This is a genomic window from Myxococcus sp. NMCA1 (assembly GCF_026810205.1).
GTDB classification, from domain to species: domain Bacteria; phylum Myxococcota; class Myxococcia; order Myxococcales; family Myxococcaceae; genus Myxococcus; species Myxococcus xanthus_A.
In genome coordinates, this window is sequence record NZ_CP113950.1 from 1027583 (window position 1) to 1083901 (window position 56319).

At 70.4% G+C, this 56319-nt stretch carries 48 protein-coding genes (1 of these 48 running past the window's edge); 22 read left to right on the top strand and 26 right to left on the bottom strand.

The window, feature by feature from the left end; all coding sequences use genetic code 11:
* Nucleotides 1-8: 8 nt before the first annotated feature.
* The 4 genes from OZ403_RS04525 to OZ403_RS04540 all read right to left on the bottom strand — a co-directional run bounded on the left by OZ403_RS04525 (nt 9) and on the right by OZ403_RS04540 (nt 3873).
* Nucleotides 9-833 carry a glycosyltransferase family 2 protein gene (locus OZ403_RS04525; protein WP_268783557.1) on the bottom strand — a complete coding sequence of 275 codons (825 nt, stop codon included), beginning with the start codon at nt 831-833 and terminating at the stop codon, nt 9-11.
* Nucleotides 830-1429 carry an HAD family hydrolase gene (locus OZ403_RS04530; protein ID WP_140787597.1) on the bottom strand — a complete coding sequence of 200 codons (600 nt, stop codon included), beginning with the start codon at nt 1427-1429 and terminating at the stop codon, nt 830-832. Before OZ403_RS04530 ends, OZ403_RS04525 begins: the two co-directional genes overlap by 4 nt.
* Before the next feature lie 10 nt (nt 1430-1439).
* Nucleotides 1440-3335, bottom strand: coding sequence for a methyl-accepting chemotaxis protein (locus tag OZ403_RS04535; RefSeq protein WP_268783558.1), 1896 nt, complete (start codon nt 3333-3335; stop codon nt 1440-1442).
* A 97-nt stretch (nt 3336-3432) separates the two neighbouring features.
* The gene (locus OZ403_RS04540) at nt 3433-3873 is read right to left on the bottom strand and encodes a host attachment protein (protein ID WP_140787601.1); all 441 of its coding nucleotides are present in this window, start codon (nt 3871-3873) and stop codon (nt 3433-3435) included.
* A gap of 195 nt (nt 3874-4068) precedes the next feature.
* Here OZ403_RS04540 and OZ403_RS04545 point away from each other — a divergent pair, with 195 nt between their 5' ends.
* From OZ403_RS04545 to OZ403_RS04555, 3 genes are all read left to right on the top strand, one after another.
* Complete coding sequence (locus OZ403_RS04545) at nt 4069-5277, top strand: hypothetical protein (RefSeq protein ID WP_268783559.1); 1209 nt, start codon at nt 4069-4071, stop codon at nt 5275-5277.
* A gap of 5 nt (nt 5278-5282) precedes the next feature.
* Entirely contained in the window at nt 5283-6074 is a 792-nt protein-coding gene (locus OZ403_RS04550; protein WP_140853085.1) for a MopE-related protein, read from the top strand.
* Between the two features lie 126 nt (nt 6075-6200).
* On the top strand, nt 6201-7715 hold the full coding sequence (locus OZ403_RS04555) for a serine/threonine-protein kinase (RefSeq protein ID WP_268783560.1): 1515 nt from the start codon (nt 6201-6203) through the stop codon (nt 7713-7715).
* A gap of 43 nt (nt 7716-7758) precedes the next feature.
* On the opposite strand, the gene OZ403_RS04560 is transcribed toward OZ403_RS04555, so the two are convergent.
* On the bottom strand, nt 7759-8295 hold the full coding sequence (locus OZ403_RS04560) for an FHA domain-containing protein (RefSeq protein WP_140853087.1): 537 nt from the start codon (nt 8293-8295) through the stop codon (nt 7759-7761).
* A 184-nt stretch (nt 8296-8479) separates the two neighbouring features.
* On the opposite strand from OZ403_RS04560, the gene OZ403_RS04565 reads away from it, so the two are divergent.
* Nucleotides 8480-9904 carry an alpha/beta hydrolase gene (locus tag OZ403_RS04565; protein WP_268783561.1) on the top strand — a complete coding sequence of 475 codons (1425 nt, stop codon included), beginning with the start codon at nt 8480-8482 and terminating at the stop codon, nt 9902-9904.
* Nucleotides 9905-9911: 7 nt separating this feature from the next.
* On the opposite strand, the gene OZ403_RS04570 is transcribed toward OZ403_RS04565, so the two are convergent.
* Entirely contained in the window at nt 9912-10763 is an 852-nt protein-coding gene (locus tag OZ403_RS04570) for an ATP-grasp domain-containing protein (protein WP_268783562.1), read from the bottom strand.
* A 294-nt stretch (nt 10764-11057) separates the two neighbouring features.
* Between OZ403_RS04570 and OZ403_RS04575 the strand changes: the two genes are divergently transcribed.
* Nucleotides 11058-15560, top strand: a complete 4503-nt coding sequence (locus OZ403_RS04575; protein ID WP_268783563.1) for a lamin tail domain-containing protein — start codon at nt 11058-11060, stop codon at nt 15558-15560.
* Between the two features lie 158 nt (nt 15561-15718).
* On the opposite strand, the gene OZ403_RS04580 is transcribed toward OZ403_RS04575, so the two are convergent.
* Together OZ403_RS04580 and OZ403_RS04585 are read right to left on the bottom strand one after the other, a co-directional pair.
* Nucleotides 15719-16381, bottom strand: coding sequence for a TetR/AcrR family transcriptional regulator (locus tag OZ403_RS04580; protein ID WP_140873278.1), 663 nt, complete (start codon nt 16379-16381; stop codon nt 15719-15721).
* 18 nt (nt 16382-16399) lie between these two features.
* Nucleotides 16400-17872 carry a metallophosphoesterase gene (locus OZ403_RS04585; RefSeq protein WP_268783564.1) on the bottom strand — a complete coding sequence of 491 codons (1473 nt, stop codon included), beginning with the start codon at nt 17870-17872 and terminating at the stop codon, nt 16400-16402.
* 311 nt (nt 17873-18183) lie between these two features.
* On the opposite strand from OZ403_RS04585, the gene OZ403_RS04590 reads away from it, so the two are divergent.
* Entirely contained in the window at nt 18184-22557 is a 4374-nt protein-coding gene (locus tag OZ403_RS04590; protein ID WP_268783565.1) for an RCC1 domain-containing protein, read from the top strand.
* 204 nt (nt 22558-22761) lie between these two features.
* Here OZ403_RS04590 and OZ403_RS04595 read toward each other — a convergent pair whose 3' ends face one another.
* The 4 genes from OZ403_RS04595 to OZ403_RS04610 form a co-directional block, all read right to left on the bottom strand.
* Nucleotides 22762-23361 carry a hypothetical protein gene (locus OZ403_RS04595; protein ID WP_140787640.1) on the bottom strand — a complete coding sequence of 200 codons (600 nt, stop codon included), beginning with the start codon at nt 23359-23361 and terminating at the stop codon, nt 22762-22764.
* Between the two features lie 141 nt (nt 23362-23502).
* Nucleotides 23503-24588 carry an alpha/beta hydrolase-fold protein gene (locus tag OZ403_RS04600; RefSeq protein ID WP_268783566.1) on the bottom strand — a complete coding sequence of 362 codons (1086 nt, stop codon included), beginning with the start codon at nt 24586-24588 and terminating at the stop codon, nt 23503-23505.
* A gap of 9 nt (nt 24589-24597) precedes the next feature.
* Nucleotides 24598-25500, bottom strand: coding sequence for a TIGR01777 family oxidoreductase (locus tag OZ403_RS04605; protein WP_268783567.1), 903 nt, complete (start codon nt 25498-25500; stop codon nt 24598-24600).
* The gene (locus tag OZ403_RS04610; RefSeq protein ID WP_174258647.1) at nt 25497-26060 is read right to left on the bottom strand and encodes a peroxiredoxin family protein; all 564 of its coding nucleotides are present in this window, start codon (nt 26058-26060) and stop codon (nt 25497-25499) included. Before OZ403_RS04610 ends, OZ403_RS04605 begins: the two co-directional genes overlap by 4 nt.
* 114 nt (nt 26061-26174) lie before the next feature.
* Here OZ403_RS04610 and OZ403_RS04615 point away from each other — a divergent pair, with 114 nt between their 5' ends.
* From OZ403_RS04615 to OZ403_RS04665, 11 genes are read left to right on the top strand one after another with little or no spacing between them, the layout of a single operon-like run.
* Nucleotides 26175-27260: a polyprenyl synthetase family protein gene (locus OZ403_RS04615; protein WP_140787648.1), complete on the top strand. Its 1086-nt coding sequence runs from the start codon at nt 26175-26177 to the stop codon at nt 27258-27260.
* Nucleotides 27261-27267: 7 nt separating this feature from the next.
* Complete coding sequence (locus OZ403_RS04620) at nt 27268-28821, top strand: phytoene desaturase family protein (RefSeq protein ID WP_268783568.1); 1554 nt, start codon at nt 27268-27270, stop codon at nt 28819-28821.
* On the top strand, nt 28818-29828 hold the full coding sequence (locus OZ403_RS04625; RefSeq protein ID WP_268783569.1) for a phytoene/squalene synthase family protein: 1011 nt from the start codon (nt 28818-28820) through the stop codon (nt 29826-29828). Before OZ403_RS04620 ends, OZ403_RS04625 begins: the two co-directional genes overlap by 4 nt.
* A gap of 60 nt (nt 29829-29888) precedes the next feature.
* Entirely contained in the window at nt 29889-31346 is a 1458-nt protein-coding gene (locus OZ403_RS04630; protein WP_268783570.1) for a phytoene desaturase family protein, read from the top strand.
* Entirely contained in the window at nt 31343-32269 is a 927-nt protein-coding gene (locus OZ403_RS04635; protein ID WP_268783571.1) for a carotenoid 1,2-hydratase, read from the top strand. The genes OZ403_RS04630 and OZ403_RS04635 overlap by 4 nt, the downstream gene beginning before the upstream one ends.
* Nucleotides 32266-33390 carry a glycosyltransferase gene (locus tag OZ403_RS04640; protein ID WP_268783572.1) on the top strand — a complete coding sequence of 375 codons (1125 nt, stop codon included), beginning with the start codon at nt 32266-32268 and terminating at the stop codon, nt 33388-33390. The genes OZ403_RS04635 and OZ403_RS04640 overlap by 4 nt, the downstream gene beginning before the upstream one ends.
* Nucleotides 33387-33773, top strand: a complete 387-nt coding sequence (locus tag OZ403_RS04645) for a lycopene cyclase domain-containing protein (protein ID WP_268783573.1) — start codon at nt 33387-33389, stop codon at nt 33771-33773. The genes OZ403_RS04640 and OZ403_RS04645 overlap by 4 nt, the downstream gene beginning before the upstream one ends.
* The gene (locus OZ403_RS04650; protein ID WP_140853098.1) at nt 33770-34120 is read left to right on the top strand and encodes a lycopene cyclase domain-containing protein; all 351 of its coding nucleotides are present in this window, start codon (nt 33770-33772) and stop codon (nt 34118-34120) included. The genes OZ403_RS04645 and OZ403_RS04650 overlap by 4 nt, the downstream gene beginning before the upstream one ends.
* Nucleotides 34117-34794 carry a lysophospholipid acyltransferase family protein gene (locus tag OZ403_RS04655; RefSeq protein WP_268783574.1) on the top strand — a complete coding sequence of 226 codons (678 nt, stop codon included), beginning with the start codon at nt 34117-34119 and terminating at the stop codon, nt 34792-34794. Before OZ403_RS04650 ends, OZ403_RS04655 begins: the two co-directional genes overlap by 4 nt.
* Nucleotides 34791-35657, top strand: a complete 867-nt coding sequence (locus tag OZ403_RS04660) for a MerR family transcriptional regulator (protein WP_268783575.1) — start codon at nt 34791-34793, stop codon at nt 35655-35657. The genes OZ403_RS04655 and OZ403_RS04660 overlap by 4 nt, the downstream gene beginning before the upstream one ends.
* A gap of 15 nt (nt 35658-35672) precedes the next feature.
* Nucleotides 35673-36572, top strand: coding sequence for a MerR family transcriptional regulator (locus tag OZ403_RS04665; protein ID WP_268783576.1), 900 nt, complete (start codon nt 35673-35675; stop codon nt 36570-36572).
* Nucleotides 36573-36881: 309 nt separating this feature from the next.
* Here the strand turns inward: OZ403_RS04665 and OZ403_RS04670 are convergent, their stop codons facing one another.
* Nucleotides 36882-38405: a hypothetical protein gene (locus OZ403_RS04670; protein WP_268783577.1), complete on the bottom strand. Its 1524-nt coding sequence runs from the start codon at nt 38403-38405 to the stop codon at nt 36882-36884.
* Nucleotides 38406-38586: 181 nt separating this feature from the next.
* Between OZ403_RS04670 and OZ403_RS04675 the strand changes: the two genes are divergently transcribed.
* A complete protein-coding gene (locus tag OZ403_RS04675; RefSeq protein WP_328285538.1) occupies nt 38587-39864 on the top strand; it encodes an APC family permease in 1278 nt (425 codons plus the stop codon).
* 74 nt (nt 39865-39938) lie between these two features.
* Here the strand turns inward: OZ403_RS04675 and OZ403_RS04680 are convergent, their stop codons facing one another.
* Nucleotides 39939-41378 carry a glutamine synthetase family protein gene (locus OZ403_RS04680; protein WP_140787674.1) on the bottom strand — a complete coding sequence of 480 codons (1440 nt, stop codon included), beginning with the start codon at nt 41376-41378 and terminating at the stop codon, nt 39939-39941.
* Nucleotides 41379-41735: 357 nt separating this feature from the next.
* Here OZ403_RS04680 and OZ403_RS04685 point away from each other — a divergent pair, with 357 nt between their 5' ends.
* Nucleotides 41736-42542: an alpha/beta hydrolase family protein gene (locus tag OZ403_RS04685; RefSeq protein WP_140787676.1), complete on the top strand. Its 807-nt coding sequence runs from the start codon at nt 41736-41738 to the stop codon at nt 42540-42542.
* A 31-nt stretch (nt 42543-42573) separates the two neighbouring features.
* Here the strand turns inward: OZ403_RS04685 and OZ403_RS04690 are convergent, their stop codons facing one another.
* The 8 genes from OZ403_RS04690 to OZ403_RS04725 all read right to left on the bottom strand — a co-directional run bounded on the left by OZ403_RS04690 (nt 42574) and on the right by OZ403_RS04725 (nt 49996).
* Nucleotides 42574-43311, bottom strand: a complete 738-nt coding sequence (locus OZ403_RS04690; protein WP_140787678.1) for an SDR family oxidoreductase — start codon at nt 43309-43311, stop codon at nt 42574-42576.
* Nucleotides 43289-44683, bottom strand: coding sequence for an FAD-dependent oxidoreductase (locus OZ403_RS04695; RefSeq protein ID WP_140787680.1), 1395 nt, complete (start codon nt 44681-44683; stop codon nt 43289-43291). Before OZ403_RS04695 ends, OZ403_RS04690 begins: the two co-directional genes overlap by 23 nt.
* Entirely contained in the window at nt 44676-45956 is a 1281-nt protein-coding gene (gene kynU, locus OZ403_RS04700; protein ID WP_268783579.1) for a kynureninase, read from the bottom strand. The genes OZ403_RS04695 and kynU overlap by 8 nt, the downstream gene beginning before the upstream one ends.
* The gene (locus OZ403_RS04705) at nt 45953-46969 is read right to left on the bottom strand and encodes an amidohydrolase family protein (RefSeq protein WP_268783580.1); all 1017 of its coding nucleotides are present in this window, start codon (nt 46967-46969) and stop codon (nt 45953-45955) included. The genes kynU and OZ403_RS04705 overlap by 4 nt, the downstream gene beginning before the upstream one ends.
* Nucleotides 46966-47490, bottom strand: a complete 525-nt coding sequence (nbaC, locus tag OZ403_RS04710; RefSeq protein ID WP_268783581.1) for a 3-hydroxyanthranilate 3,4-dioxygenase — start codon at nt 47488-47490, stop codon at nt 46966-46968. The genes OZ403_RS04705 and nbaC overlap by 4 nt, the downstream gene beginning before the upstream one ends.
* Nucleotides 47491-47922 (bottom strand): RidA family protein, encoded by a 432-nt coding sequence (locus OZ403_RS04715; RefSeq protein ID WP_140873312.1) that lies wholly within the window; start codon nt 47920-47922, stop codon nt 47491-47493.
* Between the two features lie 29 nt (nt 47923-47951).
* Nucleotides 47952-49394: an aldehyde dehydrogenase gene (locus OZ403_RS04720; RefSeq protein ID WP_268783582.1), complete on the bottom strand. Its 1443-nt coding sequence runs from the start codon at nt 49392-49394 to the stop codon at nt 47952-47954.
* A gap of 344 nt (nt 49395-49738) precedes the next feature.
* Nucleotides 49739-49996, bottom strand: a complete 258-nt coding sequence (locus OZ403_RS04725) for a hypothetical protein (protein WP_268783583.1) — start codon at nt 49994-49996, stop codon at nt 49739-49741.
* Between the two features lie 179 nt (nt 49997-50175).
* Between OZ403_RS04725 and OZ403_RS04730 the strand changes: the two genes are divergently transcribed.
* On the top strand, nt 50176-50958 hold the full coding sequence (locus tag OZ403_RS04730) for an SDR family NAD(P)-dependent oxidoreductase (RefSeq protein ID WP_140787694.1): 783 nt from the start codon (nt 50176-50178) through the stop codon (nt 50956-50958).
* Between the two features lie 24 nt (nt 50959-50982).
* On the opposite strand, the gene OZ403_RS04735 is transcribed toward OZ403_RS04730, so the two are convergent.
* On the bottom strand, nt 50983-51591 hold the full coding sequence (locus tag OZ403_RS04735) for an outer membrane beta-barrel protein (RefSeq protein ID WP_237078049.1): 609 nt from the start codon (nt 51589-51591) through the stop codon (nt 50983-50985).
* Nucleotides 51592-51792: 201 nt separating this feature from the next.
* Between OZ403_RS04735 and OZ403_RS04740 the strand changes: the two genes are divergently transcribed.
* Nucleotides 51793-52578, top strand: coding sequence for a 2-keto-4-pentenoate hydratase (locus OZ403_RS04740; protein WP_268783584.1), 786 nt, complete (start codon nt 51793-51795; stop codon nt 52576-52578).
* Between the two features lie 9 nt (nt 52579-52587).
* Here OZ403_RS04740 and OZ403_RS04745 read toward each other — a convergent pair whose 3' ends face one another.
* Nucleotides 52588-54102, bottom strand: a complete 1515-nt coding sequence (locus OZ403_RS04745) for an FAD/NAD(P)-binding protein (RefSeq protein WP_268783585.1) — start codon at nt 54100-54102, stop codon at nt 52588-52590.
* A 146-nt stretch (nt 54103-54248) separates the two neighbouring features.
* Between OZ403_RS04745 and OZ403_RS04750 the strand changes: the two genes are divergently transcribed.
* Nucleotides 54249-54836 (top strand): cysteine dioxygenase, encoded by a 588-nt coding sequence (locus OZ403_RS04750; protein WP_268783586.1) that lies wholly within the window; start codon nt 54249-54251, stop codon nt 54834-54836.
* Here OZ403_RS04750 and OZ403_RS04755 read toward each other — a convergent pair.
* Both OZ403_RS04755 and OZ403_RS04760 read right to left on the bottom strand, forming a co-directional pair.
* Nucleotides 54766-55767, bottom strand: coding sequence for a sensor histidine kinase (locus tag OZ403_RS04755; RefSeq protein WP_140787704.1), 1002 nt, complete (start codon nt 55765-55767; stop codon nt 54766-54768). The genes OZ403_RS04750 and OZ403_RS04755 overlap by 71 nt on opposite strands.
* 165 nt (nt 55768-55932) lie before the next feature.
* Nucleotides 55933-56319, bottom strand: partial view of a hypothetical protein gene (locus OZ403_RS04760; protein WP_140797299.1) — the 3' end only. It continues 645 nt past the right edge of the window; 387 of the gene's 1032 nt are visible here — the last part of the coding sequence; its start codon lies off the right edge, out of view — the gene reads right to left on this strand; its stop codon occupies nt 55933-55935.

Here is a 56319-nt window from a genome sequence, read left to right on the forward strand (position 1 = left end):
CATGGCTGTCAGCCCAGCGCGCCGTCGCGCACGCGCGCGAACAGCGCGTCGTAGCGGCCTTCCGCGTAGAGCCGCACCAACTCCGGGTAGCGGCCCTGGCGCAGCTCGCGCAGGTACGCGTACTTCGTGGCGTGGTAACCCGCCACCGCCCATGCCAGGCGGGAGGCCTCCGCGCCGCCGCGCCACAGCGCCCCCTTCAGCAGACAGTCACGCGCCCAGGATGCCAGGCGTTGCACGCCCACGGGCTTGAGGCCGCGCTGCTCGGCATGGGCGCGCAGGGCCCACAGCAGGGCATAACGGTCCTCCTTCTGCGCGCGGTACTCCACCGACGTGGCGAAGCGGTGCTCGATGAAGGCGTGGACGCGTCCGCCCGCCAGCTTCGGCAGGGCCTCGTGGACAATCTGCTCCGGCCGCCACACGGCCTTGTCCCGGCGCACCAGCCGCGCTCGCCACTGCGTCCGGTAGCGGAAGCGGTGCGCTCCCAGCTCGGCCCAGTCGCGGCGGGGCAGCCGGTACACGGCCTCCGTGGGCGAAGAGGCCTTCCACGCTCGCAGTGTCTCCACCGCCTCGGGTCCCAGCAGCTCGTCCGAGTCGAGGAAGAAGACGTAGTCACAGGGCGCCAGGGCGTTCACCGCGGCCTCGCGCGCGGCGCCGTAGCCCCGCCACGTATGGGACACGGAGCGCGCGCCCAGCGAACGCACCAGCTCCGCTGAGCCATCCGTGGCCCCGGAGTCCAGCGCCACCACGTCATCGCAGAGCGCCAGCAGCCCGCGCAGGCACGGCTCCAGCGTGTCCCGGTTGTTCCGGTGCAGGACGTATCCGCTCAGCTTCATAGACCCAGGGCCTTGAGCTGCGCGTCGAAGGCATCGGCGGTGGTGAAGAGCCGGCCTTGAATCCCCACGGCCTCGGCGGCCTGGACGAATTCGGGCAGGTCGTCGAAGAAGACGGCCTCCTCCGGGGCGCAGCCCACGCCCGCCAGCGCGAGCCGGAAGATGTCCGGCTCCGGCTTCACGTGGCCCACCTCGCAGCTCATCACCACGCTGTCGAAGCGCTGGAGCACCGGCAGCAGCGGGCGCAGGTAGGCGACGTGCAGCGCGTTGGTGTTGGACACCAGCCCCACGCGCACCCGGCCCAAGAGCGACTCCACGCGAGGCAACACGGCGTCATGCAGCGTGAAGTGGCTGCTCCACAGCGGGGCGAACTCCGCCATGGGCAGGTCCACGTCCAGCGCGCGGCACACGTCCTGGCGGATGCCCTCCGCGCCCAGCACGCCCCGGTTGGCGTCCGTCCACCCCGCGCCCGTCAGCCGCCGGGCCACCTCCGCGGCCTCCAGGCCCGCGCGGGCACCCAGCCGGGAGAAGAGCAGGGTGTTGTCGTGGAAGACGAGGACGTTGCCCAGGTCCAGCAGCACTGCCTTCACCTGCGCCATGCATGCTCCTTCAGATGCGATAAGCGCGGGCCACGTCCTGCATCTGCTCGGACACATCCTGGAGCAGCTTCGCCGCCCGGGTAGTGGCCGCCAGGCTCTCCTGGGTGTCGTTCATCATGGAGGACAGGTCCGTGACCGCGCTGAAAATCTGGGCGATGCCCGCGTTCTGCTGACTCACCGCGCCGGCAATCTGCCGCACCGCGGTGGCGTTGTCCTGGATGATGGCGGCCAGCTCCTTCAGCCGCTCGCCGGTGCCGCGCACCTGCTCCAGGCCGCTCTCCATATGCGTGTAGCCCTGCTCCGTCATCTTCGCGGTGGAGAGGATGGCGCTGCTCAAATCGCCCAGGATTTCGCGCACCCGGTCCGTGGCCTGGATGGACTGGTCCGCCAGGCTGCGAATCTCGCGCGCCACCACGCCAAAGCCCTTGCCGTGCTCGCCGGAGCGGACGGACTCGATGGCTGCGTTGAGCGCCAGCATGTTGGACTGGTCCGCCAGGTCCTTCACTGTCTGGGTGATTCCGCCAATCTGCTGCGTGCGCTCGTTGAGCTGGGCGATGCGCTCCGTCATCTGCTCGGCCTGGGACAGGATTTCGGAGAAGCCGCCCAGGCTGTCCCGGATGGCCCCTTCGCCCGCGCGTCCCACCTCTTCAGCCATGGAGGCGCGCTTGAGCACGTCCTCCGCCTTCTCCGAGGCCAGCATCGACGTCTGCTTGATTTCCTGCGCCGTCACCTGCGTCTGCTGGAGGGCCGCGGCCTGACGGGCCACGTTGCGCTCCTGCTGCGTCGACGCCGTCTGCAGCTCCGCCACCGTCTCACTGAGCACTCGCGTGCCGGTGTGCAGGCTCTGCGCCGTCTCCCGCAGCTGGAACACCAGCAGGCCGAAGGCGCCGGCCAGCTCGCCCACCTCGTCGTTGCCGGCCTTCACGTCCAGCGTCTGCGTGAGGTCGCCCTCGCTCACCAGCCGCGTCACCGCCGCGCGCAGGGCCAGCACGGGACCGGAGATGCGGTGCGACAGCAGCCACGCGCCCACGACGGCCAGCACGATGAAACCCACCGCCATCAACAGCGCCACCCGGCTCACGCGCACCACCGGGGCGTAGGCCTCCGCCGGGTCCACGCGCGCCACGAAGTGCCAGCCGTCGGCCACGTCGCGCACGTCCGTGCCGTTGACGGCCGTGACGGCCAGCAGCGCGTCATTGCCCTGGGCGTTCGCGCCGCGCGAGTCGTACATCGGCGTGCCGTCCGGCCGCTGGAGGGTAATCGCGAAGCTCTTCAGTGCGCGCTGATGGGCACGGGCCAGCGCCGGTTGCACCAACTGGTCCACGTGCGCCCAGTCGAAGGCGGCCAGCAGCACACCCATCCGGTGCTTGGAGACCGGGTCCAGCACCGGGAAGGCCAGCGACAGCACGTGGCCGGTGAAGATGGGGTGCTCCTCGGTGATGCCCTCGCTGCTGGTGCGCCCCTGCTGGGCCTCCGCGAACCAGGGGCTGCGCCGCACCTCGTCCTGCCGGCGCAGGTATTCGTCGCGCAGGGCGGGGGTATTGGCGGAGATGGCGCGGCCGGTGTCGTCGAAGACGACGATGCCGTTGAGGGTGAGGTAGCGGCTCTGGAGCACGCCGAGCATGGCGTCGGCGGGCGACACGTCACCCCGCAGCGCGGCACGGACCGCGGGGTCCTCGGCCCAGCCGCGGGCGCTCGCCTCCCGTTCGGCCAGCGTCGACTCCAGCAGGTCCTTCACGCCTTCGGCCTCGCTCAGCAGCGACGCGTGAATCTGCTCTTCCATCACCTGCCGCGCGCTACGGGCCTGGAGCCAGGTCAGCGTCAGCAGCGGGACGACCGACAGCAGCGTCGCGTAGAGCGTGAGGCGTCCACGAAGGGACTGGGTTCCAGGAAGAGAAAGGGCCATGTGGCGCGGCGGGCAGCGTGCGGGGGCCTCCCAGAAAGGTCGGCTCCCGTCCTATAGCAGAGCCCCGCGTCTCCAGGGCACCCCCGCGCCTGCCTGCTCAGATGACAGGCACCCGGTTGGGCAGCTCCTTCGCCGGGACGTTGGAGTAGTCCGAGTCCACGTCCAGGAGGACGCGCTGCCGGACCCGGGCGCTCAGCGAGCGGCGAATCCTCCCCAGGAATCCCGGCGGCGCCGCGATGACCAGCTTGTCGAAGTCGTGCCGGTCATGTGCCTTGTCCAGGAACACGGACAGCTCGCGGGCGAAGCGGTCGTGCTCCAACTCCCGTCGCCCATTGGGCTCGTTCTCCGCCGGCGGGCCGTGCAGGGTGCCGGCATTGGGGTTGTCCGCCTGCTCAATCAGCTCTGCCTGACGGGCCCGACTCTCGTCGTGGTGGAACTCCTCCACCAGCCGCCAGTCCTCTTCCGCCTTCGCGTCCGTCGCGAAGAGGCGGGCCCGGCTTGCGTTCCCCACCAGAATCCAGAGCGTCCCATTCGCCATGTCGTGCATCTCCTTGCGCTATAGAGTGGGAGATGCGGACCCCTCGGGGCCAAGGCAAGCTTCCCCAGACGAGCCGCACGCCCGCCGAGCGCAGGGCAGGCAGCCAGACCGCGCGCCATTGACGGGTTTTGCGGGGACTGAGGGCGCCACGGGCGCCTCATTCCGTTGCGCGGAGCGTCGCGATACAAGGGGGCCATGCGTATTCCCGTTGCTCCCGTCACCGCCCTGCTGGCGCTCGCGCTGCTGGCTGCTCCCTCGTGGGCTCAGGAGCAGGGTGGGTTGGGTCTGGACCTCACCTCGGACGCCCCCGCCGAGCAGCAGGGAATGGACATTGGGTTGGACCTGCGTCCCAGCAATCCCAACGCGGACCTGCTGCCTCGCTTCGCGTTGGTGGGGCTCTACGCGACAGAGCGCGCGGGCGCGCAGCAGGCGTCGAGCTGGGTGGAGGCCCTGGCGCGCGGGGCGCTGTCCTCCGCCATGGTGGCGCAGGCGTCGGACCTGGTGGAGACGCGTGAGCGGCTGGCGGAGGGCCACGACGCGGCGGTGCGCTGCGCGGAGGCCGCGTGCTTCGCCGAGCCCGCGGAGTTGCTGGACGCGGACCTGCTGACCACCGCGCGTCTGTCTTTGGAGGACGCGGGCTGGACGTTGCGGACGTGGACCTACGACAGGGACAGCCGCGTGGTGCACGAGGACTTCGTGACGGGGCGCAACCCTCGCGACGAGGACTTCGTGAACGAAGCCGCCGCGATGCTGTCCAAGAGCCTGACGGCGTTGGCCCGTCCTCGCGCGATGCTGACGGTGAACGTCAACGTGCCGCAGGCGGTGGTGAAGGTGGGCGAGCGCATCGTGGGCGTGGGCAGCGTGGAGGTGCGCCAGGCGCCCGGTCCGGTGGTGTTGGAGGTGTCCGCGGACGAGTACGGCACCCACGCGCGCACCCTGGAGCTCAAGCCCGGCGCACGCGAGACGGTGGACGTCATGCTGGAGATTTCCGGCCCGGCGCCGGATGGGCCTCCCGATGATTCCGTGGCTGGCGTGGCGTCTTCCCGGAAGGCGCCTCGCAAGTCCCTGTTCAAGCGGCCCGCCCTCTACACGGCGCTGCTGGGGCTGGCGGCGGTGGGCGCGGGTGTGGTGATGGGCATGGCCGCCAAGGACGTGGAGAAGCGCGGGGGCGACGCGGATGGGGATGGCGTGTTCGACGTCACCCGCAAGGAGCGGCTGGACGCGCAGTCGCAGGCGAACCTGGCCACGGCGCTGCTGGTGGGCGGCGGCGCGGTGACGGCGGGCAGCGTGGCGTGGCTGGTGGTGGTGCCCGCGCGCAGCGCGCCCGCATCGACGTCCGTGGCGCCTGGAAGCAGCGGCGGCGCCTCCACGTCCCTGCACCTCATGGTCGGCGGGAGTTTCTAGAGCCTATGAAGACCTTCGAATCCCGGCTGCGCGTGTGGTGTGGCCTGTTGCTCGTCGCGGGCGCGGTGGGCTGTACGGTGAATTTCCCGGACGACGTGCCCTACACGTGCACGGAGACCGCCGACTGCGGCGGTGACGGCTATGTCTGCACGTCCCTGCCAGACAACGGGCCGCGGTACTGCTGCCTGCCGGACCCCGCGGAAGTCTGCAACGGCCTGGACGACGACTGCGACGGCCTGGTCGATAACCTGGAGACAGCCTGCTACACGGGGCCGGAAGGCACGCTCGACGTGGGTCTCTGTCACGCCGGTGAGTCTATCTGTACCCGGGATGCGAGCATCGCATGCGTGGGGGAGGTGCTGCCCGGCCTCGAAACCTGCAACGGCCTGGATGACGATTGCGACGGGGCGGTGGACGAGGACTTCGACCTGAAGACGGACCCGGGCCACTGCGGCGCCTGCAACAATGACTGTTCCTTCCTCCAGGACTGCGTGAATGGCGAGTGCGTGCGCCGGCAGGAGTTGGACTGCGCCAACGGTCAGGACGACGACGGGGACGGCTTCACGGACTGCCAGGACCGCGCGGACTGCGACGGCCAGTCGTGTGGTTCGCAGTGCGTGTGCCAGGGGGGCTCGAAGACGGAGACGAGCTGCACCAACGGCGAGGATGATGACGGGGACGGGCTCGTGGACTGCGCGGACCGCGCGGACTGCCCCACAAATACGCAGTGCGGGCCTCTCAGGTCGGCTGACGAAAACGATTATCCTCGCTGCCAGGTGAACGGAGTCTGTCTGTGATGAATCCGGCTCCCGCGCGTCACTGTCCGCCATCCCGCAATCACCGAGGGTGGGTGGCGTCCCTGGGAAGACAGAGTGCAGATCCAGGGTTGCTGTTTGCCCCGGACATGGAAATTTCTTCTCACCATGGGCTCCGATGACGCCTTCATGCAGACCGTGCAGTCCAGGGCCGAGGCCACCGTGAGTGACGCGGGGGCCCGAGCCAGTGACGAGCTCCAGGAGGGCTCCACGCTGGGGAACTACCAGTTGGAGCAGTTCCTGGGCGAAGGGTCCATGGGCCGGGTGTTCCAGGCGCGGCACACGCGGCTGGGGCGCCAGGTGGCGCTCAAGGTCCTGCGGCCGGAGCACGCGCGGGACGGCGGCTTCGTGCGGCGCTTCTTCCAGGAGGCCCGCACCGTCAATCAAATCAACCACGAGCACATCGTGGAGATTTTCGACTTCGTCGACGAGAGCGCGACGGGCGGGCACGTCTACTGCGTGATGGAGCTGCTGCGCGGGCAGAGCCTGAGCTCGCTGGCGCAGGCGGAGCCGCTGACGCTGGCGCGTATCCAGCGCTTCGTGGTGCAGGTGTGCGCGGCGCTCGGCGCGGCCCACCAGGTGGGCGTGGTGCACCGGGACGTGAAGCCGGACAACCTCTTCGTCATCCACCGCGCGGGCCAGCCGGACTTCGTGAAGGTGTTGGACTTCGGTGTGGCGAAGCTGCTCACCGCCGAGGGGGGCACCACCGGGACGGTGGACGGCACCATCATCGGGACGCCCGCGTACATGGCGCCGGAGCAGGCCGCGGGCCTGCCGGTGGATGCGCGCTCCGACATCTACGCGGTGGGCAACATCCTCTACGAGCTCATCTCCGGAAAGCCGCCCTTCCAGGCGCCGGCCTTTGGTCATCTGGTGGTGCAGATCATCACCCAGCCGCCGCCGCCGCTGCCCTCGCACTTGCCGTCCGGTGAGCCCGTGCCGCCGCAACTGGCGGAGCTGGTGATGCGCTGCCTGTCGAAGGAGCCCGAGGCCCGGCCGCAGAGCCTGGCGGAGGTGACGACAGCGCTCCTCCTGTTGCCCGCGTCCGCCCAGGCGCTGACGCCCGCGCCCGCGGAGCTGGCGCTGGAGGCCTCCGAGCGGCCCACGCACAAGGTGCGGGTGGCGGTGACGGGGCGCTGGCACCGCCGGGCGGTGGTGACGGTGGGGACCGCGGCGTTGGTGGTGGTGGCCGCGGTGGTCACCTGGTCCGGCATGCAGCCGGAGCCCGCTCCCGCCGCGGCCCCAGTGGCCCATGCGGCCGACGTCGTGGCCCGGTCTGTCGCCGAAGCTCCGGCCGCGCCCGCCGCCGCGCTCCAACTGCTTCCGCCCGTCACGCTCACGGTGCGCTCCTTCCCGGAGGGCGCGCAGGTGCTGCGCCTGGACACGGGCGAGCTGCTGGGCGTGACGCCGCTGGTGAAGCAGGTGTCCGGTGAGTCCGCGCCGCTGCGCCTGCGCGTGGAGCTGGCCGGCTATGCCCCGCTGGAGCGGATGGTGAACCTGGACAAGCACGCCGAGCTGGAGGTGCCGCTGGTGAAGGCGCTGCCTTCGCCCCGGCAGAAGCCCGCGGCCGGGACGCAGCGCGCGACAGACAAGAAGAGCCGCGCGCGCCCTGTCACGCAGTAGGTGTCGCGGTGGCCCCGCCCTGGGAGGCGGGGCCTGGGCCCGCTCAGCGGGGCGCCGCCGTCTGGGCGAGCACCTGGGCGGCGATGCGGCCAATGCGCTCGTTGAAGTCCTCCGCCTCGTGGAAGGTGAGGCGCACGTCACCCACATGAAGCTGCGCGCCGGGCTGGAGCACGGTGGGCTGCTCCGGCTCCAGGGCTGTGCCGCCCAGCGTCACCGGCCGGGAGGCGGCGACGCGCGTCACCGTCCAGCGTCCTTCCAGGGTGGGGGACAGGTGGAGCTGCTCGCGCGACACGGTGGCGTCATTGACGACCAGCGCGTTGTTCGAGGCCCGGCCCAGCCGCAGCGGACTGCCGTCCGTGTGGCCCACCAGTTCGAAGCACAGTGCGTCACCGGCGGGCAGGCAGTCCCGCAGGTCCGTCAGCGGCAGCCGCGTGGCGGCCACGTTGCCCTCCACCACTTCGGGGACATTCCAAGCGCCCGCCTCCCACACCAGCCACGGGTGTGGGTACTTGGCGCGAAACTTCTCCTTGAGAGCCATGTGCTGCCTCACGAGCAGCGAGAGCAGCAGAGCGCGAGCCATGCGGGTTGAATAGCCTTCCTCCCCCGTCGCGGCCCGAGAACGTGCGCGTGGGGGGCCATGGGATGTCAACGAATGGCCAGATGCCGGGTGGGATGCCCCACTCGCGCCCGGGCCGACCCCTGTAGTACACCCGCGACCGGCTCCTGTCCCCCGGACAAGGCATCCCCGCCTCCTGGAAGATTCGATGCGTCGCCTGCTCGCCGCCGTGTTCTGCGCCGCTGCCGTGCTGGCGGCTTGTGAAGACGATTCCCCACCGCCTCCCACGCCGCCGCCTCCCTCCACGGAGACGTACCCGGACGCCGGCACGCGCCCGGACGCGGGCCCCCAGGAGCCGTGGGCCTGCCAGCGGAGCACGACGGTGCACAACGCGCCCATGAGGCTGCTCACCCGGCTGCAACTGGAGATGAGCCGCGCCACGTCCTCCGCGCAGCGCACGGAGGCCATCGACCGCTTCGTGGCGGAGGTGGAGGAGCAGGGCGGCCGGCCCCTGGTGAGTGACGTCAAGGCGGGTCGTCCTCGCGTGGCCTTCTTCGTGCGAGGCGAGGCCGGCCGGGACACCTTCGTCGCCGGTGACTTCAACGGTTGGTCCGCCACGGCCACGCCGCTGGTGCAGGTTCGGGACACCGACCTGTACGTGGCGGAGGTGGAGGTGCCGCGCACCGGCCCGCAGCCGTACAAGCTGGTGAAGGACGGAGACTTCATCGCGGACCCGGGCGCGCGCCACGTCGCGTGGGACAACTTCAACCGGTACGACGTGGGGCAGTTCAACTCGCTCATCTACCCGGAGCTCCAGGACGCCGCGAAAGGCCGGCTCACCGCGTGGTACGGCGTGCCCGCCACGGTGTTGGGGGATGTGCGCGACGTCTTCGTCTACACGCCGGCGGCGTATGACGGGCGGGAGTGCCCGGCCCTGCCGGTGATGTACCTCCACGACGGCAACGAGAGCCTGACGCGCGAGTCCTTCGCGGAAGCGGCGGACACGCACTACGCGGCGCGGCCGGAGGACTCGGCGGTGCTCGTCTTCGTGGCGCTGCCGGACCAGTCCGTGCGTCTGGCGCAGTACACCTTCCCGCCCGCGCGCGCGCCGGGCTGGCCCACGCCGCGCGGGGATGACTACCTGGCCTTCATCCGCGACGACCTGATGCCGCGCGTGGAGGCGTCCTACCGCGTGAAGACGGGCCCGCGGGAGACGGGCATCGCCGGCGCGTCACTGGGCGGCCTCATCTCCGTCTACGCGGGCTTCCAGATGCCGGAGAAGTTCGGCTTCGTGGGCTCCCAGTCCGGCACGCTGTTCTGGCCCCACGACGGGGAGGTGGACCGCGACGACGGCAACGCGATGATTCTCCGCGCGGGCCAGGAGCCGGTGGTGCCGGTGCGCTTCTACGTGGACCACGGCTCGCCCGTGGCGGGCTGCGCGCGGGACGGCGAGGAGGGTGGGGACGACTGCCAGTCCAACCTGCAGTTCGTGGAGGCGCTGCGCGGCCGCGGCTACGGCGTGGCCCACTGGAACGAGCCCGGCGCCGAGCACGACTGGGCCTTCTGGAAGCGGCGCCTGCCGAAGCTGCTGTGCAACTTCCGCAACGCGGCCCCGGCGGTGTGCGGCCTGTAGTCTGGCCTCACAGCTTCGCGACGATGGCGCGGGCCAGCCGGCCCGCGGCCCCCGCATCGAGCGACAGGAACAGGCGCGGCTCGGTGGCCTCCAGCTCTTGCAGCCGCGCCTGGCCCGCGTTGTCGGTGGCCACGTCCACGCGGGCGTAGAGCAGGGGGCGGCCCACCGCTTCCAGCACGGACTCTGCCAGCCGCAGCTCGGCCGCGTCCTCGGGCGTGAAGGCGGTGGGCTCGGAGAAGCCGCGCGGCGCGTCCAGCAGCGTGGGTGGCCGGCGCACCGCGTGGCTGAGGACGCCGTCGAAGAAGACGTAGCTGCGCTCGCCCTCCGTTTCGAAGGCGGTGAGGTAGGGCTGCACCATGACGTCGCCGTCGCGAGTCATTTCCGCCAGCCGGGCGGTGGCGGCGTGGGCCTCCGCGCGCGGGAAGATGTGCGTCTTGAGCGCTCCCGCGGACACGGCGGGCTTGAGCACCACCGCGTCCCAGCCGTGCCTGATCGCCAGCTCGCCCACATCGAGCGTGTCTCCCTTCCGCACCCAGGTGGTGGGCGTCACCAGCACGCCCTTCTCCTCCAGTTCGCGCAGGTAGTGCTTGTGCGTGTTCCAGCGCAGCACGGGCGCGGGATTGTGGAGCTGCGTGAGGCGGCCCACCTTGTCCGCCCAGGCGACGAAGGCGTCGCGGCGCAGGTGGCTGTCCCACGTGTTGCGCACCAGGGCCAGCCGCACCGTCTTCCAGTCCATGGCCGGGTCATCCCAGACGACGGGCCGGGCCTCCACGCCCAGGGCCGCGAGCGCGGGCAGCAGCGATGCGTCAAAGGCATCGAGTTGAGGCAAGCCTTCGAAGGTGAGGACGGCGACGTCCATGACGCGGGCTCCCGGTGTTGAAACGTGCAGCGGCTTGTAGCGCGTGCGGCGCCTGCGCGCAGGGCTCTCGCGGTGCGTCAAAACAGGGTGCGGGCCAGTCCGACAGGTAGGCACTGAACGTCCCGTACTTGAGGTGAGGCGAGCGGCGTACTCCACGGCACATTCGGGTGGGCGGACGCTCGGGAACTGGACCTGTGCGGTCAGGTGTCGCTGAAATGTTTCAAGGGGTACGCTCTTCGCGTGCCAAGGACCTGTCACCTTCCCTCCGGCCGGCTCCGCCGGGAGACCCACGAGATGCGAATGTCCCCACGTTTATTACTCGCCGCGCTAGGCGCGGTCCTCCTCTTCCACGCTGGATGCGGCGACGAGCCTGGTTGTGAGGGGGCGAGCTGCAACCCGCAAGCGGTCTGCGGCAACAACGTCGTCGAGCAGGGCGAGCAGTGCGACGACGGCAACAAGGTGGACGGCGACGGCTGTGAGTCCAACTGTACGCCGACGCCCGCGCCGGGCGCGGTATGTGGCAACGGCAAGCTGGAAGGCGAAGAGGTCTGTGACGACGGCAACACGGTGGACGGTGATGGCTGTCAGGCGAACTGCACGCCGACGCTGACCCAATGCCCCGCGGCCAACGCGCCCGCGCTTCCTGACGGCGCCACCTGCGCGGTGACGCAGCCGGGCTCCGCCGCGCGCCTCTTCACGGGCGTGGTGCTGAAGGACGGCGAGACGCTGGTGGGCGGCCAGGTGCTGGTGGATGCGCAGGGTGTCATCCAGTGCGCCGCCTGTGATTGCTCCGCCGCGGCGGGCGCCGCCGAGGCCACGCAGGTTTCCTGCCCCGGTGGTGTCATCTCCCCGGGCCTCGTGAATCCGCACGAGCACATCACGTATCCGATGGAGCCGTACGTCGGCTCCGAGGAGCGCTACGAGCACCGCCACGAGTGGCGCACCGGCCGCAACGGCCACACGCGCATCAACAGCCCCGCGGCCAGCGCCGCGGACAACGTTCGCTGGGGCGAGCTGCGCCAGATGATGGCGGGCGCCACCTCCATGGCGGGCGCGGGTGGCCAGGCCGGCCTGCTGCGCAACGTGGACGTGAACAACACCGCCCTCCAGGAGGGCCTGGGCGAGGGTGTGGTGAACTCGGACACGTTCCCGCTGGGTGACACCAGCGGCAACCTGATTGCGTCGGGCTGTGGTTACGGCTCGATGCCGACGACGAACTCGCTGCCGCGCTCGGCCGCGTACCTGCCGCACATCTCCGAGGGCATCTCCACCGCGGCGCTCAACGAGTTCCTCTGCCTGTCCACGGGCCAGAACAACGTGATGCAGCCGCGCACCGCCGTCATCCACGGCATCGGCCTGACGGCGAAGGAGATTCGCGTCATGGCGGAGAATGGCACCGGCCTCATCTGGTCGCCCCGTTCGAACATCTCGCTGTACGGCGACACGGCCATGGTGACGGTCTACAAGAACCAGGGTGTCACCATCGCGCTGGGCACCGACTGGCTGCGCTCCGGCTCCATGAACCTGCTGCGCGAGCTGCAGTGCGCGGACTACCTCAACACCTCGCACTACGCGCGGACCTTCAGCGACGAGGACCTCTGGCGCATGGTGACGTCGAACGCGTCGGACCTGGTGGACACGTTCGAGAAGACGGGCCGCATCGCCGAGGGCAAGGTGGCCGACCTGGCCATCTTCCAGCTGCGCACCTTCGCCCATTCGCCGCACCGCGCGGTCATCACTTCGAACCCCGAACACGTGGTGCTCACGATGCGGGGTGGCAAGCCGCTCTACGGTGACCAGGCGCTGATGGCCGGGCTCCGCGGCGCGGATACCTGCGACACGCTGGACGTGTGCGGCACCTCGAAGGAAGTCTGCCTCCAGTCCGAGATTGGCAAGAACCTGGCGGCGCTGACGTCGGGCGCCACGGCGAAGTACCCGCTGTTCGCGTGCGGTACGCCGGAGAACGAGCCGGTGTGTGCGCCCCGCCGTGCCTCGCTGGACTCGCGCTGGCCGGCCGTCGTGAACAACTCCACCAGCTACACGGGCGAGGTTCGCGCCGCGGACCCGGACGGCGACGGCCTGGTGGGCGCCGCCGATAACTGCCCCACCATCTTCAACCCCATCCGCCCCATGGACAATGGCAAGCAGGCGGACTCGGATGGCGACGGGATTGGCGACGCGTGCGACCCCTGCCCGCTGGAGGCGGGTAACGCCTGCACGTCGTTCACCGTGGGCGACGATGACCACGACGGCATCGTGACGTGGCTGGACAACTGCCCGTTCGTTGCCAACCCGGACCAGGCGGACGCGGACGGCGACGGCAAGGGTGATGCGTGTGACGCGTGCTCCAGCGTTCCGAACCCGGGCGACCTGGGCTGCCCCGCCACCATTCACGAGCTGAAGACGCCCGTGGGCGGCAGCCTGCCGCTGGTGGGCAAGCCGGTGTCCATCCTGGACGTCGTCGTCACCGGTGTCGTGAAGGGCGGCGCGAGCTCCCAGGGCTACTGGGTGCAGACGTATCCGCTGCCCTCGGGCACGAGCGTGGATAACTCCGGTCTCTATGTGTTCTCGCCCAAGGGCGACCTCGCGGTGGGTGATCGCATCGACATCACCACGGGCGTGCTGCTCCTCTACTTCGGCCTGCCCGAGTTGACCGAGGTCAAGTACGTCAAGCGCAGCTCCGGCAACGAGGTTCCCGCGCCGGTGGTGGTGACGACGGCCGACATCCGCACCGGTGGCCCGCGTGCCGCCGCGCTGGAAGGCGTGCTCGTGGAGGTCCGCGACGTGGCGGTCAACACGGGGGTGGACGAGTTCGGCCAGTTCCTGGTGAACGAGGCGGGTGACGCCGGTCAGCCGGGTCTGATGATTGACGACCAGGCCTATGCCTTCCCGGTCCCGTCCATTGGCACGCGCTTCGGCGCGCTGCGCGGCGTGCTGACGTACAACTTCAATGACTCCAAGCTGGTGCCGCGCTTCCAGGCGGACATGCCGCTGCCGCCGCCGTCGCTGACGGGCTTCGGTCCGAACGGCTATGCGCGCGTGGGCGGCACGGGCCCGGTGAACACCTTCCCGCAGGCGCTGACGCTGACGCTGTCGTCCGCCTACGCAGAGGCCCTCGATGTCGTCATCACCTCCTCCGACGAGAGCGCGCTGAGCGTGCAGGGCGGCCGCATCACCATCCCCGCGGGTCAGACGTCCGCGACGGTGCAGGTGAACGCGGTGGCGCCCGCGCAGAGCGTGACGCTGACGGCCACGCTGGGCGGCTCCACGCAGACGGCCACCGTCCGGGTGCTGGGTGCCGACGAGCAGCCCGAGGTGGTAGGTGTCACCCCGGGTGACGTGACGATGGTGCCCGGCGGCGAGGTGGTCTTCACCGTGCGGCTGGACCGTCCGGCGCCTGCCAACGCCACCATGGCGCTGAGCGTGAATCCGGCGACGGGCTTCGGCACCTTCGTTCCGGCGAACGGCACGCTCACCGTGACGGAGAACGCCACGGAGGCGGTGTTCTCCTTCATCGCGGACTCGGCGGCCACGGCCACCGAGCCCGGCACGGTGACGGCGAGCATCGGTGCGAGCAGCGCGAGCGCCACCGTGACGCTGGACCAGAATGCGCCGCGGCTGACGGCCCTGTCGCCGTCCTCGGCGGTGACGATTCCGGCGGGCGGGACGCAGACGTTCACCCTGACGGTGGACCGTCCGGCCGCGCAGGACACGGTTGTTGAGCTGGCGGTGGTGCCGGGGGCGGGCGTGCAGAACTACGGCACGGTGCCGGCCTCGGCCACGATTCCGGCGGGCGCCACGGAGGTGACCTTCACCTTCACGGCGGACGCGCAGGGCGAGGGCACGGGCACGGTGTACGCCACGCTGTACGGCATCACCCAGACCACCGAACTCACGGTGCTTCCGCCTCCGCCCGCGCTCAGCGCGGTGACGCCGGCGGTGGCCACCGTCTACTTCGGCACGCAGCAGGTCTTCACGGTGGCGCTGGATCGTCGTGCGCCGGCGGGTGGCATCACGGTGGACGTGGCGCTGGAGCCCGCCACGGGCATGGGCGAGCTGTCGAGCTCGACGGTGAGCATCGCGGAAGGCCAGACGACGGGCACCGTGACGTTCGCCGCGGGCGAAGAGGATGCCCAGGGACGGCTGATTGCGTCCTACGCGGGCGTCACCCGCGGGGTGGACATCACCATCGCGGAGCGTCCCGCCGTCGGCCATATCGTCATCAGTGAAATCTCCGCGCGCGGCGCGACGGCTCAGAACGATGAGTTCATCGAGCTCTACAACCCGACGGGCGCGGACATCACGCTGAACGGCTGGAAGGTCCAGTACAAGAGCGCGGCGAGCACGACGAACTACTCGGGTTCGGTGGACATCCCGGACGGCACGGTCATCAAGGCCTACGGCTACCTGCTCCTCGCGCACAACTCGGGCTACACCGGGACGGTCACGAAGGACGTGGGATACGCCTTCGACATGTCGGCCTCGACGTCGGGCGGCGGCCACGTCCGCATCGGCCCGAACCTCGCGGCGGACAACCTGAACGACCCCAACACGGTGGACAAGGTGGGCTACGGCACGGCGAACCAGCCCGAGGGCAGCGCGGCCCCCGCCCACCCGGGCGCGGGCGGCAGCCTCGAGCGCAAGGCGCGTCCGAACTCCACGGCGGAGACCATGGCGGTGGGCGGCGCCGATGCCCTGGCTGGCAACGGCCACGACACGGACGACAACGGGAGCGACTTCATCGTCCGCGCCGCGAGTCAGCCGCAGAACTCGCAGAGCCCGGCGGAGCGGCCGTAGCCGTCAGGCAACCCGGAGACGGGGCTGAAGTACAGGCCCTGTTTCCGTGAGGTCCAGAACGGGCGGAACCCTGACATGGGGTTCCGCCCGTTTCATTTTGAGCGGGGCATGTGTCCGGGCGCTGGCTGGCGTTGCCGCGTCAGCCCTCGTAAGGGATGTCAGGATTGGCTGGCATTGACGCAGTCGAAGCCTGTGGCCTGCACGAGTCCCGCCTGGTGTATCAGCATGACGGCGCGGTACAGGGGGTCGTAATCCACGGAGGCGCGGAAGAGGTTCTGGTGCACGAGCATGCCCAGGAGCCCGCCCAGGAGGCTGTGCGCGGCGGCGAGTGCGTCCACGTCCTGCCGGAACTCCCCCATCTGCTGCCCGTGACGGATGAGGCGCTCCAGCGTCGTCGCGTAGAGGGCCAGCTTGTCTCGGATGGCCTCCGCTACCTGGTCATTGGAGTCGGCGGCCTCGGCCGCGAGCATCGCGAAGAAGATTCCGTATTCACGGTGCTCGCGAAGGAGGAGGTGCGTCCGCTCGCAGATGGCTTGGAATTGCTCCCGCGCCGGAAGCTCGCGGTCGTCTCCAGGTAGCTGAAAGGCTCTCAGACAGCGCTGGTGTAATTCCTCAATCGCAGCCAGCAGCAGGTCTTCCTTGGTGGGGAAGTGCCAGTACAGCGCTCCGGGCGTCATCCGGATGGCGCGGGATAAGTCCGCCATCGTCGTGGCGAGGAAGCCTCGCCTCGCGAAGAGGTGGATGGCCGCTTCCAGAATGTCCATGCGCGTGCGCGCGGCACGCTCTTGTTTCAGCTCACGTTGGGCGGGTTCCCTGGCCATACCCGCCGAATCTATGCATCACGCCAGGAGTGTCACCCGGACGATCTCCGGCGGCGCTCCGACGCGCAGCGGCGGACCCCAGAAGCCTGTTCCCCGGCTGACATACAGGTGCCGGTCTCCTTCGTGAAACAAACCCGCGTCGTGCTCCCAGATGGCGGAGACCGCCAGCGTGAAGGGGAAGAACTGTCCCCCATGCGTGTGTCCGGAGAGCTGCAAGCCCATTCCCTCCCGCGCCGCCACCTTCCAGTTCGACGGCTGATGCGCGAGCAGCACCGAGGCCCGCTCGGAATCCCGGCCCGTCGTCGCCGCCGCCAGGTCATAGCCTTGCGAGAACCCCATCTTGCCCGCCGACCAGTCGTCCACACCCACCAGGTCGAATGACGCGGCCGTGTCGCCAATGCGCACGTGACGGTTGCGCAGAACATGCACATCCATACGCTCCAGCGCCTCCGCCCAGGCCGCGTCGCTCCAGTAGTACTCGTGGTTTCCCGTGACGAAGTAGGTGCCGTGGCGTGACTTCAACTCGGACAGCGCCGAGACCGCCGGGGCCAGCGACGCGACGTGTCCGTCCACCAGGTCGCCAGTGATGCACACCAGGTCGGGGCGCAATGCGTTGCAGCGGCGCACCAACTCGTCCATGAAGCGGCGCCGGATGACCGGGCCCACGTGGATGTCACTCAGGTGGACGATGCTGAAGCCATCCAGCGCCTTGGGCAGCCCCGGCAGCTTCACCGCCACCTCGTTCACCACCGGCGGATGGAAGGCGCTCCACATCCCGAAGCCCGTCACACCACCTGCGGCCAGCACCGCTCCGCCGGCTGTCGCCCGAGCAAGGAAGCGTCGACGCTCCACATCCACCGGGGCCGCGGACGTGGCGCCGTCGGCCCCTGTCGCCATTGCCACCGGAGCAGCTTCGGCGTGCGTCGCCGCCGCGCCGTGTCCACCTGGCGCCATGGCCTCCAGAGTCACCGACACGGACTCGGTGCCCGTCGCCGCCGCGCCGTGTCCGCTCGTCGCCAGGGCTTCCGGAGTCACTGACACGGACTCCGTGCCCGTCGCCGCCAGCGTGCCGCCAGCCTGTGCCGCGCCACCCACCGCATGTGAATGGGACACCGAGGCCCTCGTGCCGGCGACCTGTGCGCCACCGCGCAGCTCCACCACCGCCGGCTCGCCGCGCGAGCGCTGCATTCGTGCCGCCACCATGCGCACCGCGGCCAACACTCCGAGCGCGAGCAACAGGTAGATGGCCATGCCCATCCACGTCCACACCGCCGTGGCCACGGCGAAGGTGGAGTCCATGGGAAGGAAGCGCGTCACCGACCACGACAGCACCAGCAGTGTGCCCAACACCGTCATGACGCCCATGCCCACGCGCCGCCATGCGCGGTGCTCCGACGTGGCCGCGAAGAGGCGCCGGTACAGGTAGACGTGGATGGCGACCGTGGCGATGCCGGTGACGAGGGCGAAGAGGATGAAGCGCGCGGTGTCCATGCAGTGCGCCATCCTGACCCGTGCGCGACGCGCTGCAATGCAATCCGGCGTGAAGAAATGTGAACACCTCGTACACGGACATCGCATCAATCCGTGTGGGGTGTTCGCAGCTGGGGCAATCGCGACCCGAACCCACGTCGCATGCGATTGCAGCATGCAGCCAAGAGAGCGCCTGAGCCATTCTCGCGATACAAGTAACAGCGTGTTGGCCGCATACACCGGCCTGCCCGAAAGCCACTGAAGGGTCGCCGCGTGTGTAACGGCGAACCGCCTGGCTGACGCGCATGCACCACCTCATCGAGGAGACCCCCATGCCCCCTGACATGATGGCGGGAACGCGCCGCCTGTTGATGTGCCTGTTGAGCGCCTTGCTGATGGCTGGCTGCGAGCCCTCGGGGGAGCTCGCCATGCCGGAGACTCCACACGCCACGCGCACCCAGCGAGTGGTCGTCACGGCTCCGCCGATGCGCATCGCCGCGGGTTCCCAGCACTCGCTGTATCTGTCACCCGGAGGCGACGTGTGGGCCTGGGGCGGCAATGGCTCCGGCCAGCTTGGCGGGGCGGAGACGTCCCTCCTGGGACTGGCGCCGGTGCGGCTGGCGGCGCTGGAGGACATCGTGTCGGTGGTGTCCGGAGAAGCCCACTCGCTCGCACTGGGCGCGGATGGCACGGTGTGGACGTGGGGCGGCAACAGCTCCGGGCAGCTCGGTGATGGCAGCACCACCGACCGCGCGACGCCGATGCGGGTGGCCGGCCTGGACAACGTGGTGGCGGTGGCCGCAGGAGACTTCCACTCGCTGGCGCTGCGCGAAGACGGCACGGTATGGGCGTGGGGGACGAACTTCCACGGACAGCTCGGCCGGGGACACACCCAGCCGGGGCTCACGCCCGAGCGGGTTCCTGGGTTGAATGGCGTGGTCGCGCTCGCCGCGGGCTTCGACTTCACCCTGGCCGTGCTCGAGGACGGCACGGTGCGCGCGTGGGGCTCCAACGGCTCTGGCCAATTGGGTGACGGTACCTTCACCCAGCGCCTGTCTCCCGTGAAGGTCTCCCAGCTCAGCGGCATCACCGCGGTGACGGCGGGCACCTACCACGCGCTGGCGCTGGGCAAGGACGGCGGCGTGTGGGCGTGGGGCAGCAATGCCTCCGGGCAGCTCGGTGATGGCACGTGGAATGACCGCGCCGTGCCCATGCAGGTGCCGGGACTCGAGCGGGTGAAGGCCGTGGCCTCCATGGACTCGGATTCGCTGGCGCTGCTCGAAGCGGGCGCCGTGTTCGCGTGGGGTGCCAATGGCTCCGGCCAACTGGGCGATGGAGACACCACCGACCGCGCCACGCCGGGACCGGTGCCGGGGCTGAATGCGGTGGCCTCGGTGGTGGGCGGCGCGCAGCACGCGCTGGCCCTGCGAAAAGACGGCACGCTCTGGGCCTGGGGCGGAGGCCTGTCGGGCCAGCTGGGCCACGGCGGCTCCGAGCGCCACGTGGTGCCCGCGCCGGTGATGCGCCTGGCGGGCGTGACGTCGATGGCGACCGGCAGCTTCCACTCCCTGGCCGCGCTGGGGGATGGCTCCGTCTGGGCCTGGGGCCGCAACACCTCCGGACAGCTCGGTGATGGCAGCACCGCCGAGCGCCACGCCGCGGTGCGCGTGGAGGGGCTCGGCGGCGTTCGCAGCGTCGCCTCGGCCGCCCACCATTCGCTCGCCGTGGGCATGGATGGGACGGTCTGGGCCTGGGGGCGCAACGCCGCCGGACAGCTGGGGGATGGCACCACCACGGACCGCGCCCGGCCCGTCGCGGTGCCGGGCCTGACGTCGGTGACGGCGGTGGCCGCGGGCGGCAGTCACGTCCTGGCGCTGCGCAGCGACGGCAGCGTGTGGGCCTGGGGCTACAACGCGCTGGGACAGCTGGGGGACGGCACGACGGTGGACCGGTTGACGCCGGTGCGCGTGTCGGGGCTCGGTGCGGTGGTGGCGGTGGCCGCCGGTTCGTACTTCTCCATGGTCCTGCAGTCCGACGGCACGGTGTGGACGTGGGGCGAGGGCTTCGAGGGACAGCTGGGGGACGGCGGTGGCGTTCAGCGATTGAGTCCGGTGCGTGTGGAGGGACTGGCGAACGTCACCCGCGTGGCGGCGGGCTCCGCGCATGCGCTGGCCGTGCGCGGCGACGGCACGGTGTGGGCGTGGGGCGACAATGGTGAAGGGCAGCTCGGGGACGGCTCCTGGGCGGACCGCTTCCGTCCGGTGCAGGTGCCGGGGCTGCAGGGCATCACCGCCGTCAGCGGTGGCCGCTCCCACTCCATGGCGTTGCAAGGCGATGGCACGGTGCGCGCGTGGGGCTACAACGGTTACGGCCAGCTCGGAGACGGAACGCTCACCTCTCGCGTGCGGCCCGCCCTCATCCCCGGCCTGACTGGCATCCAGGCGCTCCACCCCAGCCACCTGCACGTGCTCGCGCTGCACGCGGATGGGACGTTGCGCGGGTGGGGCTACAACCGCTTCGGCCAGCTGGGCCTGGGCGCCGCGGGGTGGAGCGCCCTGCCGGTGCAGGTGCGTGGCATTGGCCGCGTGGACCGGTTGTCCGTCGGCCGCGCGCACACGCTGATGGTACGCGCCGATGGCACGGTGATGGCCTGGGGAGAGAATGGCTCGGGCCAACTGGGCGACGGCACCTCTACCCACCGCGCGGGACCGGTGTCCGTGCGCGGCGTGCCCTGTGTCCGCTCGGTCGCCAGCGGCTTGCGGCACTCGCTGGCGCTGGCGTGTGACGGCACCGTCTGGGCCTGGGGCGCGAACGGGCGGGGGCAGCTGGGGGATGGCACCACCACCCCGCGCGTGACGCCGGGGCTGGTGGAGGGGCTTCGGGGCGTGGTGGCGCTGGCGGCGGGGGGAGACGCGTCGGTGGCGCTGCGCGCGGATGGCTCCGTGTGGAGCTGGGGCGGCAACGCCAGTGGCCAGCTGGGGGACGGCACCACTACTGACCGCGCCCTGCCGGCCCACCTCGAGCACCTCTCCAACGTGGTGGCCGTGGCGGTGGGCGAAACGCACGCCCTGGCGGTGGGCGAGGACGGCGCGTTGTGGGCCTGGGGCGCGAATGGCTCGGGCCAGCTGGGAGATGGGGGCACCGAGCCGAGCCTGACGCCGGTGCGCGTGAAGGGGCTGGAGCGCGTGGCGTCCGTGGCGGCCGGGCGCGCCTTCTCGGTGGCGGTGCGCGACGACGGCACCGCGTGGGCCTGGGGCGCGAACCCGTCCGGCCAGCTGGGCGATGGCACCAACCTCGCGCGGAGCGTGCCCAAGCAGGTGGCCTCCGTGAAGGGCATCCGCGCCATGTCCGCGGGGGCCCACCACGTGGTGGCGCTGAGCGCCGACGGCACGGTGTGGACGTGGGGCGACAACACGCTGGGGCAGCTGGGGGATGGCTCGTCCTCGCCGACGTGGATGTACCCCCGGCAGGTGCCGGAGCTGCGAGGCGTGGAGGCGGTGGCCGCGGGAGAGCAGTTCACCGTGGCCGTGCTGCTGGACGGTACCGCCCGCGCCTGGGGCAGCAACGAGTACGGCCAGCTCGGTGATGGGAAGACGGGCCCGCAGCTGACGCCGATGGCGGTGAAAATCGACGGGCCGAAAATCCGCCCGCCCGTGCGCGCCGTGCGCGCCTGGGGCCAGCACGCGGTGGTGCAAATGTCGGACGGCACCGTGCAGACGTGGGGCGACAACGCGTTCGGCCAGCTGGGAGACGGCACCACCACGCGACGCGCGGTGCCCTTGGAGGTTCGTGGATTGGCGAGCGTGGTGGCCGTGTCCTCGGGCGCCTGGCACTCGCTGGCGCTGCGCAGTGACGGCACCGTCTGGGCGTGGGGCGCCAATGGCTTCGGTCAGCTCGGGGATGGCACGTCCACTTCGCGCACCAGGCCGGTGCAGGTGGCCGGGCTGGGGGACGTGGTGGCCATTGGCTCGGGGGGCTACCACGCGCTGGCGGTGCGCTCGGATGGCTCGGTGTGGACGTGGGGCTACAACGCGTTCGGCCAGCTGGGGGACGGCACCGCGGAGTCGCGCTCCCTGCCCATCCGGGTGGAGGGGCTGGAGGGCGTGGTGGCCGTGGCGGGCGGAGACCACTACTCGCTGGCGCTGCACTCGGACGGCACCCTGTCTGCGTGGGGCAACAACGCGTCGGGCCAGTTGGGAGACGGCACCGGCACCACCCGCTACTCGCGCGTGGGGGTGAAGGGCGTGGACGGCGTGGTGGACGTGCGCGCGGGCGCGACGCACACGGTGGCGCTGCGGGGCGACGGCACCGTCTGGACGTGGGGCGACAACGCGTTCGGTCAACTGGGGGACGGCACCAGCGGCACGCGGATGCGCCTGGTGCCCCGGCCGGTGCCGAGCCTGTCCTCTGTGTCCGCCGTGGGCGCGGGGGCTCGCCACGCGTTCGCCGTGGGGCTCAAGGGCACGGTGTGGACGTGGGGCCGCAACTCGCACGGCCAGCTGGGGCTGGGGGACAACGCGAACCGGACGGAGCCCCTGCGCGTGCGGGAGCTGACGGACGTCACCGTGGTGTCGGGCGGGGCGGATTTCTCCCTGGCGATGAAGCGCGACGGCACGGTGCTGAGCTGGGGCTCCAGCCTCTACGGCACGTTGGGCCTGGGCGCCGCGGGGCAGCGCTCGTCACCCGGGCAGGTGGCGCTGCCCTGAGCCGGGCATCAGGGCCTGTTCAGAGGGTGCGGCGGGCGGTCCGCATCCGCACCCGGTACTTCTTGGGCGGGCGTTTCCTGAGCCGGGCCCGGTACGTGCCATGCGCGCGCCGGGCCGGGCGGGAGCGTCGGCTGATGGTTTTCCTGCGACCCGCGCCGGGGGTGCGTCGACGAGGAGCTTTCATGGGTGCATCCGGCGCGTGCGCTAAGGCTTCTCCGTGAGCGGGCGGGGCGTCGTCAGCTCGGAGCCGATCTGCCGCCACTCCTGCGCGTAGGCGCCGCGAGCGAAGGCGCGCAGGTCGTCGGACGTCACCGTGCCCCGCGCCATGGCGGTCCCCAGCGCGCGCACGACGGCGTTGCGGTGCGGCTGCTCGACGTAGGGATTGCCCTCGCGGAACACCTCACCGAAGAGCGACTCCAGGCGGCCGTCCTGCTTCAGACGCTCGACGATGCGGGCCTGCGAGGCGGGCTCGTTCGCGTGCGCGTGCAGCATGGCGGAGGCGAGCCCGCCCTGGGCGTCCGCCTGGTCGGGGAACTCGGAGAGCAGCTCCAGCTCCGCGTCAGCGCCCGCGATGGCGGTGGCGTCCGGAGGCGGAGGCGGCGCCGTCACCCCGCGCTGGGCGGGGCGCCGGTCGGGCTCGAAGTCGCTGCGGCCCTGGAACGTCTGCACCGTGCGGTGCGCCTGGACGCCCTTCGTCCCCTGGGTGGCGGTGCCGGAGGCCGGCCGCTGCTCCGGGGCGCTGGCGCGCTCATGCACCGGGCCCTTGGGCGAGGACGGACGGTTACCACCATCAATGCGAGACATGGGGGGCTCCAGGGATGGGGCCCGGTGCGGACAGAGCTCCGGGAATTCCCATGTAGGTTATCGGGCGCGGTGCGGCTCCAGTTGCGTCCCACCTCTAACGTGCGTCCGCCGGAGCGTCCCCGCACGGCGGGCGAACCCGCGTCATCGCCCGGAAAAACGCAATGACTCCCGGCGCTTGGCGGGCGGGGGAGGGAAGTGGCGCTCCAGGCCGTGTACCAGGTCTTCACGCCACGCAGGGTAGTTGTGCCCACCGCTGTACTCCCTGAGTTCCACCTGATGCCCGGCTTCTGAGAGCACGGGAACGATGCGGCGGTTGCCCTCCAGCAAGCCCTCGAAGCGGCCGCAGTCAAGCCAGACATCCAGCGGGCGGCGGGGTGGGGGCCGCGCCAGGTCGAAGACGACGAAGTCATGGCCCTCCACCGCGAAGGCCCCGGACTGCGACAGCACCCGGCCGAAGACGTCCGGCATGCGCAGGCCGGTGTAGAGCGCCATCAACCCGCCCAGCGAGGCCCCGAGTACCGCGTGGGCACCGGGGCTGCGCCGCTCGTCCACCAGCGACAGCTTCTGGCGCGCCAGCGGCAGCACCTTCCACTTCAACAGCCCCACCGTGTACTCGCTGCAGGCGTACTCCATGCTGCGCGTCTCGCCGCCATTGCACACGAGCGCCAGGGCCACCGGACGCATGCGGCCTTCGGCCATCAGGGTGTCCACCAGCTCCGGAAGGCGGACGCGGCGCAGATAGTCCTCGCCGTCGTACACCACCACCAAGGGCACCGGCGCGTCCGTGGGCGGCGCGTACAGGTACACCCGGCGCTGGCCCGGCAGGTCCACGTCTCCTGTGTCCACCACGTGCCGGGTGACGCGCCCCCGAGGCGCGCCGCGCGGGTGCCGGGCGGGCAGGGACGAGCGGGTCTGGGGCATGTGGAACGAATGGTTGATGCCGCCAAAGCCATTGTCGGAGGGGTGGCGGTTGAGCGGGTCCTCCACGCGCCGGCCGCGCGGGTCCTCCAGCGCGTATTCGACGTAGGCATCCGCGGGCAGCGTCAGCGTGCGAGCCCACAGTCCGGGCGCCACGCGCTTGAGGGGCAGCGGCTTGCCGCGCCAGTCCTGGAAGTCACCTTGGAGGCAGATGGGGCCCCGGCCTCGCCACACGAAGGTGGCGGTGTCCGGGTCGATGACGGGCGTTCCCTCGGCGCGGGCCCGCGCCTCCAGTGTCTTCGCGTCCATCCGCGCACCCTAAGCCAGCAGGTCGCGCAGCGCGCCCTCCAGCTCCGGGTACCGGAACACGAAGCCCGCCTCATGGGCGCGCTGGGGCAGCACGCGCTGGCCCTCCAACACCACCTTCGCCATCTCTCCCAGGGCCGCCTTGAGCATGAACGCCGGCATCCGCACCATGGACGGCCGGCCCAGCACGTGGCCCAGCGTGTGCGCGAAGAAGGCGTTCGTCACCGGCGTGGGCGCGGTGGCGTTCACCATGCCCTCCACCTGGGGATGGGCCAGCAGGAAGAGGAGCAAATCCCTGGCGTCGTCGCGGTGCACCCAGCTCACGAATTGCTCGCCGCTGCCCACCGGGCCGCCCGCGCCCACGCGGAAGGGGGGCAGCATCTTGTGGAGCGCGCCGCCGTCCGGGTGCAGCACCACGCCCATGCGCACCACCGCCGTGGCGATATCGGACTCGCGCGCCTGCATCGCCTCCGCCTCCCAGTCCACGCACACGCGGGCCAGGAAGTCGTCACCTGGAGGGCTCTCCTCCGTCAGCGGATCCGCGCCGCGCGTGCCGCCGTAGTAGCCGATGGCGGACGCCGACACGAACCGCCTCACCGTGCCCGCGCCCCGCATCGCCGCCACCACGCGCGTGCCCAGCACCCGGCTGTCGTGGATGCGGTGCTTGCCTTCCCGCGTCCAACGCTGGGCCACCGGCTCGCCCGCCAGGTGCACGACGGCCTCCGCGTCCGCCAGGGCCTCGGGCGGCAGCGGCGAGCCGGCGTCGAAGGGCGCTCCCGTCACGCCGGCGGGCAGGCGGGCCAGGGCGTGTTCAACGTTCCGGGACAGGATGTGGACCTGATGTCCGCGCTCCAACAAACCCTGGACAAGCCCTGGACCTAGGAAGCCGCTCGCGCCGGTGAGGGCCACCTTCACGGGGAGGGCTCCGAAGGCGCCGGGGCGTTCAGGTCCACGCCCACCAGGCGGCTCAGGACGGCGAAGAAGGTCGTCAGCTCATCCGGCTTCATCCGGCCGGAGTGCCGGTAGACCAGGGCCCCTTCGGAATCCAGCAGCACGATGTTGGACGTTTTCACCGGCAGCTTCCACGGCGCCTTTCCCAACGCTCCATCCATATCCACCAGGATAGGCACGCCCACCTTCTTCTCCTCGTCCCGGACGAAGGAGAGGGCAATCTGCCGGGCCGGAAAAAAGTCGAAATTCTGAAGGTTTGCGACCGCCAGCACCCAGGCCGCATCCAGGATTCCGCGCTCCTGACCCCGGGCGAACAGCTCCTTCTTCAGGGTCGAGTTGAGCTTGGTCGAGTCCTTGTCCTCATAGAACAGGATGACCGGTTTTCCTCGCCACTTGGAAAGCTGGACCTCCTTTCCCGCGGAGGTGCGTAACGTCGCGTCCACCGGCTCCGTGGCCGGCGCCGCGCCCAGGGCACTTCCCGCTGCCAGGGAGATGGAGAGCGCACCTGCGATCCACGCCTTCATGAGGGGACCTCTGTGTACAAGGTTATCGCAAACCTTAGACATACCCTTGACAAGCTCTGGACGCAAACGCTACCTCTAGGACGCAAAGGAACGGGTTCTTCGGAGGAAAGAAGCATGGCACTCACGCTTCCCGATGCGCAGCCGCCGACGGGCCTGCTTCCTCTGGAGCAGGCCTGGCTGCAACTGGTCCAGGCGGAGGTGGAGACCTCGCTGGCGGAGTTGTTCGAACTTCCCGACGAGGCCGGCCTGGACGTTCGTTGGACACAGGCACTGACGCAGGCCCGGGCCTATGCCTTGCGGCCCGCCAAGCGGCTCCGCCCCGCGCTGGTGATGGCCGGACACTGCCTGGCGCGTGGGAGCGCGGTGGTGCCCTCCGGGTTGTGGCGCTTCGCCGCTGGGCTGGAGCTGCTGCACACCTTCCTCCTCATCCACGACGACGTGGCGGATCAGGCGGAGCTGCGGCGGGGCGCCGCGTCCCTGCACCGGCTGCTGGCGCCCGGACGCGCGGGCGAGGACCTGGCCGTGGTGGTGGGAGACCACCTCTTCGCGCGCGCCCTGGAGGCCATGCTGGGCTCGGGGCTGACGGGCGTCGCGGGCGTGGTGCAGTACTACCTGGGCGTGTGCCGTCACACGGCGGCCGGGCAGTACCTGGACCTGGACCTGGGCCGCGCGCCGCTGGCGGAGGTGACGCTCTTCCAGACGCTGCGCGTGGCGCATCTCAAGACGGCGCGCTACGGCTTCTGCGCCCCGCTGGTGTGCGGGGCCATGCTCGGCGGTGCCAGCAGCGGCTTGGTGGAGGGGTTGGAGCGCGTGGGCCGTCACGTCGGTCTTGCCTACCAGCTTCGGGACGATTTGCTGGGCCTTTTTGGTGATTCGAACGTCGCTGGCAAGGCCGCTGACGGCGACTTCCTCCAAGGCAAGCGAACCTTTCCAGTGCTGGCCGCCTTCGCGCGCGCCACCGAGGCCGAGCGCATGGAGCTGGAGGCGCTGTGGTCGCTGCCGGTGGAGCAGAAGGACGCCGCGGCGCTGGCGCGGGCCCGCGCGCTGGTGGAGTCCTGCGGAGGCCGGGCCGCGTGTGAGCGCATGGTGGTGCGCGCCTCCCGGGCCGCCCGCCGCTCGTTGCAGTCGCTGCCCAATCCCAACGGTGTGAGAGAGCTGCTCGACGCGCTCATCGCCCGGCTGGCCCACCGCGCCGCCTGAGGACGCCATGAGTGCATCGACACAGGGCAGGCGCATCGTGGTGGTGGGCGCGGGCGTGGGCGGGCTGGCCGCCGCCGCCCGGCTGGCGCACCAGGGCTTCGACGTCCAGGTCTTCGAGAAGACACAGGGACCGGGCGGGCGCTGCAACCGGTTGCAGGTGGATGGCTTCACGTGGGACCTGGGCCCCACCATCGTGCTGATGCCGGAGGTGTTCGAGGAGACCTTCCGCGCGGTGGGCCGCCGCATCGAGGACTACCTGACGCTGCTCAAGTGCGACCCGAACTATCGGGTCCACTTCCGGGACGGTTCGGATGTCACCTTCACGTCAGAGCTGTGCGCCATGGGCCGCGAGTTGGAGCGCGTGGAGCCCGGCAGCTACGCGCGCTACCTCGCCTTCCTGGCCCAGGGCCGCGTCCAGTACCGAACGAGCCTGGACCACCTGGTGGGGCGCAACTACGAGGGCCTGCGCGACTACCTCTCGCCGCGCGTGCTCGCGCGCATCTTCCAGGTACGCGCCCACCGCCGCATGTACGGGGACGTCAGCCGCTTCTTCCAGGACGAGCGGCTGCGCGCGGCGATGACCTTCCAGACGATGTACCTGGGCGTGTCGCCCTACGCGTCGCCCGCGGTGTACGGCCTGCTGCCCTTCACCGAGCTGGGTGTGGGCATCTGGTTCCCCAAGGGCGGCCTGTATGCCATTCCCCAGGCGCTGGAGCGGCTGGCGCGCGAGGAGGGTGTGCGCTTCCACTACGGCGCGCCCGTGGAGCGCATCCTCACCGATGGCGGCCGTACTCGAGGCGTGCGGTTGGAGGGCGGCGAGGTGGTGGAGGCGGACGCGGTGCTGTGCAACGCGGACCTGCCCTACGCGTACGAGAAGCTGCTGGACCCGAAGGCGACGACGCTCAAGCGCAAGGAGAAGCTGCGCTACACGTCCAGCGGCTACATGCTCTACCTGGGCATGAAGCGGCGCTACCCGGAGCTCTTGCACCACAACGTGGTGTTCGGCCGGGACTACAAGGGCTCCTTCGACGACATCTTCGAGCGCTTCCGCGTGCCGGAGGACCCCAGCTTCTACGTCAACGCGCCCACGCGCACCGACGCGTCCCTGGCGCCCGAGGGCAAGGACGCGCTCTACGTGCTGGTGCCCGTGCCGCACCAGCACCCGGACCTGGACTGGAAGGTGGAGGGGCCCAAGGTGCGCGCGAAGTTCTTCGCGCGCATGGCGGAGCTGGGCTTCCCGTCGCTGGAGTCGGACATCGAGGTGGAGCGCGTCTTCACTCCGGATAACTGGGCCGGCGCCTTCAACCTGGCGCGTGGCAGCGCCTTCGGCCTGTCCCAGAACTTCACGCAGATTGGCCCCTTCCGTCCGTCCAACCAGGACGCGCGGGTGAAGAACCTCTTCTTCGTCGGTGCTTCCACGCAGCCGGGGACGGGGCTGCCCACGGTGCTCATCTCCGCGCGGCTGGTGACGGAGCGGCTGATGACGTGGGCCCACGCGCAGGGCGTTTCGCTGTCGCCTCGGACGGCCGCCGCCACGCCGCTGGAAGGGGTGGCCGCGTGAGCCCGCCTGTCGACAAGGCGCTGGTGGAGCGCGGCTATGTGCTGGCGAAGCAGGTGACGCGCCATCACGCCAAGAGCTTCTTCTTCGCCTCGTACCTGCTCTTCGGCCTGCGCCGGAAGGCGGCGTTCGCGCTCTACGCCTTCTGCCGGCGCCTGGACGACATGGTGGATGGGGACGACGCGGCGAGCGCGGCCGATGCGTTGCCGGTGCGGCTGGCGCGGGCGCGGCAGCGCGTGGCGGAGCTGTACGTGCCCATGCCGGAGCTGGCCTCGCGCGAGCTGGGCCCGCCCGCGGACCGGGTGAAGGGCAGCGCGGCCGCGACGCCGTGGGACGCGCGGGAGTTCGCCGCGCTCGAGCACACGGTGCGCCACTTCCGGATTCCGGAGCAGCCCTTCCAGGACCTCATCTCCGGCATGGAGATGGACCTGACGAAGCACCGCTACGCCACCTGGGCGGAGCTGGACCTCTATTGCTACCGCGTGGCGGGCGTGGTGGGGCTGATGCTGACGCCGGTGCTGGGGTGCTCGGACGCGGCGGCGGTGGAGCCCGCGGCCGACCTGGGCCGGGCCATGCAGCTCACCAACATCCTCCGCGACGTGCGCGAGGACCTGGAGCGCGGCCGGGTGTACCTGCCCGCCGAGGAGCTGGCCGCCTTCGGATTGTCGGAGGACGACTTGCGGCGCGGACAGGTGGACGCGCGCTGGCGGTCCTTCATGCGCTTCCAGGTCGAGCGCTCGCGGGCGTACTACGCGCGGGCGGCGGCCGGCGTGCGCTACCTGACGGGCTTCGGCAGTCAGCGGATGGTGCGGCTGATGGGCGCCATCTATGGCGACATCCTGCGCGACATCGAAGCGCGCGACTACGACGTGTTCAGCGCCCGGGCCCACGTGACGACGCGCCGCAAGCTCGCGCTGGCTTCCGCGGCCATGGTGCGGCCCGCCGCGGTGCTGCCCGTCCCCCAGGGCGAGGTGCGCATGCCGCTGCTTCCCACCGGGACGGGCGGGTGAGGGCGTCATGCGTGGCGATGGAATGAAGACGGAGCTTCGGCGGCGCATGGGAGGTGGAGCATGAAGCGCACCCGCGTCGCGGTGGTGGGGGGCGGCATCGGTGGACTGACGGCCGCCGGGCTGCTGGCGAAGGAAGGGCACGAGGTGACGCTGTTCGAGCGAGGTACCTCGCTGGGCGGCAAGGCCCAGGCCGTCACCGTGAATGGCATCACCCTGGACACGGGGCCCACGTTGCTGACGCTGCCGCACCTGGTGCGTGGCACCTTCCATCAACTGGGCGCCGAGGACCTGCTGCCGCGCTTCACGGAGCTGGAGCCGCAGTGCGCCTACCGCTTCGAGGACGGGTGTGACTTCACGGCCTACAAGGACGTGGAGCGGATGGCGGAGAGCGCGGCGGGTGTCCGCCCGGGTGAGCGCGACGGCATCCGCGGCTTCTACACGGAGGCCGCGGCCATCTGGCGGGCCGCGGGCGAGCCCTACCTGGAAGCCCCCTTCGAGGGCATGGCTGGCTTCATGACGCGCGTGGCGAAGCGCGGCGTGGGGGCCGTCATGGCGGGGATGAAGATGGGCACGCTGCACGAGCTGGCGGCCCGGCACTTCAAGACGGACCACCTGCGGCAGTACGTGGGCCGCTTCGCCACGTACACGGGCGCTTCACCCTACGAGGCCAGCGCGGCCTTCGCGCTGATTCCTCACATCGAGCATGCCTATGGCGTGCACCACGTCCGCGGCGGCATCGGCGCGCTGGTGGATGCGCTGGGGCAGGCCGTGCGCCGGCTGGGCGTGCGCATCCACCTGGACACACGGGCTCGCTTCGAGCGCACGCGCGAGGGCTACCAGGTGGGCCCGCAGGAGGGCATGGAGCGCTTCGACAGCGTGGTGGTGAACGCGGACCCGCTGGAGCGGCTCGCTCGCGCGGAGGAGCCGCTGGCGCTGTCTGGCTTCGTGCTGCTGTTGGAGGTGGAGGGCCGCATCGCTCTACCGCACCACACGGTGCTCTTCGGCGGTGACTACCGGCGCGAGTTCGACGAGCTGTTCGGCGGGCAGCTCGCGTCCGACCCAACGGTGTACTTCTGCAACCCCTCCGCCACCGACGAGAGCATGGTGCCTCCGGGCCGCACCGGGTTGTTCGGCATGGTCAACGCGCCCGCGCTGCCCGTGGACGCGCGCGGCGCGGAGCAGGCCACCCGCGACTGGGAAGCAGGCGCCGAGCGCGTGAGGGCGCAGATGCTGGAGCGCCTGTGCCGGCACTACCCGGCGCTCAAGGGGCGCGTGCGTGTCATCGGCCAGCGCTCGCCGGTGGACCTGGCCGCGCAGGGAGCCCCGGGCGGCTCCATCTACGGCTTCCTGCCGCACGGGAAGTTCGGCCCCTTCCGCCGGCCGCGCATCCGCGGCAACACGCCGGGCCTGTTCTTCGCGGGCGGTGGCACGCATCCAGGCGGCGGCGTGCCGCTGGTGATGTTGTCCGGTCGCTTCGCCGCGGAGCTGGCGTCGCAGCACCTCCGGAGGGACGCATGATGCGCCTGGCGAAACTCCCCGCCCTGCCGGACGCGGCGGGCACCTACCGCTGGTTCTATGCGGACGTCACCGCGGGGCCCTACAGCGCGGTGTGCATCTTCATGCTGGGCTCGCTGTTCTCGCCCCGGTACTCGGTGGCGGCGCGGCGGGGCGGACGGCCGCTGGAGCACAGCGCGGTGAACTTCGCGCTGTACCACGAGGGCGTGCGGCGGCTGTGGGTCCTCAGCGAGTACGCGCGCGCGGAGCTGGAGGCCCCGGGCCGGCTGCGTATCGGCCGCTCCACGCTGTCGTACGAGGGGGACGGCACGGTGCGGATGGCCGTGGACGACTGGACGGCGCCGTGGGGCCGGCCCGTGCGCGCGGGCCTGACGCTGGAGCCGATGACGCCCGTGGGCGAGGTGGTGCAGCTCATGCCTGGGCTGCCGCACTACTGGCAAGCGCTGGCGCCTCGTTCTCAGGCACGGCTGGAGGTGTCCTCGCTGGGCATCGAGGCGAGTGGCCTGGGCTACCACGACACCAACCACGGCGGAGAGTTGCTGGGCGCGCGGTTGTCGGGGTGGCACTGGGCTCGCACGCACCGCGAGGACGAGACGGTGGTGGACTACCACCTGCCTGAAGGTGTCGCGCCGCTGCGAGTGGTGGCGGGCGCGCGCGGAGTGCGCTGCGAACGGGGCCCCGCGTTGGTGGAGGCGCGGCCCACCCACATCACCAGCTGGGGCCTGCGCGTGCCGTCACGCCTGCACGCGGGCAACGTGGTGGTGGGACAGCCGAAGCTGCTGGAGTCGTCGCCCTTCTACGCACGGCTGGAGGCGCGCCAGGGGCCTCTGGACTCCCTGGGCGAGGTGGCGGACTTCCGTCGCTTCCACTCGCCCTTCATCCGCTGGATGGCGCACTTCCGCACGCGCATGGGACGGGCGGCATGAGCGTGCTCGTCCTCGCGTCCCTGGTGTGGTGCACCGTGGCCACGGGCTTCAGTGCGGTGGCGTGCGTGCGTCTGTCGCGCGCACGGGCTGGCGCCGCTCCCCAGCCCGGCACGCTGCCGCCAGTGTTGCTGCTGCGCCCGGTGGACGCGCCCACGCCTCGAGAGCTGGAGAATCTGGCGCAGTCCATCGACTACGCCGGGCCGTTGGACCAGGTGGTGGTGTCGCCCTACCGTCCCCGGCTCGCCCCGGGCGTGCGGTGGCTTCCCAGCGATCCGTTGACGCCCAACCGGAAGGTGGGACACCTGCTGTATGCGCTGGACGTGTTGCCCGTGGGTGACCGGGTGGTGCTGTCGGTGGACGCGGACGTGGCGGTGACGGGCGCGCTGGTGGAGGGCCTGGCCGTGCCGGTGGCCGCGGGCGCCGCACTGAGCACCGCGGCGCCGCTGCCAGTGGGGCCTCGGGACGGCGCGAGCCGGGCCATGGCGGGCCTGCTGCGTTACACACACCACAGCTTCCGGGCCCTGGATGCGATGAGCGCGGGCGCCAAGGCCGTGTGTGGCAAGGCTTTGGGCTTGTCTCCCGTGGCCGTGGAATCGCTGCGGCGGCTCGCGGACCACATTGGCGAGGACCTGGAGTTGGCCAAGCGTCTTCACGCCCAGGGACTGGACGTGGTGCTGAGCAGCGCCCCGGCGGTGGTGCCTTTGGACGCCAAGGTGCCCTGGGCGGCGCCCCTGTCGCGCTTCACTCGCTGGATGCAGGTACTGGCCAGTCACCGGCCCGCGCTGTATCCCACGGTGCCGCTGCTCTTCACGCCGACGCTGCCGCTGACGGTGCTGGCCGCGGCGCTGGGGTCGCCGGTGCTGGCGGGCTCGGTGGCGGGACTGGTGGCCGTGCGGACCTTGCTGTCGCTTCGGTTGGCCGGGCTCCACGCGCCGGTGGCGGACGCGGGGAGGGCCTACGCGGTGACGGACTGGTTGTTGGGCGAAGCGCTCTTGCTGGCTGCTTTCCTGCGCTCGCTGTGGCAGCAGGGCACGGTGACGTGGCGGGGGCAGACCTATGCGTTGCGCCCCGGAGGTCAAATGGTACGGGTGGCTCCGGAGCTGAGTGGAGGACCGGGATGACGTACGCGCGATTCCTTGGGTTGTTCGTGGTGGTGCCCATTCTCTTCCTGGCGTGGCGCTACCGCCGCACCTTCACGGCCAGGAGCCTGGCGCCCATGGGGCTCCTGCTCATCGTCGTGTACGCGGCGACGTCGCCCTGGGACAACCTGGCGGTGAAGTGGGGCCTGTGGGGCTTCGACCCCGAGCGCATCTGGGGCATCAAGCTGGGGTACCTGCCTCTGGAGGAGTACCTCTTCTTCGGCCTGCAGACGCTGCTGGTGGGGCTGTGGGCCCGGGCCCGGCTGGCGCGTGCGTTGGCGCCGGATGCCCGGGCGACTCGGCCCGCGGCGGAGACGGGTGAGCGCCGCGATGGTGCGCTGACGGCTCGGGAGGTGGCACCATGATGGAGACGAAGTGGGCATACCTCATCCACCTGTTGGGCTGGACGCTGCCGGTCATCGCCTTCCAGTTGGTGGTGCTGGTGCGCCACTACAAGGACCGCTCCGGGGCGGTGCTCAAGGCGGTGCTGCCGCCGGCCTTCATCATGGGGCTGTACCTGTCCATCGCGGACCACCTGGCCATCTCCACCGGCATCTGGAACTTCGGTGAAGGCAAGCACCTGGGCGTGTACCTGGGCGTGGTGCCGCTGGAAGAGCTGCTCTTCTTCGTGATTACCAGCGTGTTGGTGTCGCTGGGCCTGGCGCTGTTCACCGGGTTGGTGTCGCTGCTGGGGGAGGCCCGGGCGTCGTGATTCACGCGGCGAAAGGTGGCCCGCTGGGCTGGGCGTGGGACCGGTACATCGGATGGAAGTTCCGCTCGGCGTTCCGGGGATTGTGGGTGCGTGGGACGCTTCCGGTGGGAGGTCCGGGCCGGCTGGTGTACCTGAACCACTCCAACTGGTGGGACGGCTTCGTGCTCAACCAGCTCTGCCAGACGGCGGGTTGGGACGGCTACTGCCTCATGGATGAGGAGAACCTGCGCCGCTATCGCTTCCTCACACGCATTGGCGCCTTCAGCATCCGGCGCAAGGACGCGACGTCACCGGTGGCGTCGCTGCGCTACGCGAAGGAGCTGCTGCGCAGGCCCCGCGCGGTGGTGTTCATCTTCCCGGAGGGCGAGCACCGTCCCTTCGGCGTGCTCCCAATGCGACTGGAGCGGGGCGTGGAGCTGCTGGCGCGGGTGTCGAAGGTGGAGTGCCTGCCCATCGCGGTGCGCTACGGCTTCTTCGAGCACGAACGTCCAGACGTGTTGCTGGAGGTGGGCACCCCGCATCCGCCCGGCGACATGTCCGTCTTCCAGGAGGGATTGGAGACGGTGGTGCGGCGACTGGCGGCGGTGACGTCCATGGAGGGCTTCACGCGCAGGGTGTCCGGTGCGCGAGGCGTGGCGGAGCGCTGGGACGCGGCCCGGGGGCTGGCGTCATGACGTTGCGCATCCGCACCATCGCGCGCATGACGGGCATCCGCGAGGCGACGCTGCGCGCCTGGGAGCGGCGCTACGGCTTCCCGCGCCCGCTGCGCAGCGAGGGCAACAACTACCGCGTCTATTCGCGCGAGGAGGTGGATGCCGTCCGCTGTGTGGCCCGGCTCATCCAGGAGGAAGGCCTGTCGGTGAGCGAGGCCATCGCCCAGGTAAAGACGGAGCCGCCGCGTGAGCAGCCCGAAGCCGAGCGCCTGAGCGAGCGCTTCTGGTCCTCCGTGGGGGCCCTGGAAGGGGACGAGGTGACGCGCGTGCTGGATGACGCGCAGACCGTCATGGAGGTGGAGGCCTACTGTGACTGCTTCCTGCTGCCCCTGCTGCGGGAGATGGGCGTGCGGCTGGACGTCGCGCGGGAGCACCTGGCCTCCTCCCTCATCCGCCAGCGCCTGCGGCAGGTGTATGACACCCTGCCCCCCACGCCTGCCGGCCCCCGTGCCCTGCTCGCCTGTCCGGCGGGGGATCACCATGAAGGTGGCCTGCTGGTGCTGGGCATCCACCTCAAGCGCAAGGGGTGGCGGGTGACGATGCTGGGCGCGGACACCCCGGCGGCGGCGCTGCAGGGAGCTTGCGTGCAGGTGCGGCCGGACGTGGTGGCGCTGTCCTTCGTGCGCGCCCGTGCGCCGGAGGAGTTCGCGTCCGTCCTGGAAGACGCGCTCCGGGCCTGCGCGCCCTTTCCCGTGGTCGTCGGCGGGCTGGGGGCTCGCGAGCACCTGAGGGCCATTTTCTCGCTCGGCGCGCAGTACGCGGAGTCGTCGGAAGAGTTGGTGGCCATCTGGAACCAGGTGCGCAACGCTCAGAATCGCCCGTAGTCTTGCCGTAGCGACATGGCTGAGCGCACCTATCGAATCCACATCGCCGCGGAGTTGGCAGGAGTCCGGGTGGAGCTCATCCGGGCCTGGGAGCGCCGCTATGGCGTGCTCACCCCGCGCCGGACCCCCGCTGGCTACCGCGCCTATACGGACCGTGACGTGGCGGTGCTCAAGCAGCTCAAGCGGCTGACCGACGAAGGCGTGGCCATCAGCGAGGCGGCGAAGCTGCTGCCCCAGTTGATGGAAGGTCTGGATGCGGAAGCGGCGGTGCGCGGCACCCATCTGGAGACGCGGGCGCATGCGGAGACGTGGCGGGAATCCGTGCTCGCCGCCGCCCTGGCGTATGACCAGCCGCGCGTGTCGGACGTGCTGGACGAGGTGCTGGCCGCGCTGCCCCCGCTCAAGGCCTTCGATGAGGTGCTGGCGCCGCTGCTGTGCGACGTGGGCGAGCAATGGGAGTCGGGCTCGCTGACGGTGGCGCAGGAACACCTGGTGTCACAGATGGTGCGGGCGCGGCTGGTGAGCCTGCTGCACGCGGCGCCCCAGGGGCGGCACCGGCATGGCGTCCTGGCGTGCTTCCCGGAAGAAGAGCACGAGATGGGCCTGCTGGGCGCCGCGCTGCGGCTGCGGCACCTGGGCGTGCGGGTGACGCTGTTGGGACAGCGCGTTCCCGCCGAGGACCTGGGCCGCGCGGTATCGGCGCTGCGGCCCGACTTCGTGGGGCTGTCCACGGTGGCCAGCCGGAGCGCGGAGGCCTTCGAGGCCACCCTGACGCGTTTGATGCAGGCGCTGCCCAGGGGTTTGCCCGTCTGGGTGGGCGGCGCCGCCGCGCGCTCGCACCAGGCCGTGTGCGAGCGGTTGGCGGTGCACGTCTTCCAGGGCGAGGAGGACTGGGACCGCCTCGCGGGCGTGTAGGTCAGGCGTGTTGATGGCGGAGTGGTTGAAGACGCTGCTGCCGTAGTACTGGGCGGCCTCCTCGTTCCAGCCCGCCTCGGCTGGTGTACTGCTCCGGCAGCACGCAGCGCAGGCTCACGTAGCCGTTGATGCCCGCGAACACCGACGGGAGGTTGGAGGGTGCTGAGAGGTTTCGCTGAATCGGGCAGGCGGATGCCAGCCTTTGCACGGCGCCCGTGCCAGGGCATCCATGGCAGGCGAAGCAGATTTGCCGCGCCCGCGCCATTCCGGTGCGGCAAGGCTTGCCAAGCCCGGCAGGACTTGCCGTTTCTACGGCGAGGTGGCGGGCGGTGTCTGGGCGGCGGTGGTGGGGGCCCGCCGATGGAGCGCTGGAGGTGACGCGCTCAGCGCCCCCACATAGAGGCGGCCGTGAAAGCCTTCCGCGAGCGGCTGCGGGAAGAGCCGCACCCCGGAGGCGATGTCGGGCTTCTGCCGGACCTCCTTCGTGGGACTGATGGCGAACACGTTGCACTCCACCGCGTCCCAGACGTTGAAGCGGCAGGAGAACTGCGTGCCTCGCGTGAAGCCCACGTCGAGCGCGCGCACCGACGGGAGGACCTGGGCCAGTCGCGCTCCCAGTGGCGCATAGTCGCTGTCCCAGTTCACGCCCGCCGTCCGCACGTGCGTGCCGCCCGCGAGCACCAGCGTCCAGGCCTGGGCGCGTGTCTGCTGGTGGGCCAGCAGGTGCCGGGCCATCTCCGCCTCGCGCTCGTTGCCCTGGGCCTTCTCGGCGTCGAAGGCCACCAGGGAGATGTCCTTGCCAGCGGCGCGCAGCCGGCGTGCCTGTTCGATGAGCCAGAGCATGGCGCTGCTGCTGCGGCCGTCCTGATAGGTGCGGCGCCAGAAGGGGCTCTCGCTCATCATGGTCTGGAGGTCCTGGGGCTGGCCCGGGCTCGCCAGGTAGGTCTCCAGCAGCGGCTGCTCGGAGGCGGGCAGCGACAGCGCCAGCGTCACCGGCAGGCCCTGGGCCGTGGCTTCACAGAGCATCCGCAGCGCCGCCGTGGGCAACTCCCGCGTGCCCAGGGGGTCCGCCAGCAGCAGCACGTGCCCTGGCGCCATCAGCGGGCCGGCGCCGTCCACCGGGGTGCCACACTCCGGCGCCTGCTGCGCCTGCTCCGTCTGTCCTCCTTCTGGCGTCACGGAGCGGATGGGCACGGGCGCGTTGCTGCCCACCAGCTCCAGCGCGGGCACCATCTCCAGCCGCTGCAGCAAGGTCCGCTCGATGTCCAGGTCGCGCACGCCGCGCACCATTCGCATGCGCTCCATGCCCGGCGCGTTCTTGAACGGGTCCTCCATGGGCACCGCCCGGGGGCCACTGGGACCGTTCGCGTAGGTGAAGGCGTCCCGCGTGGCGTCAAAGGGATGGGCATCCAGCGCGGCGAACATGGCCGCCTCCCGCTTGCCCGCCGCCTGTGGCGGAATCTCCAGTTGGGTATCCATCTCGTTGTAGCTGAGCCGGAAGACGCGCACGACGGTCTGCCGCGGCCCCAGCCGCTCGCCCTTGATGTAGTAGCGCTCGATGGTGCGCAGGCCCGGCATGTTCTTTCCGGGCTCATGGGCCGAGGAGAACATCTCCAGCCCGCCTTCCTTCTCCATGACGTCGTAGCGCTGCTCTTCCAGGATGCGGCGCGCCACCATCATCGCGTCCTCGGCGGGGACGATGTACACCAGCTCTTCTGCCGGCGTTTCGTACTCGCCCGTGTCCTCGTTGGCCGTGGCGCCGAAACCCCGGCTCAGCGTCGCGCAGCCAGCGCACATCAGACACAGTCCCATCAGCGCACCGTGAAGCCGCATCGAACCCTCCTCAGCGCCGTGCCTCAGGCAAACGGCCTGGATATCGGGCCGAAACGCTCGGCGCCCACAACCATATCGGGGGTGCCCACCCGGTGCATTGGTGTCCGGCGCTCAGCTGTAGTGAAGTACCTCCGTGCCGGTTCCTTCCTCCGCCCCCGCTGTCGCATCCGCGTCGCGTCCGGTGGGGCCGTTCCAACTCCTTGCGCTTGGCGTCAATGGCATCGTCGGCGTCGGCATCTTCTTCGCCCCGGCGGAGGTCGCCGCGCTGGCGCCGGGTGCCAGCGCCATTGCCGCCTTCGCGCTCACCGGGCTCGCGCTGATACCGGTGGCGCTGGCCTTCGCCGTGCTGGGCCGGCGTTTCGACGCGGACGGCGGGCCGGTCCTCTTCGCGCGCGCGGCCTTTGGAGAGCGGGCGTCCTTCCTGGTGGGGTGGGTTGCCTACGTCAGCGCGTTCCTGAGCACCGCCGCGGTGGTGGCGGGCCTCTCCCATGCGGTGGCGCCCTCCCTGGGCCTGGAGGGCGCCCTGGGGCAGTCGGTGCTCGCCTCCGTCCTCGTCACGGCGCTGGCGGGCGTGGTGGCTTCCGGCATCCGCGTGTCGGCAGGGACCTGGACGGCGCTCACCGTCGTCAAGCTGCTGCCGCTGGCCGCGTTGCTGGTGGCGTTCCTGGCGCTGTCGGGGCCATCTCCCGCCGCGGCGGTGGCCGCGGCCCCGGCCGTGGACGTGTCGTGGCTGCGGGCGGGGTTGACGGTGATGTTCGCCTACCAGGGCTTCGAAATCGTCCCGGTGATCGCGGGGCAGGTGCGCTCGTCGTCGCGCACCGTGCCGCTGGCCACGGTGGGCTCGCTGCTGGTGGCGGTGCTGCTGTACGTGGGCCTGGTGTGGGCGTGCGTGGCCGCGCTGCCGGAGCTGGCCTCCCAGGCCGCGCCGCTGGCCGCGGCGGCGGGCGTGTGGGGCGGGCCCGGGCTCGAAGGGTGGGTGAAGGCGGGCACCAGCGTGTCCGCGCTGGGCATCTGCCTGGGGATGATGGTGACGACGCCGCGCTACCTGTCCGCGCTGGCGTCGGGCGAGCACACGCTGCTGGGGCTGGACGGGATGTCCGCCGGAGGCGTGCCGGTGCGCGCGCTCGCTGTCACCTGGGCGCTGGTCCTGCTGTTCGTCAACCTGGGCGACCTGTCGGAGCTGTTCGCCCTCTCCAGCATCGCGGTGCTGATGCAGTACGGCGTCACGTCCGCCGCGCTGGCCACGCTAGCCTGGCGGCGTGAGCGAGGGCTGCGTCCGCTCCACGCCCTGCTGGCGGTCCCTACGCTGGGGCTGGGGCTGACGTTGGTGGCCTTCGGCGCCAGCCCGCGTGAAGGCGTCACCATGGCCCTCACCCTCATCGCTGGCGTGGTGCTGCTGCGGCTGTCGCGGCCCCGGGCTTCCGAGCCGCCAGCGGCGCTGCGCGGCGAGCCACTGTAACGGACGAAGCCGCCGCCTCCCCATGTCGCGGGAGGGCGGCGGCTCCTGAAGTCCGGCGGTGCGGACGTCCGTTCCTAGAACTGGTTCCAGAGGTACTGGTTGGTGACCTCGTGGTGGAACTTGACCTCCGAGTACTTCACACGGTTGCCCAGCTGCTTCGGGCTGCGCTCGGCCGTGGTCGTCTTGAGCTCGGCGAACTTGCTCTGCACGCCCTCACCCAGGATGGACGCCACGAACTGGCTGCCCTTGAAGATGCGGATGGCGTCGAAGATGTTGTCCGGCAGGAAGCGGGTGCGGCTGCGCTTGGCCTCCGCGTCCTCCTGCGGCTGCGGGCCTTCCAGGCCGGTGCGCAGCAGGGTGTAGAGCACCAGGTACGGGTTGGCGTCCGGCGCCACCGAGCGGCACTCGATGCGCGCGCTGCGCTCGTTTCCGAAGGGGATGCGCACCATGGCACCGCGGTTGTTGGCGCTGGCCTTGATCTGGTTGGGGGCCTCGAAGTGCGGGTCCAGGCGGCGGTACGCGTTCACGCTGGAGTTGAGCGTGAGGCAGATGTCATTCGCGCTGGTGAGGATGCGGTCGATGAAGTCCCAGCCAATGGGGCTGAGGCCGTCCGGGCCGTTCTGGTCGTGGAAGAGGTTCTTCCCGCCCTTGGACAGCGACAGGTTCATGTGCATGCCGTTGCCATTGACGCCCGTCACCGGCTTCGGGAGGAAGCTGGCGGTGCAGTCCAGCTGCGCGGCCACCTGGCGGCTGAGCAGCTTGTAGAGCTGAATCTGGTCGGCCGCGATGAGGGCCTCGCTGTACGAGAAGTTGATCTCGAACTGGCTGGGCGCCACTTCGGGGTGGTCCTTCTCGTTCTGGAAGCCCATGGCGCGCTGGGCCTCGGCCACCTTGTCGATGAAGGTGCGCAGCACGTCACCAGGCAGCGAGTGGTAGTAGCCGCCGGTGGAGATGAAGTCGAAGTGGCCCTTCTCGTGGAAGTGGTGCTCGGCGTCGCGGCCCTTGAAGAGGAAGCCCTCGATTTCAGGCGCCGCGTGGACCACCGTGCCGTCTTTCTGGTACATCGACTCGGTGAGCTGCTTCAGCCTGCCACGCAGGTCGGACTGGTACTGCGTGCCGTCACGCTCGTGCACCTCGCTGAACACCAGCACCTTGCCCGGACCGAAGATGTCCGAGGGCAGCCAGTAGAAGGCGCTCCAGTCGATGTTCAGCCGCAGGTCGCTCTCCTGCTGCGCGGAGAAGCCCCGGATGGAGGAGCCGTCGAAGGTGAGGTTGTCGGCGCTCTTGATGAGGAACTTCTTGTCGTAGTCCAGCATGTGCAGCCGACCCTCGAGGTCGGTGAAGCACACGGTGACCGCCTTGATGGCACGTTCCTTCGTCAGGTACTCGATGCGCTCGTCACGGAGCTTCTCCTGCGCGACGTGCTTGAGGCGCTGCTCCTTGACCTTGAGGTTGCGCTCCTCGAGCTCGTCGTAGGGAATCTCCAGGAACGTCCGTAGCCCCTTCGCGTCCATTGTTCGTGCCTCCCAGGCCGGATTCATCGCCGTCGGTGCGGCGGGATGAATCCGTGGGTGCACGTATTTACATTTGCCGGATTGAAATCAAGTCTTAATTCGTTGATGTGGAGCATAAAGTATCGCCATTGAAGTCTTCAGAGCCCGCCGGATGACACTCGCGCCTACCATGTGGGCCCTCGGATGGATGGCCGGTGGACACTGGGGCGGCCGGGGAGGGGCGGTCTGGACCGAGGGGCGGCTCCGACACTGGATAGGCCCGTTGCCGGCGTCAGGGAAGTGGGCCGTGTGGCCGTGGGGAAGGCTTCCCGGTCGGCTCCAGGCAGGCGAGCGGATGCCACGGATTAGGATGTCCGCATGAGCTCGATGTGGGTCCTGGAGACGCCCGCTCCCACCGCGGATGCGCGCATGGCGTATGGCGCGGAGCCCCACCAGTTCGGGGACCTGCGAATGCCCGAAGGACCTGGGCCGCACCCGGTGGTGGTGGTCATCCATGGTGGCTTCTGGCGGGCGAAGTACGGCCTGGAGCATGCCGGGCACCTGTGCGTGGACCTGACCCGGCGCGGCTTCGCGACGTGGAGCCTGGAGTACCGGCGGGTGGGGCACGAAGGCGGTGGCTGGCCCGGCACGCTGGAGGACGTGGCGCTCGGCACTGACTTCCTGCGCACGCTCGCGCAGGCGCATGCGCTGGACCTCTCGCGCGTCGTGGCGCTCGGCCATTCGGCGGGAGGGCACCTGGTGGCGTGGCTGGGGGCCAGGCACCGGCTGCGGCCTGGCGATGCACTTTACAGTGCGGCGCCGTTGCCTCTTTGTGGCGTGGTGCCGCTGGCGGGCGTCGTGGACCTGCCGCGCGCGTTCGCGCACCGGCTGGGGGACGGCATCGTGGAGACGTTCCTGGGCGGCACGCCGTCCTCGGTGCCGGAGCGCTATCGCACGGCCTCGCCCGCGTCGCTCCAGCCGCTCGGGGTGCCCCAGGTGCTCGTCCACGGAGCGGAGGACGACACCGTGCCCGTGTTGATGAGCGAGGACTTCTGCGCGCGCGGCCGTGAGCTGGGAGACGACGTCCGCTGCGTCACGTTGCCGGGCGCGGGGCACTTCGAGGTCATCGACCCCAAGGCCCCGGAGTGGGGTCAGGTGGTGGAGGCCGTGCGCTCCCTGGTGTGAGTGGGCGCACCGGCCTCCGAGTCCCGTTGGCTCAGAAGCCGCGCTGAGCGCCGCCGTCCACCGCGATGGACTGACCGGTGATGTACGACGCCTGCTCGGAGGAGAGGAACGCCGTGAGCGCGGCCAGCTCCTCCGGGCGGCCCAGTCTCCGCGCGGGAATCTGCGGCGCCACCTTCTCATCCGTCAGCCCGAGCTGCTGCATGCGCTCGGTGGCGTGGTAGCCCGGCAGCACCGCGTTCAGCGTGACGCCGTGCTGCGCCACCTCGTTGCTCACCGTCTTCACCAGCCCGAGCAGGCCCGCGCGCAGGCCGTTGGAGATGGTCAGGTTGTTCATCGCCTCGCGCGCGGCCAGCGACGTCACCAGGACGATGCGGCCCCACTTGCGCTCCTTCATCCCCGGGAGCACCGCCTGGATGCCGTCCACCGCGGCCATCCACAGGCTCTGGAAGCCGAGCTGCCACTGCTCCGCCGTCAGCGACTCGAAGCCGCCCGACGGCGGCCCGCCCGTGTTCACCACGAGGACGTCCACGCCGCCCAGCTTCGCGGTGACGGTCTCCACCAGCGCCTTCGCGGCCCCGGGCTGCGTCAAGTCACACGGCACCGCGAGCGCGGCGCCCAGCGTCTTCGCGGCGCGCTCCAGCTTCTCGCCACCGCGCGAGCAGATGGCCACCGTGGCGCCTTCCTTCACCAGCGCCTCCGCGATGGCATAACCCAGCCCCGCGGACGCGCCCATCACCAGCGCGCGCCTACCCTTCAGTCCGAAATCCATCCGCGTGCTCCTTCATGAATGGCGCCAGCCGGCTCCGGATGAGCTCCGCCGCGCGCTTCAGGTCCACGTCCTCCGCCCGCGTCAGCCCCTCGCTCAGCTCGGAGACGATGCCATCCGTGAGCGTTCCGACTTCATAGGCCAGCCGGTACGGCACGTGGCTGAAGCTCACCAGGGAGTAGCGGCCGACGAACTCGCCCGGGAAGGCGTTGAGCAGCACCTTCTCCACGGCCTTCCGGAACTGGAAGCGCGGGTCGCCGGTGCTGTCGCGCATCTCGACGAAGTTCTCCACCGCCATGTCGGCGATGGCGTCCGCGTTCGTCTTGCGCAGGCGTTCGAAGTCCGTGAAGACCTGCTCCCAGCCGGCGCCGTGTCCCAGCAGTTGGTCCAGGACGACGCAGTCCTCGAAGCCGCAGTTCATCCCCTGGCCGAAGAAGGGGACGATGGCGTGCGCCGCGTCGCCCAGCAGCAGCGTCTGCCCACCCGCGTGCCAGGGCGCGCCCTTCACCGTCACCATGCTGCCCGTGGGGCGCGAGAAGAACGTCTCCACCAGGTCCGGGATGAGCGCCTTCGCGTCTGGGAACTGCGCGCCGAAGAACGCCTCCAGCTTCGCGGGCGTGTCCAGGGACGCGAAGCTCACCGGCCCCTGCCAGGGCAGGAACAGCGTGCAGGTGAAGCTGCCTTCCGCGTCGGGCAGCGCGATCAGCATGAACGTGCCGCGAGGCCAGATGTGGAGCGCGTGCTTCTCCATCTGGAACGCGCCACCGGGGCCCGCCGGAATCGTCAACTCCTTGTACCCATGGCCGAGCTGCTCCTGCGTCCCCTTGAAGTCCGGCCGCTTCTCCAATGCCTGGCGGATGGCGGAGGCGGAGCCGTCCGTGCCGAACACCACGCGGCCGGGCTCCTGGCGCGCCTCTCCGGTGGCGTCGTCGTGCACCGTGAGCGCGCCCGAGCCGAAGTCCACGTCCGTCACCCGCTGCTTGAAGCGGATGCGCACCTTCCCGGTGGCCTCCGCCGCCGTCATGAGGAAGGCGTTCAGCCACCCGCGCGACATCGCGTTGATGTGCTGCGAGTCGTCCTTGCCGTAGGGCTGGTAGACGAGCTCGCCTTGCGGCGGGTGAATCATCCGCCCGCGCATGGGAATGGCGTGCTTCAACGCCTCGTCTTCCAGGCCCACCTGCCGGAGCGCATGCAGCCCGCGCGTGGAGATGGCCAGGTTGATGGAGCGGCCCGCGTCGACCAGCTCGCGCCGCATGTCCGGGCGCCGCTCCAGCAGTTCCACGGGGTGGCCCCGGCGCGCCAGGTAGATGGAGAGCAGCGAGCCCACCAGCCCCGCGCCCACCACGGTGACGGTGTCCTTGCGCGCCTCACTCACGGGCGTGGCCCTCCAGCGTCTTCACGAAGCGGTACACGTCCGTGAAGGAGTTGTAGAGCGGAGCGGGGGCGGCGCGGATGATGTCCGGCTTGCGGAAGTCGCAGATGATGCCCGCGTCGCCCAGCCGCTTCAGCAGGCCCTGGGGCTCGCCCCGGAAGCGCAGGGACAGCTGGGCGCCGCGCTGTTTCACGTCCCGGGGCGTGGTGATGCGCACGAAGCCCTCGGGCAGCCTGTCCAACAGGAACTCCAGGAAGCCGGTGAGGCGCTCGCTCTTGGCGCGCAGCGCCGCCATGCCGGCCTGGTCGAAAAGCTCCAGGGACGCGCGCAGCGCCGCGAGCTGGAAGATGGGCGGGTTGGAGAGCTGCCACCCCTCCGCGCCTGGCAGCGCGCTGAAGGTGGGCCCCATCTGGAAGCGCGTCTGCTTGTCGTGACCCCACCAGCCCTCGAAGCGAGGCAGGTCCTTCGTGTGCGCGTGCCGCTCGTGGACGAACACGCCACCCAGCGCGCCCGGGCCCGCGTTGAGGTACTTGTACGAGCACCACACCGCGAAGTCCGGCCCGTCTTCGTGCAGCGACAGCTTCAGGTTGCCCGCGCCGTGCGCCAGGTCGAAGCCGACGAAGCAGCCCTTGGCGTGCGCGGCCTTCGTAATCGCGGCCAGGTCGAAGGACTGCCCGGTGAGGTAGTTCACGCTGCCCAGCATCACCAGCGCCACCTCGTGGCCGTGCTGCTCCAGCGTGGCGAGGATGTCCTCGGCGCGCAGCGTCTCCTCGCCCGCGCGGGGCTTCAGCTCCAGCACGGCCTCGCGCGCGTCGTAGCCGTGGAAGCGCACCTGGGAGGCGACGGCGTACTGGTCCGACGGGAAGGCGCCGGCCTCCACCAGGATTTTGAAGCGCTGCTTCGTGGGCCGGTAGAACGACACCATCATCAGGTGCAGGTTCACCGACAGGGTGTTCATCACCACCACTTCCAGGGGCTTGGCGCCCACCAGCCGCGCGGCCTGCTCGGTGACGAGCTCGTGGTAGTGCAGCCACGGGTGGCGGCCGTGGTGGTGGCCCTCCACGCCCAGCCGTGCCCAGTCCTCCAACTCCTCCTGGATGTAGCGCGCGGCGTTGCGCGGCTGGAGGCCCAGCGAGTTGCCCGCCAGATACACCACCGGCTTTCCGTCCGGGCCGGGCGGGAAGTGGAACGCGTCGCGGTAGCCGCGCAGCGTGTCTTCCGCGTCCAGCTTCTTCGCGAAGGCCTCGGAGTCCTCGAAGGGATGCTGCGTCGTCATGGCGCGAAGTCCTCGGGGGCGCGTCCCAGCCAATCGAAGGCGTTGCGCCAGAGCAGCCGCTCACGCGCGGCGGGCTCCAGCTCGGTCAGGGACTCGATGAGCGTGCCCGGGCGGTCCTCGCCCAGGGGGAAGGGGTAGTCACTGCCGAGCGCCACCTTGTCCTGCCCGAAGAGCCGGACGATGTAGCGCAGCGCCTCCGGGTCGTGGACCAGCGAGTCCACCCAGAAGCGGCCCAGGTAGTCCTGGGGCGGCACCTTGTTGTCCACGGCCACCAAATCCGGCCGGGCCTCGAAGCCGTGTTGAATCCGGCCGAGCGTGTGAGGGAATGCGCCGCCGCCGTGCGCGAAGGCGAAGCGCAGCTTGGGCAGCCGCTCCATCACGCCGCCGAAGATGACGGAGCAGATGGCCAGTGACACCTCGGCCGGCATGCCCACCAGCCACGGCAGCCAGTACTTCTGCATCTTCGCCTCGCCCATCATGTCCCACGGGTGGACGAAGACGGACGCGCCCAAGTCGCTGGCGGCCTCGAAGAAGGGGAACAGCGCCGGGTCGGACAGGTTCCAGTCGTTGACGTGCGAGCCAATCTGCACGCCCGCCAGCCCCAGCTCCTTCACGCAGCGCTCCAGCTCTCGCACCGCCAGCTCCGGGGACTGGAGTGGCACGGTGCCCAGGCCCACGAAGCGCTTGGGGTGCGCGTGCACCACGGAGGCGAGGTGGTCGTTGAGGAAGCGCGCCAGGTCCGCTCCGTGCTCCGGCTTCGTCCAGTAGCCGAACATCACTGGAATCGTGGACAGCACCTGGACGTGGACGCCGGCCGCGTCGCACTCCTCGATGCGCTTCACCGGGTCCCAGCAGTTGCTTTCGATTTCGCGGAAGAACTTGCCGTCATCCCGGAGCATGCGCGCGCGGCAGGGCGCGTGGTGGTCCAGCGTGATGAAGCCGCCGTAGCCGTAGCGCTCGGCGAAGCGCGGCAGGTTGGCGGGGAGGAGGTGCGTGTGGATGTCGACCTTCAACGGGCGGGGCCTCCCTTGACCACCTTCGTCCCGCACTTCTTGCAGGTGCAGTTGTCGGGGTTGCCGTAGAAGTGCTCGAAGATGGGCGGCAGCTGCGTCACCAGGTTGGTGACGTGGACGTACTCCTCATAAAGCTTCTCGCCGCACTGCGGGCACAGCCACATGAAGCCGTCCATTTCCTTCGGCTGGCGGCGGCGCTCCAGCACCAGGCCCACCGTGCCCGCGGGGCGCTGCGGCGAGTGCGGCACGTTGGGCGGCAGCAAGAAGATTTCCCCTTCGTGGATGGGGATGTCCTGCATCTGGCCCTCGTCGATGACCCGCAGGTTCATCGTGCCCTCGAGCTGGTAGAAGAACTCCTCGCCCTCGTTGATGTGGAAGTCCGTGCGCGCGTTGGGCCCGCCGACGACGGTGACCATGAATTCGCGGTCCTCCCACACCTGCTGGTTGCCCACGGGGGGCTTGAGCAGGTGGCGGTGCTCGTCGATCCACTTCTTGAAGTTGATGGGAGTCAGGCGGCCCATTCATTCACCTCCGATGGTGGCGATGCACTTGAGCTCGATGGCAATCGGCGTGGGCAGCCGGTTGATTTCAAGCGTGGTGCGGCACGGCGGGTTGTCCTGGAAGTACTCCGCCCACAGCCGGTTGTAGGTGGGGAAATCCTTCTTCATGTTGGTGAGGTACACCGTCACGTCCACCAGCTTGTCCCAGGACGAGCCCGCGTCCTCCAGGATGTAGCGGACGTTGCGGAACACCGAGTGGCACTGCGCCTCGATGTCGTACGAGACGATGTTGCCCTCCGCGTCCAGCTCCACGCCGGGAATCTTCTTCGTGCCGCGCTCACGCGGGCCCACGCCGGACAGGAACAGGAGGTTGCCCACGCGCCGGGCGTGGGGGTACAGGCCCACCGGTTCGGGGGCCTTCTGCGAATCGACTCGTGCGCTGTCACTGCTCACGGCGTGCTCCTCACGTGGGGGCTAGGGGTTCACAGCTTGATGCAGACGTTCTTCGGCTCGGTGAAGAAGCGCAGCGCGTCCCAGCCGCCCTCGCGTCCCACGCCCGAGTCCTTCACGCCGCCAAAGGGCGTGCGCAAATCGCGCAGCATCCACGTGTTCACCCAGACGATGCCGCTGTGCAGCCGCGAGGCGAAGCGGTGCGCGCGCTTCACGTCCTGGGTCCACACGCTGGCGGCCAGTCCGTACTTGGTGGAGTTGGCCCACGCGAGCACCTCGTCCTCCGAGTCGAAGGGCATGATGCTGGCCACCGGGCCAAAGATTTCTTCCTGGTTGGTGCGGCATCCCGCGTCAAGGCCCTCGATGAGGGTGGGCTCCACGAACCAGCCGTTGCGGCAGCGGCCGGGCACGTTGGCGCGCTGTCCGCCGGTGAGGATGCGGCCACCCTCCTGCTTCGCCAGGCTCACGTAGCCCAGGACCTTGTCGAAGTGCGGCTGCGACACCAGCGCGCCCTGGTCCGTGGCCGCCTCCAGCGGGTCACCCACTTTGAGCGCGCGCGTGCGGGTGACCAGCGCCTCCTTGAAGCGCTCGTAGAGGGGACGCTGCACGAAGATGCGCGGGCCGCAGAGACAGATTTGCCCCTGGTTGGCGAAGGACGAGCGCAGCGTGGTGGCCAGCGCCTCGTCGAAGTCACAGTCCGCGAAGATGACGTTGGGGTTCTTGCCGCCCATCTCCAGCGACAGCTTCTTGAAGGCGGGCGCGGCCACGCGGGCAATCTCCGCGCCGGTGCGGGTGCTGCCGGTGAAGGAGATGGCGCTGATGTCCGGGTGCTCGCTCATCGCGGCGCCCACCTTGGGGCCCAGGCCGTGCACCAGGTTGAGCACGCCCGGCGGCAGGCCCACGTCGCGGCAGACCTGGGCCAGCAGGTACGCCGTCATCGGCGTCACCTCGGAGGGCTTGGCCACCACGCAGTTCCCCATGGCGAGCGCCGGGGCAATCTTCCACGTGAGAAGGTACAGCGGCAGGTTCCACGGGGAGATGCAGCCCACCACGCCCAGCGGCGCGCGCAGGGTGTAGTTGAGGGCCACGTCATCCGTCTGGTGCGCCTCGCTGGAGAACTGCGTCACCGCGTCCGCGAAGAACTCGAAGTTGAGGATGCTGCGCGGGATGTCCACCGTGGAGGCGACCGACAGCGGCTTGCCGGTGTCGATGGACTCCGCGCGGGCGAAGGCGTCCAGGCGGCTTCGGATGCCGTCCGCGATGCGGCGCAGCATGCGCGAGCGCTCGGTGGCGGGGGTGGCGGCCCAGGCGGGGAAGGCCCGCGCGGCGGCCTCCACCGCGCGCTGGACGTCGGACGCGTCGGAGTCCGGGACGTGCGCGTAGGTCTCGGCCGTCGCGGGCTCGGGCTTGTCCAGCCAGCCGCCACTTCGCGCGGGCAGCAGCTCACCGCCGATGTAGTTGAGTACCTTCTCCATGGCCGAGCCCTCCGGTAGCGCCTGCCCACGGACCCGGCGGCGGGCGAGCCCCGCAGCCGCTGTGGGAGAGGGCGCGCAATGTACGCCGCCCCTCCGTACCTCACCAGCGCCACGCGCGCCCGCAGTCCACTGTCATGGAATCGTGGCCGCTCGCTCGGAGGCCCTTTGAAATGCCGCACTGCGCGAACGCGCGGGGGTCGCCAGATGCGCCACGCGGTGAAGCCGCTGTCAGTGCGCTGGCTGGGGCACTCGCAGTCCGCCCCGAGGTACCCGGTCCTCACGGCCCGCGCGGCCCACGGTCAGCAGCAGTCCCGCGAGCACGAGCGGGCCGCGATTCCGGGCACTCATCGGGAGCGCTCCCGCCCCTGTCTCCGTGCGCGCTGCTTCACCGGCACGGGGGTGGGGATTTCTCGCGTGGCGAAGTACAGCGCGCCCACGATGAGCAGGAGGATGAGGAACGGCTGGACGGTGAGCAACAGCCGGCTCCAGAAGTGCTCATCGAGGATGGCGGCCGCCACGTCGGGGCGGCAGGTGGGACATGCGGAGGCCGCGGTGGCAGCAAGCAGCCCGGTGGTGAAGCCCGTGAGAATGCCCTGCTTCATAGGTCGCCCCTCCCCTGGGTGGACGGGAAGCTCACCACCCCACCGGGACGCGGCAAGCCGTGGGCATTCCCTGTAGCCACGAGGCCGCCTGGCAGCCCCGCCTGCCGGGGCGGAGGAATGTTGGCGGGACCGCCACGCTCAAGCCGCTCGGCTATAACGCGGCACCTGGAGGAGACATCATGTCGCGGAAAGTGGCGCTCATCACCGGGGCTTCGGCGGGTTTGGGGGAGCAGTTCGCACACCTGTTCGCGAAGGACGGACACGACGTCATCCTGGTCGCGCGCAGCGCGCCTCGGCTGGAGGCGCTGGCGGCGAAGCTGGAGCAGGCCCATGGTGTGAAGGCACACGTCTTCCCAGCGGACCTGGGCCGGCCGGAGTCTCCCGCGCAGCTCTTCGAGGCCGTGAGCGCGAAGGGGCTGGCGGTGGAGTTCCTGGTGAACAACGCGGGCTTCGGCTCGTGTGGTCCCTTCCTGGAACAGGACCTGGCGCGCGAGGCGGAGATGGTGGAGGTCAACTGCACCGCCCTCCTGAAGCTGTCGCACCTGTTCGCGCGGCCCATGCGGGAGCGGGGCAGCGGGCGCATCCTCAATGTCGCCTCCACCGCGGCCTTCCAGCCCGGCCCCTTCATGGCCACGTACTTCGCGACCAAGGCCTTCGTGGTGTCCCTGTCGGAGGCGTTGGCGCACGAACTGAAGGGCACGGGCGTGACGGTGACGTGCCACTGCCCGGGTGCCACGCACACGGAGTTCACCCAGCGCGCGGGCAACGGCCAGACGCGGCTGTTCCAGCGGCCGGGCGTGGCCAAGGCGGAGGACGTGGCCGCCCATGCCTACGCGATGATGATGCGCGGCCGGGTGCTCTCCATCCACGGACTGCTCAACTGGGTGGGGACCCTGGGCGTGCGCTTCAGCCCGCGCGTGGCGGTGCGCGCGCTCGCGGCCAGCCTCAACCAGCAGGGCTGAGGCTGGCGTCCGCGGCGGCGCCGTTCAGTTGTACGTCGCGGAGAAGACGAGCGACACGTTGGTGACGTTCCAGCTATCGCTGTTCGACTCGTTCCGGATGCGGCCCAGGGCCAGCTCGGCGCCGATGCCGAGGCCCCAGTTCTTGCTCACCCACCACTCCTTGCCCACGCCCAGGTGCAGTCCGCCGCCGATGTCCGACTCGGCCACCTTCTCGCCGCCGTCGGTGATGCTGAGCTGCGTGTACGTGAGCGCGCCGGACAGATACACGTTCGCGGGCATGAAGTAATAGGTGACGCCCAAGCCCACGGCGCCGAAGTTCTGGCTCAACTCCGCGTTCTGCCCTTCGACGGTGAGGTCCCCCAGCTGGAGGCTCGGGTTGGGGGCGGACGCACCGTAGAACTTCGCGTAGAGGATGAAGTTGTTGATGAGCGCGAAGCCGAGCTCCGCGTTGATGTTGGCGCCGCCGCCCTTCACCACGAGATCGGGCGAGATGTCAGTCGCCTTGGCTCGGAGATAGCCACCGCCCACCTGCAGGCGCAGGTAGAAGCCGTCGTGGACGTGCTCGTCGTATTCCTGGGCGCTCGCGGTGGTGGCAGTGAAAAGCAGGGCCGCGATGATGCTGGGGTATCGCATGAAAACAGCTCCTTCGGAGAATCCCACCCGGCCGGGGTCTCTGCGCTATCTAGCACGGTGAGCTGAAAGGCCAGCGTCCGCTTCAGGCCGGGCCGCGTTCGCGAGGCTTGCGCGTCCGCGTTCGGGTGCCGGAAGCTCCGCGCCACCATCCGGGCGGTGCGCCATCCTGGCGTGGCCGGAACGACCAAGAGAGGGACGGGGATGACCGCGACCGTGGACCACGAGGCACTGGCACATATCCTGGACTCGGCCAGGCTGGAGCGCCGCGAGGTGGCGCCCCTCACCCGCGAGCAACCCGCACTGAGCGTGCCGGATGCTTACGCCATCCAGGAGGCCGGAATCCGGCTGCGCCTGTCCCACGGCGAGCGCGTGGTGGGCTTGAAGATGGGCCTCACCTCCGAGGCCAAGCGCAAGCAGATGAACCTGGACTCGCCCGTGTATGGCGTGCTCACGGACCGGATGCAGGTGCCCGCCGGCGGCGTGATTCAACTGTCACAGGGCGTCCACCCCAAAATCGAGCCGGAGATTGCCTTCCGCACCGCGCGTGAGCTTCGCGGCACGGTGACGCGCGACGAGGTGTTGGACGCCTGCGAGTCCGTGTTCGCGGCGATGGAAATCCTCGACTCGCGCTACCGCGACTTCAAGTACTTCTCCCTGCCGGACGTGGTGGCGGACAACGCGTCGTCGTCGCTGTTCGTGCTGGGCACCACCGAGCATCCCCCGCGCGCGATGGACCTCACGCGGCTGGAGATGACCCTGTCGGTGAATGGGGAGCCCGTTCAATCCGCCCGCTCGGACGCCATCTCTGGCGACCCGGTCATCTCCGTCATCCAGTTGTGTGAGCTGCTGGCCCAGCGCGGCCAGGTGTTGCCGGCGGGGAGCATCGTGCTCGCGGGCGCCGCCACCGCGGCGCACATGCTGCGCCCGGGGGACCGGGTGCAGCTCACGGTGGAGGGACTGGGCATCGTGGCGGTGTCCGCCGAGTAGCGCCGGGCGCTACCCGTCGAGCGGAGCGCCCGCCGCTTCCATCATCGGTCGAGGCGCGCGCGTGGATGACAGGCGCTGGAGCAGGTGCCACGCCAGCTCCCGCGCTTGTCCTCGAATCTCGGGGACGGCCGTCGTCTCCCACAGCTCGCCCCGGCGCGGCGGGCCCAGGGTGTAGAGGCGTCCAGAGGCGCGTCCGCCCGCGTCCAGCAGCGCGCCGTCCGCGTCCGTGGCCAGTCCCATGCCCAGGGCGTCCGGGCGCACGAGCCCGGTCTCCACCAGCCCACCCAGCACCGGATGGCCGCGCGTCATGGCGCCCTCCGGCCCCGTGCAGTTGATGACGTGCTGGACGCGCAACGCCTCCTCCCCGCCCTGGCCCCGAGGGCGCATGCTGACTTCCACGCCGGACGCCTCCAGCGCGAAGCCCCGGACGCGCGCCGCATGGAACGTCAGCCGGCCCTCGCGCCGCAGCCGCTCCACCGTCTCGCCAATGCTGGGCGCCATCCGGTGCCGGTGCACGTCCCAGTATGAGCGCAGGTGCCGGAGGAAGCGCTGTCGCTCGCCCACCGGCAACCGCTGCCACAGCGGTATCGTCACGGGCCGCAGCGCGTCCACCACCGTCCGCCAGTCCGCGCCCGCCTCCGCCGCGCGCCGCACCTCCCGGCGCAAGAGGTGGAGGATGGGGCGGATGCGCACGGGAACGGAGTGCGTGCCCGTCGCGCTCATGTCGCCGCGCTCGCGCCGCACCTCCTGGCGCAGGGCCCGCAGCGCCTCCCGGATGCCGGGCGAGGCATACGTCGTGGCGCCTGCCCGGGGTGTCTCCTGGTGCACGTGGGGCAACAGTCCGTGCCGGGACAGCGCATGGATGTGCCCCTGGTGTCCCTGCTCCACCAGCGACAACACGGTGTCCACCATGGTGAGCCCCGTGCCGATGAGCAGCACGTCGTCGGTGGCGGACACGCCCTGGAGCGCGTCCTGAGCCCAAGGGGAGCGGTGATACCGGCGGCTGGCGTACAGCCCTCCGTCGGGCACGCGCAGGTTGGAGGGCAGCGCATTGCCCAGGGCTAGCACCACGGTCCGGGCCTCCAGATGCCCCCCGCTCGCCAGCGCGACGCACACCGCGCCGTCGTCCGTCTCCTCGACCGAGGCGACGTCGCTGGTCACCACTTCCAGGTGCACGCCCTGCGCGGCCTGGGCGCGCGCCTCGCGCAGCACGGACTCCAGGTAGCGGCCATAGCGCTGGCGGGAGATGAACGCGCCGGGCGCCGTGTCAGGCAGCTCACGGCGCACCCAGCGCAGGAAGTGCTCCGGGTCGTCCGCGAAGGCCCCCATCCGCGCCGCTGGCACGTTCAGCAGGTGACACGGGCTCGTCGTCGAATACGCCAGACCCAGACCCGCCCGCGCACTCCGCTCCACCAAGGCCACGTGGAGCGGCGCCCGCGCGCTCCTCAAGAGGTGCACGGCCAGCAGCGTGCCGCTGGCGCCTCCCCCCACGATGGCCACATCCCACCACCCCAGTGCTCGCACGCACCCATCGTAGGTCCTGACACGCTCGCTGGCATCCTCTGGTGGCGACCGGGTGTCCAAGCGCCGGGCCCGGATGTCCGGCCCTCCTCCCTGGGCAGGGGGTTGGTCCGTGCTCACACTCCGTCGCACACGCGGGGGGAAACACCATGCGCGAGCCCATCATCGACCAGCGTGAGCACGGCGCGGTGGCCCAGGCGCTGCTCGGCTGGCCACTGCCGGAACAGACAGAGGACATCGTCTCCATGGCGTGGCTGGTGGAACGGCTGCGCTCCAGCAGGGTTGACTGGGGACTGCTGGACAAACTGGTGCGCTTCGAGCCCTCGGGCTACACGCGGCAGACGATTGCCCGGACGCCAGCGTGCGAGCTGCTGCTCGTCTCCTGGCTCCCCGGGCAGGCGTCCCGCGTCCATGACCATGGCGGCTCCGGGGGCGCCTCCTGGCTGGTGCGCGGGATGCTGCGAGAGACGCGCTTCGCGTGGGCGGGGGACCGGCTGGTGCCCGAGGTCATCGTGGGCGCGAGCGAGGGCGACCTCCTGGTGGAGTTTCCGGACACCATCCACCGCATCGACAACGTGTCCCGCCATGGGGCGGTGTCCCTGCACCTCTACGCGCCGCCGATGCAGGGGATGACGCCGTACGACGCGAGCCTGGCGCCGGAGTCGCTCAGGCCACCGCGTCCGCTTGCTGCGGAGCGCGAGGCGCCTGGGCGAAGGCGCCGGCCACGGGCAACGTGACGCGGAAGATGCTGCCCCGCTCCGGGCCGCTCTCCACCGTCAGGGTGCCGCCCAGCGACGTCACGATGCCATGGCACACCGCCAGCCCCAGGCCCGTGCCCACGCCCAGGGGCTTGGTGGTGAAGAACGGGTCGAAGATGCGCTCGCGATGCTCCGGGGAGATGCCGCAGCCGGTGTCGCGCACCTCCACCGCCACCCGTCCGGCCTTCGACTCGCAGGCGACGACGTGGACCTCGTTATTCTCCACCTCGCCGGGGACGATGGACTGCGCCGCGTTGAGCAGCAGGTTGAGAAACACCTGACCCAGCCGCGCGCCGTTGCCCTGGACCGGCGGCAGGCCTTCACACTCCACCACCAGCCGCGCGCGGTGCCGCAGCTCGTGCATGGCCATCTTCGCCGCCGTGCGCACCACCGAGCCCAGGTCCGACGGGCCCGTGCCCACGTCCTCCGCGCGTGACAGCGTCTGCAGGTCCCGGACGATGAGGCGGATGCGCTCTGCGCCGTCGCGCGTCTCCGCCAGCGCCTCCAGCACCTCCTGCCGGTCCTGCTCGGACAGGTGCTCCTTCTGCTGCAGCTCCTGGTGGATGTACTCCAGGTTGCTGAGGATGAAGGCCAGCGGGTTGTTGATTTCGTGTCCCACGCCCGCGGCGATGCGGCCCAGCGCAATCAGCCGATCCGCGAACAGCAGCTGCGCCTGGGTGGCGCGCAGCTGCTCCAGGCTGCGGGACAGCTTGACGTTGGCCGCCTCCAGCGCCGCGGTCCGTTCGCGGACCGTCTCCTCCAGCAGCGCCGCCTCCTGTGTGGAGGACCGCGGCGCGCGAAGCCGCACGCCATTCACGGTGGGGCCCTGGAGCGTGTCGAAGGCGCGCCGCAGTGTTCCGCGCCGCTGTGCCACCGCCGACATCAGCATCACCCTCGCTCGCAGCGTCATCGCGTCCGGCTCCAGCGGTGTGGTGTCTGTTCGTGGAAAAACCCCGAGTCGCGACAGACCCGCGTAGTCAACACTGTCATGGCGGTCAGGGGCAAGGGACGGAAGGGTGGTGACAGCGTGCGCCGCAGGACGGAGGCAGTGTGTTCCATCCGAGCACCCGCTGCATCAGTAGGGGCACGGGCCGCAGTCCGCCTGGCAGCTTCCCGCCGCGACGCCGTCGCCGCAACGTTCAGTGAACTGACAGACGCCGTCTCCACAGTGGTGGATGTCCTGTGGCTGCAGACGCGTCGTGAGCGGCTGGAAGGTCCGTCCGTTATACGTGCAGGTTTCGTAATAGGGCGGCTCGCCGTGGGTGGGCGGGTTCTTCTTGTCCGCGTCCCGGTCGAAGGGGAGGGCCTCCGTGGCGGCGCGTTGGCAGAGCGACTCGCAGGTGCCCGCGTGGATGATGGGCAGGCAGTCCGCCTGGGCGGGGTTCGAGGGCAGGCCGCAGGCGCGCACGCTGCTCTCGTCCTCGCGCAGGTAGCCGCGGTCCGTGGCGGCGAAGACGCCGGT

Excerpts from the sequence above, each read along its gene's own strand:
- OZ403_RS04680 (WP_140787674.1), bottom strand. The coding sequence starts at position 41,378 with ATGGACGCGAAGGGGCTACGGACGTTCCTGGAGATTCCCTACGACGAG.
- OZ403_RS04640 (WP_268783572.1), top strand. The coding sequence starts at position 32,266 with ATGAGCGTGCTCGTCCTCGCGTCCCTGGTGTGGTGCACCGTGGCCACG.
- OZ403_RS04630 (WP_268783570.1), top strand. The coding sequence starts at position 29,889 with ATGAAGCGCACCCGCGTCGCGGTGGTGGGGGGCGGCATCGGTGGACTG.
- OZ403_RS04620 (WP_268783568.1), top strand. The coding sequence starts at position 27,268 with ATGAGTGCATCGACACAGGGCAGGCGCATCGTGGTGGTGGGCGCGGGC.
- OZ403_RS04560 (WP_140853087.1), bottom strand. The coding sequence starts at position 8,295 with ATGGCTCGCGCTCTGCTGCTCTCGCTGCTCGTGAGGCAGCACATGGCT.
- OZ403_RS04575 (WP_268783563.1), top strand. The coding sequence starts at position 11,058 with ATGCGAATGTCCCCACGTTTATTACTCGCCGCGCTAGGCGCGGTCCTC.
- OZ403_RS04565 (WP_268783561.1), top strand. The coding sequence starts at position 8,480 with ATGCGTCGCCTGCTCGCCGCCGTGTTCTGCGCCGCTGCCGTGCTGGCG.
- OZ403_RS04580 (WP_140873278.1), bottom strand. The coding sequence starts at position 16,381 with ATGGCCAGGGAACCCGCCCAACGTGAGCTGAAACAAGAGCGTGCCGCG.
- OZ403_RS04590 (WP_268783565.1), top strand. The coding sequence starts at position 18,184 with ATGCCCCCTGACATGATGGCGGGAACGCGCCGCCTGTTGATGTGCCTG.
- OZ403_RS04595 (WP_140787640.1), bottom strand. The coding sequence starts at position 23,361 with ATGTCTCGCATTGATGGTGGTAACCGTCCGTCCTCGCCCAAGGGCCCG.
- OZ403_RS04545 (WP_268783559.1), top strand. The coding sequence starts at position 4,069 with ATGCGTATTCCCGTTGCTCCCGTCACCGCCCTGCTGGCGCTCGCGCTG.
- OZ403_RS04585 (WP_268783564.1), bottom strand. The coding sequence starts at position 17,872 with ATGGACACCGCGCGCTTCATCCTCTTCGCCCTCGTCACCGGCATCGCC.
- OZ403_RS04645 (WP_268783573.1), top strand. The coding sequence starts at position 33,387 with ATGACGTACGCGCGATTCCTTGGGTTGTTCGTGGTGGTGCCCATTCTC.
- OZ403_RS04740 (WP_268783584.1), top strand. The coding sequence starts at position 51,793 with ATGACCGCGACCGTGGACCACGAGGCACTGGCACATATCCTGGACTCG.
- OZ403_RS04550 (WP_140853085.1), top strand. The coding sequence starts at position 5,283 with ATGAAGACCTTCGAATCCCGGCTGCGCGTGTGGTGTGGCCTGTTGCTC.
- OZ403_RS04555 (WP_268783560.1), top strand. The coding sequence starts at position 6,201 with ATGGGCTCCGATGACGCCTTCATGCAGACCGTGCAGTCCAGGGCCGAG.
- kynU (WP_268783579.1), bottom strand. The coding sequence starts at position 45,956 with ATGACGACGCAGCATCCCTTCGAGGACTCCGAGGCCTTCGCGAAGAAG.
- OZ403_RS04610 (WP_174258647.1), bottom strand. The coding sequence starts at position 26,060 with ATGAAGGCGTGGATCGCAGGTGCGCTCTCCATCTCCCTGGCAGCGGGA.
- OZ403_RS04540 (WP_140787601.1), bottom strand. The coding sequence starts at position 3,873 with ATGGCGAATGGGACGCTCTGGATTCTGGTGGGGAACGCAAGCCGGGCC.
- OZ403_RS04690 (WP_140787678.1), bottom strand. The coding sequence starts at position 43,311 with ATGGATTTCGGACTGAAGGGTAGGCGCGCGCTGGTGATGGGCGCGTCC.
- OZ403_RS04665 (WP_268783576.1), top strand. The coding sequence starts at position 35,673 with ATGGCTGAGCGCACCTATCGAATCCACATCGCCGCGGAGTTGGCAGGA.
- OZ403_RS04720 (WP_268783582.1), bottom strand. The coding sequence starts at position 49,394 with ATGGAGAAGGTACTCAACTACATCGGCGGTGAGCTGCTGCCCGCGCGA.
- OZ403_RS04570 (WP_268783562.1), bottom strand. The coding sequence starts at position 10,763 with ATGGACGTCGCCGTCCTCACCTTCGAAGGCTTGCCTCAACTCGATGCC.
- OZ403_RS04755 (WP_140787704.1), bottom strand. The coding sequence starts at position 55,767 with ATGACGCTGCGAGCGAGGGTGATGCTGATGTCGGCGGTGGCACAGCGG.
- OZ403_RS04525 (WP_268783557.1), bottom strand. The coding sequence starts at position 833 with ATGAAGCTGAGCGGATACGTCCTGCACCGGAACAACCGGGACACGCTG.
- OZ403_RS04600 (WP_268783566.1), bottom strand. The coding sequence starts at position 24,588 with ATGGACGCGAAGACACTGGAGGCGCGGGCCCGCGCCGAGGGAACGCCC.
- OZ403_RS04670 (WP_268783577.1), bottom strand. The coding sequence starts at position 38,405 with ATGCGGCTTCACGGTGCGCTGATGGGACTGTGTCTGATGTGCGCTGGC.
- OZ403_RS04725 (WP_268783583.1), bottom strand. The coding sequence starts at position 49,996 with ATGAAGCAGGGCATTCTCACGGGCTTCACCACCGGGCTGCTTGCTGCC.
- OZ403_RS04735 (WP_237078049.1), bottom strand. The coding sequence starts at position 51,591 with ATGCGATACCCCAGCATCATCGCGGCCCTGCTTTTCACTGCCACCACC.
- OZ403_RS04530 (WP_140787597.1), bottom strand. The coding sequence starts at position 1,429 with ATGGCGCAGGTGAAGGCAGTGCTGCTGGACCTGGGCAACGTCCTCGTC.
- OZ403_RS04635 (WP_268783571.1), top strand. The coding sequence starts at position 31,343 with ATGATGCGCCTGGCGAAACTCCCCGCCCTGCCGGACGCGGCGGGCACC.
- OZ403_RS04730 (WP_140787694.1), top strand. The coding sequence starts at position 50,176 with ATGTCGCGGAAAGTGGCGCTCATCACCGGGGCTTCGGCGGGTTTGGGG.
- OZ403_RS04685 (WP_140787676.1), top strand. The coding sequence starts at position 41,736 with ATGAGCTCGATGTGGGTCCTGGAGACGCCCGCTCCCACCGCGGATGCG.
- OZ403_RS04660 (WP_268783575.1), top strand. The coding sequence starts at position 34,791 with ATGACGTTGCGCATCCGCACCATCGCGCGCATGACGGGCATCCGCGAG.
- OZ403_RS04535 (WP_268783558.1), bottom strand. The coding sequence starts at position 3,335 with ATGGCCCTTTCTCTTCCTGGAACCCAGTCCCTTCGTGGACGCCTCACG.
- OZ403_RS04615 (WP_140787648.1), top strand. The coding sequence starts at position 26,175 with ATGGCACTCACGCTTCCCGATGCGCAGCCGCCGACGGGCCTGCTTCCT.
- nbaC (WP_268783581.1), bottom strand. The coding sequence starts at position 47,490 with ATGGGCCGCCTGACTCCCATCAACTTCAAGAAGTGGATCGACGAGCAC.
- OZ403_RS04650 (WP_140853098.1), top strand. The coding sequence starts at position 33,770 with ATGATGGAGACGAAGTGGGCATACCTCATCCACCTGTTGGGCTGGACG.
- OZ403_RS04750 (WP_268783586.1), top strand. The coding sequence starts at position 54,249 with ATGCGCGAGCCCATCATCGACCAGCGTGAGCACGGCGCGGTGGCCCAG.